This window comes from Pseudarthrobacter sp. NamE5, assembly GCF_005796225.1.
Classification (GTDB): domain Bacteria; phylum Actinomycetota; class Actinomycetes; order Actinomycetales; family Micrococcaceae; genus Arthrobacter.
Genome location: NZ_VAHO01000003.1, coordinates 224,012 through 278,648 on the forward strand (window position 1 = coordinate 224,012; position 54,637 = coordinate 278,648).

A 54,637-nucleotide genomic window follows, 5' to 3' on the forward strand; every position below is an offset into this window, starting at 1 on the left:
GGGGCCCCGGGGACAGCACCTCAAGGCGGTCTCCGGCTGGACCTTGAGTCGGCTGGTGCGCGTGGTCACCCTGACGCGGCTCGCCGGCGTGCTCCGCGCCGGCGGAGTTGACCTCCACCAGCTCGCGCACCGCAACGTACCGGACTTTGGCGCCCGGGCGGACCAATGCGGGCTGCTCCCGTTGCAGGTCCCACATGCGCGCGGCCGTGTGTCCGATGAGTTGCCAGCCGCCGGGTGAGCGGCGGGGATAAACTGCCGAAAAGTTGCCCGCCAGTGCCACCGAACCCGCGGGTACGGCGGTGCGTGGGGTGCCCCGCCGGGGTACGTTGAGTGCGTCGGTCTCACCCACCAGGTAAGCGAACCCGGGGGCGAAACCGCCGAAGGCTGCGGTCCACAGCTGGCCGGTGTGGGCAGCGATGACGCCGTCATTCCCCAGCCCCGTCAGCTTCCCCACCTCGGTGAGGTCCTCGCCGTCGTACACCACCTCGATCTTTACCGGCGCCTCCGAACCTGCGGCAGCGCCGGCAACCTGGGTCTCGAGTCCGGCGATGACCTTGCGGGCCGCGCGGGCGTTGGCACGGGAGTCGAAAACCACCAGCACTGTTTGCGCCGCCGCGAGGACATCCACCTGGCCTGGCGCCGGGTTCTCCCGCAGGCGGGAATGCACGGCGAGTACTGCCTCGAGGGAATCCAGTTCGACGAGCAGAGCACGCGGCCCTGCCCAGCGGACGTCGGCAGGGCTCATACAAAACTCCGGATTTCGACGCCTGCTGCTTCCAGTTCCCGGCGGACGGCTGCCGCCATGGAAACGGCTCCCGCGGTGTCACCGTGGAGGCAGATGCTTTCGGCAGAGGTGCGGATGGCGGATCCCTCGCGGGCAATAATGGTGCCCTCGGTGGCGAACCGCACCATATTGGCTGCCACGGCGTCTTCATCGTGGAGGACGGCACCCGGTTCGCGGCGGGATACCAGGGTTCCGTCCGGGTTGTAGGCGCGGTCCGCGAAGGCTTCGGCCACGCCGCGGAGACCGGCTGCCCTGGCGGTGGAGAGCGCCACCGAGCCCGGCAGCAGCAGGAGCGGCAGGTCTCCGCCGAAGGCCTTTACCGCGTCCACCACCGCCCGTGCCTGGGCCTGGTGGGTCACTATGGTGATGTAGAGGGAGCCATGGGGTTTGACGTAGCGGATCCCCCCGCCGGCCGCGCGGGCGATCGCCTCGAGCGCCCCCAGCTGGTAGAGGACATCGTCTGCCAGTTCCGTGGGGGAACAGTCCATGAACCGCCGGCCGAAGCCCGCCAGGTCCCGGTATCCCACATGGGCGCCAATGCTGATTCCGGCGGCTACGGCGTCCCGGCAGGTCTGGGCGATGGTGGAGGGGTCGCCGGCATGGAACCCGCAGGCGACGTTCGCGCTGGAGACGGAGCGGAACATTGCGGCGTCGTCGCCCATGGTCCAGTTGCCGAAGGACTCGCCGACGTCGCTGTTGAGGTCAATGAAGGCCATAGTGATTCTCGTCTCTTTGAAGTGGTCTCCTTAGCATGCATGAGAATCGAAGATTGTTCAACAATTTTTCCAGATCGTGCCTGCTGGCTCCCGCGGCGGCGGATGCGAGCGGCGTGAGGCGGTCTCTGGGAAGGAAGTGCAGGCGAAAGTAGGGGAGGACGACGGCGGTGCCTCCCGCCGTCGTCCTCCTTTCCTTCCGCAGGTGGCTCAATAGGGCTTGACCCGCTGGTCCATCACTAGGTGGACCAGCGCAAAAGCGCGGTCCTTCTCGATGGTTGCGAGTTAGGAGACGAGGGCGGCTGGAACGTCCCGGTGCATTAGCTCGGGCAGTACGCTGACGAGTGGGCAAGATATAGGCGCTGCCCTGGGCTCGGGCAAAGCAAAGGCCCCGGTTCCCCTTTACCTAAAGGGGAACCAGGGCCTTGCTACCTGGCGGTGACGGTGGGATTTGAAACCTTTCCAGTACCAGCGCCGGCGCGGAGAATCCCGGAATGTCGGGAAAATACCTCACCTGCCATCACTCAAAATCACGGCAGGTGTGGGCAAAGTGTGGGCAGGATGTGGGCAGCGCCGATCAGCTGGGGCGTGGACGAGATATTTGATTGACGGTAGCGTGACCGGCATGCAGAGCGGGACGCGTACACCGACGGAAGTACTTATGGATCAGTTTGCCGCTGACAATGAGTATTGGAGCGAAAGCGTTGAGGAGCACCAGCTCAGCAACCCGCTGAGTCAAGTGCTGGAGGAAATCAGACCCCTTCTTGGCGGCCAAGAAGGGCTGCTTTGCGTGGGCGGCGTATGGCTCGACGTGACGCCTCCGCCGCTGGGGCCCGCCACCCGGTCCGATTACCCAGACGTGTATGACTTGGTTATTGTGACTAGCCAGTTGATCGTAAGTGCATGGGGGCGAATCTGCGGTCCGGAAAAGACGCTGGACCGCGAGGTAACCGAGACAATGGGTCTCAAGAACTTAGCGAGTATCGCGGTGGACCTGCGGCCAGGAGAAATTCGTGGTGACGGCACCGTTGCCAGGCACCACGAAGTGACTCTGACATTCGCCAAGGGGTCGACCTTCCAACTACCAAATAACGAACACCTGAGCGGGGACGGGGCGAAACGAATGGAACGGCTACTCCCGCACCTCTACTCCATGCTGTAGCTCCGACACATCCGGAAGACCGGGATGCCGCAGTAGAGCTCGAACTAAACAGCCTTGATGGGTGGTTGTTGGTCTACGACGAGAACGTTGATTTTCCGCGGTTTCCTTGTTGGAAGTTATCGGCCGTAGTGGTCCGCTTGTGGACCTCCTGCGGACTTTTTGCGGACTAGGTCATCACTCATCGGGCTTCGGGCGTTGCAGGCTTAGGCCGTTCTACCAGCCCGTTCCTGACGTTGTAAGCGTGAGCCCTGCGTCGCGACAACTCCGTCCCAACTCTTGTGCTTCTTGCCTGCTTCGCGGGAGGAGAAACCTCCGCGTTGAGCTCTTGGATCGCCAGCACGTTCTCTCGGGAAAACCTGATCTCGGATCCAAATCGGATGCACGGCCAGCCTTGACGCTTCTTCATTCGGAATGCCGTGCTGCGACTAATCTGGAAGTGTGCAGCAAGTTCGTCCATTGTCATAAGACGCTCTAAGGGTTCGTTAGGTGTGTCAGTCATGGCGTAGATGTTAACAAGTCAGTGGCAGGGGCAGTTGCACTACTGGGCCGGCACGCAGTCGAGGAATGAAAAGCCGGGGTTCCGAAAAACCCAAGAGGTAGCCGACCTATTTGGCTGCATCAGGCATACTTTAAATTGAAGTAGCGGCGGTACTCCAGCACACGCTTGCAGCTAGGCCACGCCGGTTCCGAACTGACTAGCTTGGCAGGTGGTGGTGTAGCCCTGCGGGACAGAACAAGGCATCACGCATTTATGAACTGGTATCCCCAGTACCTTCCGCAGTTCCTGTACGGAGTGCCTCTCGGTGTGCGGTAGAACCAGATTGATCGCCGGAACCTAGTCCCGCACGGATCGTTTGGTCGGTTGGTGCTGCCGTTGTAGATGACGAGGCGACCGACGAAGCCTGGCCTGGAAAGATCCCTGATCCATACGGGCCGGTTGCCGTAGTAGATGTAGGCGAGGGTCTGAAGGTCGTCCTCAAGAACAGGTTGCTCTACGACTTCTTCCGCGGACTCCAGGTCGCTTAACAAGTCCTGGGTAACGTATTCCGGGGACCACCCGTCGATTCCCGACATGACCTCCGTGGTGTCGCGCCTGACTTGTTCGATGTCCACTGTCATTTGTTTCGCTCCGTTCTCTAATCGTCCACTTTCGGGCTTTCACGTTCCTCAGGTGGTTTGAGATTGTGAATGGCTCGTCACATTTGTGCGGCTAACGGGGAGGAGCGCTGAAATAACCTGCAACTATGGGAATGATCATGCCAACCGTGACCATGGCAAGATTCTTTACGAGTTCTGACGTTAGGGGGTCGCGCATACTCCAAGTCACCACAGCGGCTATTCCGACCACCAGATACACAACAACGTAGACTCCACCGATCCAGCCCTTAGCGCTTACGCCTGCAGTCGACAGATTACTAAGCCCTCCCAGCTTTTCTGTCTCTGAGGAAACACCGAAGGCTACTGCAACTATCCCGCCAACGAGACCGGCAAGGGCGGTGAATAAGTACGTAAGTGGTTCGCCCGGAGTAGGCGCGCTTCCGACTGCATTCCAGATCGCGAGTATTGCGATCCCGGAGACTATGGCGTATGCCGCGATTGACAATAACGCGAGTGCTGCCACGACAAATGCAATGAATGGCTGAGGTACTACTCGCGATGCCATGGAGATCGCCTCCCTGTCAGTGGAGTTACCTGAATTGTCGCAGGCGATTGGTGTCGTGTACATAGCCTGTCGAGAGAAGATAACTGGGAGCGATTGTCGGGCAAACTCGGAAACCTAAAAAGGTATATGTGCCAGCAGTTTGAGTTTCAGGGGGTGCTTGATGCCGGCCGGGTACATGGGCAGCGGTTTGAGTCTCCTACTGTGCTGCATTTTTACGTTTTCGTCTGCTGACCTCCCAGTTAGGTACAGCGCGCAGGCCTTCTCGGTATTCGGGGGCAAGGGTGCCCGCGTCCTTGTCCTGCCGACGACGAGCGAGCCAGGCGGCGAGTGCCCGTTCTTTAGGAGCGGCTGCCTTTGAGGAAGGAAACCTGCCTTCCGCTTCGAAAAAAGCGACTATGGCGGCGAGGTTTGCCCGTCCGGCTTTGCCCACTTTCCGGGCGGGTTGTAACGAGGCCTGATGTTCTTCCCCTAGTCCAGGTTCGGCGGTGCGGGCCAAGCGTAGGTGGTACCGAATGGTTGTTGCAGGTGCCCGCACTACCTTAGCGATCTGTGAAGCGGTCAGTCCTCGGCGATACATCTCGACCCATTCCGTGTAGGGGGCGCGGCGGTGGGTCTTCATCTTGGGCCTCCCTGCACATCCGCTGGGTAAGTAGGTTCGAATAGCCCGCGCCACCTATACGGAAGCCGAGGGGCTCAGTCGGACACAGGGCTATGTACGGGCGATCAAATACTTATCGACGAATGTCGGCTTGGATGCGGACTCGTGTACCTACCGGCAGTCCTTGTTTTTGCGAAAGACGAGTTATGAGCCCAGCGACAGATTTATTCCAGCTTCAAGCTCTTCCTTCGTGTATTCGATGGTGCCGCGGTTGGACACCTCCACACTGTAGAAGTCAGAACCGCCCTTGATGTCCGAAACGGTAAATGGGAACTTGCACCAGCCGTCGTCGTATTTTCCCTCACCGAGCTCGCCCTTACCCACAGTTTTTCCTTCAGCACTGATAACTACTTGAGCCCCCGGTGTTATGTCGTCGTACCCACGGTATCCGTCACATTCCCCTCCACCAGGAGCGTGCTGAGTGACGCCTTCCAAGCCAAGAGTCATTGTTCCTTTAGCCTCAAAGGAACCGGATCCCGCGCCGCATCCGGTAAGTGCTAGGACGCCCGCCGCGGTGACAACAAGTGCTTTTTTCAAGGTGAATACTCCCCAATAGGTGTGAAAGACACGATGACTATATAGGATGCTTTGCTGTTCGCCAGAAGAAACATAAGTCATCAATGAGTCGGAAGGTGTAATATCCGTTGAGCGGGCTCGTTTGCCCGTAGCGCTACTGGGGGAAGCGAACTTGTTTGTAACTGCCTTTCGGCATTCTGTCACCGTCTCAGCGGTCCAACCTTGCACGCAGGGTTTCCCTCAATGCGCGTCCATCACCGCACCCACCCCGCACGCTTCGCATCGCACGTCGGTCAGGTGTCCTCCGAAAGGACTCTCATGAGCCAAACCCCAAACCTCGCGCCCTATCCTCCTGCTAACAGCTACGGACAGTTACAACAGAGCAACAAGTCATTCCTCGTGACCTGGCTACTTTCCCTACTCCTCGGCGTGCTCGGCGTAGACCGCTTTTACCTCGGCAAAGTCGGAACTGGCATCCTGAAACTGGTCACACTTGGTGGCTTCGGTATATGGGCTTTGATCGACCTCATCCTGATCCTCACCAACAAGATGCGCGACAAGCAGGGCCTCCCGCTTGAGGGGTATGACAAGCACAAGAAAGTCGCGCTGATCGTCACGGCCGCGCTTATCCTGCTGAGCATCATTATCAACGTGGCACGTGGCGGTTCAACCCCAACAAGTGCGCCGGCCGTGGCTCCCGCGAATGACGCCGCCGCACCCGTTGCTGCTGCTCCCGCAGCCCCTGAGCCTGCGGCCCCCGCAGCGGAAGCCACTTGGACTAAAGTGGCGGAGCTGACAGGATCCAGCGACATGGCGAGCCAGGCATTCGCGCTCTCCGGCAAAAGCACACGGCTCGTCTACTCCTTCACGGGAGCACAGCAGGTGAATGGTCAATCGATGGCTGTCGGTGCTATCTACCTCGAGAAAGAAGGCGTAGACATCACCACAGATGGTGGCATCCCCATCAAGATGCTCCAAAAGGATGAATCCGGTGAAACCGCAGTTCATAAGGGCGCCGGCAACTATTACCTTGACGTGAAGGCAGCCAACTTTGACTCTTGGACCATCACAGTCGAAGAAAAGAAGTAGCGACTACAGCGTTTTAGGAATCTATGAAAAAGGCAGCTTTAGCAGTCGTTCTGGCGGGGCTTTTTCTTGGAGCCTGCTCAAGCAACACACCGGCAGCAACGCCGTCCACATCGACTACGACTCCGCTGCCCGCCACGACATCGACGCGGGCAGCCGTTTCAGCAACACCAACACCCAAAGGAATTCCTACCAGCGGGTCCTACGCGGCGGACGTAGCAAAGCTCGGCATCAAACCTGACAACATACAGAGTTACGCGATGTGGATGAAGGAACGAATCTGCGAGCAAGATAGCGTCGGTCTGGGGATTGCTGTTCGCAGTATAGGTGGCAGCACGGTGGCTTCCGGTGGGGGAATCGAGGTGGTTCGTTTGACGAACGCCTATTTCTGCCCCAACAAAACGCAGGAAGTAGAGGCTGCCCTCGATTATTTTGACCAGTAACGAGGCTCGGCAAGACTCGTTGCTACAGCCCGATCGGTAGAGCCGTCCAGGTCATTGATGGCTCTACCGATCGAGGTTAGCTCATCAGGAGACGGCAGAACGGTGTCCTAGCCGATGGGCCCTGTTGCATCATTCGCGCTTCGGCGGTTTCAACGACAAGGGTTGAAGCTCGGGCCGCACACGCCGGAAGCGCAGAGGATGCCTGAAGGACCGGCCGGACCACGCCACGTCGGCTGCGACTTCCACCACGATGGGTTCCACTAGGGTTAGCGCCACGGGTCCCTTGTCTTTGCTGAACCTGTCTAGGGCGCCGTGACTGATTTGCTCCGGCCAGGGATGGTTCGAGGCCGGCGGGCTTAGGTGTTGTGCAAGGACCCGCGCTGTCTTCGTTGACAGGGCAGTCGATCTACCCACTATCACCAGTTCTTCTCGTAGCGGAAGCCCTGCAACTATCGCGGTTGGCTCGGTGCGGCTGCCGATAACAGCACCGCAGACTACATCGATAACGTCACGGTGCTTGACCTTCAGCCATTGGCGCTGTCCACCCTCATAGAGTTGGGAGGCGCCTTTGACGACCAGGCCCTCGATGCCGGTCGCTGGCATCTCCGCAAACCACTGTTCGGCAAGTTTCTTATCTCGTGTAGTGGGGGAGAGGGCAAGAGGTGCATCCCATTCACTAGAAAGAGCCTCAAGTAGTTCACGTCTCTGTGAGAGTGGTACGCCTCTGGTGTCATAATGGGCCGCCGTCAAGAGGTCGAAAGCGGCGAATGACGCTGGCCGCTCCACTGCTAGGGGCGCGAGGTTTGTTTTCGATGCGGTCATGCGCTGTTGAAGCGCATCAAAGTCCAGCCGACCTTCGGACCAGATCACCGCTTCACCATCAATAAGGAATCCGGGCGGGATCTGCTTGTTCGCGGCCGCCACCAACTCCGGGAAGTAGCGGGATAGGTTTTTACCTTGCCGTGACCACAAAGACACTCCGTCGTCCTCAGTGAGTAGGGCCAACCTGAACCCGTCCCACTTCGGCTCGTACAGACAGCCGCCGGGAAGCGCATTCTCCGGAGGAATTCTGGACACTGCTTTCGCTAACGCCAACGGGACTGGCGGGCGCATCCCTGCTGGCACACCTTTCATGAGGCGAGTTTACTGACCACTTGGAGGGGGTGATCGACGGTTAGTCAGGCGGACCGAATCATTTAGAACTGTACGTACCGCCCGCGCCACTCGCCCTCGTCCGGGCGCCGGACGTCTGGAGCGGGAACCCAGCAGCTCATGTGCTGGGCCCCCTCGTCCGTCCACACAACATCTACCCAGTCCTTGCTGTAGAAGGTCGCATAGCCGTGCACTTCGACCGTACCGCCACCCACTAAGGGGACCAGGGCAATAACCTCCGGCTCGGTCCGTGACTCGAACCTGGTGACGCTGCCAGACTCGTGCTCCGGGTGCGGGTCAGCGTGCTCGTACTCCGCTCCGTCCAGCACGAATTTTGTTGGCTTGTTGAATAGTCCCACATCGCCACTAAACCATGAAAACCGAGGTTTACAGGTCCGGCCCGTTGCGAGCTGGCTCTCCTCCATCACACGCGCTACCCCTTTCGCCCAACCAAACCTCCGGTTATATTTGACCCCACTCGGGCTGGCTCTGCCGCGGGCCAGTACCGGGGCGGGGCGATATACGAGGGGCGACCATGGAATACCCTGTCCGGTATCTAGAGAGCTTTGACTCGATTCGGGCTGGCTGGCAGCCGGGTCCGAACGTTCCGGCAGACGAGGCACGAGCGCAAGCGTGTATAGAAACCATGGTTTCGCTCGCTTTCGGCCGCGACATCGTGATCCAACAGTCTTACGCGCTGGACTCCTTTGCTTTTCAACTGGTTCTCACCGACGTGGTGCAGGCGTACGAGCGTGTTCTGAGCGAGCCTAGTTCAACAAAGTTCTGGGCAAACGAAAATCTTCCAATACGACTGCATCTCTACGGGCACAAAAGCTTCAGAGGCGCCGCAGCGGACGTGTTCAGACGGATCGGCCGAGGGGAGTTTCATAGCCAGATGTATCCAGATCTCACTGGCGAGCCGGAGGCTTTAGTTATTGCTGATGAGATTTTCAATCATGGACGAGACCTTCGTCTGTATGAGTTCTTTGCCGGAGATGGGAGAAGCGAGCTATTCAGGAATTTGTGGGCGTGGTTCGGAGAATCCGTCCAAGGAGAAGGCCGCCGTATAGTCGAGCCTGTACCGGAAAAAGCTCTTAATATTGATCTTTTGTTGGCGCCACTCCTCAGCGACGAGTCAGTACTCCTGGCTGGACCGAAAGGTGAGGAACTCGTTGCCGATCCAGTTCTAGGTGAGGTGGTGACGGCGCTTCGGACCCTAGCCAAATCCTCCGGGAGACAGTCTCCTTTCAAATCCCGTAGCCCTCTGTATTCGAACAGACCATGGGCAGACTCGGGCGGGCCTTCCGCGGGTCAGATGGTCGGCGACACGCTCCCTCTCGTGCAGGAGGTGGTTAGCACTCTTTACAACCGCACAACTGTTGCGTCGATAGGGAGAGCCTCCGCCTACTACTCGACTCCCATGTCTTCGCCCGAATACGCAGATGACTTGTTGAAAGTGCAGGAGTTGGCTCTAGCTTCCGCTGCGGCTGCGAAAGCCGGCACGCAACCTAAGCGACAGCCAGGTGCATACGAGGGGCTACCTGCCAACCCTCCCATGGAAATAAGAATCAACAGCAAAGATGGCGTGCGCGGGTCCTTCAATCGCAAACTGGGGCCAGGATCAGGTAACACGGTTTCTGCCTTCGAGTCGATACTGCAACTTCGGCAGGAACCGAAGTGGCAAAAAGGAATAGAGGCAATTGACGCGTCGTACTACGGCGGAGATCTTGACGGCTATGTGTCGGCCGTTCACTCGCATTTGGATGTTGTGGCGCAAGGGGTCGGCCGACATCTTGTTGTCCGGACAGGATACGGAGGGCAGACAATTTTCTTTCAAGACCCCAGCCAAAAAGGGGCAATGTTGAGCGCCGCCATTGCGAGTGGCACTGGCATGGAGGCTCAGGCGATAGAGCCATTTGTGTCGTTGGGCGTTGACCTCGGGCTGGGGTGGATTGCTGAACGGAGGGCCCAAGGCGCGGCTGTGAAAGATATGCGCCAGGCGTGGACAGAAGTAGTCATTCCGCCCAGGAGGAGAGCTTGACCCGCGAGATAAGGCGACTCCAAGAAGTGATCGCTTATGAGAACAGTTACTTCACTGTTTTCGACGACGCGGTGGAGTTCCCTACAGGCCGACGCGGAACTTACCTTAGGATCGCTGCTGTAGCCCCTGGTACCCCAGTCGTCGTCTTAGCGAAACGTGGCGGCTTGATTGGCCTGGTGCGGAGTTACCGATATCCAATTGGCCAGTCGCAGTGGGCTCTTCCCCGTGGTTTTGCCCACGGCACTGATGTCTTGGAGAGCGCCCTCGCAGAACTCGGAGAGGAACTTGGCGTAACCGGGGCTGAGATCCGATTGTTGGGACATGTAACTCCAGACTCTGGGCTACTTGCGACCCGTGTGGCCGTCGTTCTAGCGAGAGTTCTAGAGATGGCGGCCTCCTTTGAGGACCGGGAAGAAATTGAAGCCAATATGTGGGTCACACAAGAGCAAATGCGAAATATGGTTCGCGGCGGTGAGATTGAGGATGCCTTCACATTGTCGGCCTTGACACTATCTTCAATTCACGGCGCTTAAACTGCCCAGCGGTTACCAACGAGCACCGGGCAGAGATTCTCATCCGACTTATCGCCGGTCGGGTTTTTGGCAAGAAGACTTCGGTGCAAAAGGGAAGGGCTGCTTCCGACATCCACAGCACCCGAGGCTACTTAGGCAGTAATGCATTTGGGGCGCTGCGACGAGGTTGGACTCAGTACCGAGGGTAGTCGGGTTAGTGTGTTCGGGTGAGTGATGATGTAGCGCAGAAGCGTCCGCGGTTCTTAACGATCAGCCAGGTATCGGAAGAGTTGTCTGTTGGAGTTACGACTGTTCGTCAGTTGATAAAGACTGGCGAGCTGCGGGCATTGCAGATAGGTGGCCGCGGCATCTGGCGTGTCGCTACGAGGGATGTTGAGGACTACATCGAGCAGGCATACCGGGTGACTGCTGAGCGGATAGCCGCTGGCGAGATACCTGACGAGGTGTAGCTTCACATGACCACGATTGGGTAACTGTTCGTCGCGTTGCTGTCGTGAATAATGGGCCGACCTGCACAGTTGCTTCATGAACTTACCCAGACGCCCCCGCGGGACTATTGGAGGCCAGGTGACGGGTCGATGGGCTGCGAAAAACGCCAAGGACCTGTTCACATACGAAATGCTTCTCCAGCGTGAGTTGGAGCAGGATGCGATGCTGTGGCAGACGCCTACCATTGCGCTTACAGCTCAGGCTTTCCTCTTGACTATTGCCTTGAATCCAACGTCTCCGGCATTCGCTACCTTTCTTGCTTCCGGACTTGGTTTGGTTGTTGCGCTCCTGTCGATGCAGTTGATGGCTAAGCACCGCTTCCTTAACCTGATGGATCGTTCCCACCTTCATGCTTTGGAAGATCGGCTAGGTATTCAGCATCTGAGTAACCGTCAGTACTTCTATACGAATGGCGCCTATCGGATCCCGGATTGGCTTTCCTTACATAAGGCTCCCCCTTCTGAGCATGGGTTAGCGCGGTTCCGCAGCTATCGGGTTTGGATTGTTGGGATGGTCATCTTCGCTGCGGTGAATCTCGCAATCATTGCGGTTCAGATTTGGGCGCCAGGGGTCCTGGACGCTCCTCCCACGCCTACACCAGCCCCTACGCCTACGCCCGCGCCGTAAGGCTGTTCCTCTCGATTTGAAAACTAAGCATGCTGTCTATTACCGTTGATGGGTCGCTTCATATGTCCCCCCATTCGTGTGAAGAGGCTTGAAAGACCCCGCTCGCCTGACTCGTGATGCGGGGTCTTTCGCTGCCCTCGTAAAGGTGTCGCTTTCCCGGATTTATTGACCGCATATCATAGGGGCAGTCTCAATCCTTAGCTGGGGGAATCTCTTGCCTACTGCTGTGCTCACTAAAACCCAGGTCGCGCCGAAGCCGACCAGGTCCTTTCGTGGCGACATCCAAGGATTGCGGACCGTGGCAATCGTCGCTGTGTTCCTCTATCACCTGGACCTGCCGTTCATTCCAGGCGGATTTGTGGGGGTAGACGTTTTCTTCGTCATCTCCGGTTACCTCATCACAGGGCTTCTACTGAAACAACTGATGGCGGACGGGCGCATTTCCCTTGGCGAGTTTTATGCGCGAAGAGCCAAGCGTCTTCTTCCTGCCGCGACCGTGGTTCTTATCGCCACGGCCGTCCTGACAACCGCATTCGTCCCAGTTACCCGGTGGGCTTCCATTGGGTGGGACATCATCGCTTCCGCTTTCTACGTCCAGAACTGGCGCTTGGCCGCTGACTCGGTTGACTACCTAACAAGCGATGCGGCCCCCAGCCCGTTGCAACACTTCTGGTCCCTTGGCGTGGAGGAGCAGTTCTACCTCCTTTGGCCGCTCCTGCTGATAGGGGCAGGTTGGCTACTCACGCGACGCCAGGTCGGGCACACTAGGCGCATAAACGGAACGCACCTTGTCCGCGTCCTGCTGGTCGCGCTCAGCCTGGTACTCGTTCCCTCGCTTATCTGGTCAGCCCTGTATACGGCATCCGCCCCAGGTCCTGCGTACTTCGCGTCAACCACCCGCTTTTGGCAGCTCGCCGTAGGGGCACTCCTAGCCGTCACCGTCAGCTACCTTGAAAAGATCCCCAACCATATCGCGGTCATCGTAGGCTGGCTCGGCATGGCTGGCATCGTCGGCGCTGCGCTGTCCATCGATAGTTCAGTGCCTTACCCTGGCGTGGCGGCTTTGCTTCCGACTCTGGCTTCTGCGGCAGTAATCGCGGCAGGCGTTCGCCACCAAAGGAGCGGGGCAGAATCTATCTTGGGCAGGAAGCCGATGCTGTTCATTGGCAACATCTCGTACTCGCTGTACCTTTGGCACTGGCCTCTTATTGTGGTCGCCGGCGCCGTTTTTGGTGACTTGAGCACGGGCGTCAAAGTCGCGCTAATTGGCATGTCCGTGGCGTTGGCTTACCTGACCTATCGGTTCATCGAGCAGCCGGTCAACAAGATGCCAGCCCTCGAAGGTCAGCCGGCGAGGGGGCTGCAAGTGGGGCTCGCGCTGACAATCGTTGGGTGCATGATTGGTGGTGGGGTTGTCCAAACTGTGCGGGCAGACGAAGGCAGGGCCGAAGCCGAGGCTTACAACGCCACGCTGCCTAAAGTCTCAATCAGCAGAGCGCCCCAGCAGCCTGTCCTGGTGGGGGCCATGACACTGCCGGAGAGCCCAAGGGACAATGCCCCTCCGATGGATACTGTGGCCGGGGCTAAGACGCCGGCGCCGATCGCTGCTGGTAAGGACTTTCCGGACTGCGTGTCAGCCCGCGTTGATGAGACGGACATCCGAGAGTGCGCGTACGGAAAACGCGACTCATCTAAGCACGTAGCGTTGGTAGGCGATTCGCACGCGAAGCAGTGGATCCCCGCGCTGGAGGCTATCGCCAACACCGAGGGGTGGAGACTCACCGCCTACATTCACGACGCATGCCCCTTCGCCACGGGCAACCTGGTTCGATCAGGAGCGCCATACACGGCCTGCATGGTGTGGAACGAACGGATGCAGGAAGTACTCTCCGAGGACAACGAACTGGTGATGGTGGTTACCAGTAACTACACCAAGAGCGCGGGGATAGCCGGCGCCTCTAACGAGGTGGACGCCATGTCCTCAGCGTTCCAAGCATCCTGGGGTTCGATCACAAATAAGGGCGTCCCTGTTGCTGTCATCCGGGACACTCCAGCGCCGGGGCAGAACATCCCCGATTGTGTAGCAGCCAACACGTCTGACCTGGGTCAATGCGCCGTCCCGCGGCGTGTAGCTTCGGATGACAAGGGGTTGGCGCAGATGGACGCAGCCCGCGCCGTTGATGGAGTGACCGCCATTGACTTGAACGACTTCATTTGCCCCGCCGACCTCTGCGCCCCGGTAATCGGGAACGTTCTGGTTTATCGGGACAGCGACCACCTGACGGCAACTTATGCGCGTTCCCTTACTGACAGGTTGGCGCAGCCTCTCAAGGCTGCGCTTCCCGCAGCCTGACGCTGGCAGGCATTGCGTAGTGCTGCCAGCGTCAGTGTCTTCTATCCGAAGTCGCCGTGCTCTGCGGGACGGAGGTCTACATGGTCCAGCAGAACCACGCCGGAACGGCTATTGGTCGCACCAGGCGTTACGAACAACTCCAGGTACGCGAGCCTCGTCAGTGCCGGCACGGTCAGGTCAAAGGCGAATCGGGACCACACGCCATTAGCCGGCATCGTGGGGTAGACCGTCTGGGCAGACAGCGCGGATTCGTCGGCCCTCCGGTAGCGGACCATCACGCCGACATCGTTGGTAATCAGGTTCCCGCTCACCAACTTGACTCGCCCACTCATGCGCCATCCCCCCGGCGTCATGTTGACGCCCTGGACTACCTTTGCCGTGTCCGGGTAGGCCGCTGTCAACTGCATGCAATGTGTGCCGGACATGCCCGCGTCCGGGGTGGCGGCGACACGCATGGTGGTAGCCGCACCAGTGTTCGCTGGCCCCCACGCGTTGCCGATACTGCCCGCAGGTGACTCAAACGACGGGTCCAGCAGGTAGGACTCCCGCCCGAACACGTCGCGTGGCAGGACAGCGGGCACGTTCAGGTCATACGCGAGCTGGGCAATCGACTGGTACTGCGCGGTGGTCATCGTGCCCGGCTGGTTCGTCCAGTGCGTGTAAAAGCTCACGACGACAGGCGCGTAGGCTGCCATGCGGACCAGCTGCTTGGCGCGGTCCAGGTTCGCGGGGTTGTCCAAATCAAGCCGGTAGAACCGCGGGAACGTATCCCCCAGGGGGTAGGTCAACGGCGCGTTGGTGCCGGCGGAACACGTCAGCGCCCACGACCGGAAACGGGTGTAAAGCTCCTGATCCGTGGTCGCGTTCCATGCGCCCTGGGGGTAGACGAACGTGGACGGCCATCGACCGGTCAGGTTGTAGATGAACTGCGAGCAGGTGTCAGACTCATAGGCCCGAACCGCCGCCGTGGAGCTGACGTAGTTCTTGTGAGTGGTGGAGTGGTTCGCTATCTCATGGCCGGCGTGATGGTAGGCGAGGATCTGCGCTGACGTGAGCCGGTTCGGCTGATCAACCCAAGAAGACGTGATAGCAAGGGTGATCTTCTGCCCCAGAGCGTCATGCACCGCCATAAGCTCGGTGTTCTGCGCATAGTTGTCGTCAAGGCTGAACATCACAGCGCCGCGGGCTGGCATCGTGAGGGCGTTGCGCTCCTTTTTAATGGCCTGCGCAGTTGCGGTCTTAGCCGGTCCGTCGTTTGTGATTGCTTCAACGATGGCCTGCTGAGTGGGGAGTACGTTGGAGCCGTCAGCCCCCTTGTCGCCCTTGTCGCCCTTGGGCCCGATGACGCTGCCTGCATCGACTGTCGCGCCAGTTCCCTTGGTCAGGATCAGCTTGCCGGACCCGTTCACGGTTGCTGAGGTGACGCGGTCGGCGGCCGCGGTTGCAGCATCGTTGGCAGCTGCTTGGGCCGCGGTCTTGGCGCCCTGTGTTTCGTTGTACATCCCCTCGTATGAGGTGAGGTAGTTGGATTTGCCGCCGCCTTCCCAACCGACGCGGGCGAGGGTTGGGTGTTGGAAAGCGGGCCCCATCCCTTGTGCGTCTACGGTGATGGGGTTGGGCAGGGGTGACCCTGTGGTGTCCAGGATGGCGATGGGCGCTTTGGCTGGGTCGGCCGGGTCGAAGATCTTGATGGAGGCGTTGCGGGCGACCACGCCAGGGTTGCTGATGTCCTTGGCGAAGATCTCATCGAATGTGTACGGCATGGGCTACTCCTTGGGGCAAGAGAGAAGGCGCCCCAAGGGGACGCCGGCGGGTAGTGAAAGGGCGGGGGGTCAGGCTTCGTGTTTGCCGTCCGGCTGGGCTTGCTTGTTTGGTACGGCGTAGACAGCTGCGGCGGTGATGATGCAGGCGCACGCCGCGGTGATGCCTTCTCCCTGGGTGATGAACTCACCACCCGGCGAACCCTCCTGAACGGCCGCGGTGATCAGTGTCGCGGCCGGTGCGACGAACGCGACAACAGCCTTGAAGTACGGCGCCAGCACGTTCACTTTGCGTCCACCTTTCCAGGGCTTACTGCGGCCTCGATGCGGTCAAGCTGTTCCTGCTGCTTGCTGAGCCGCCACTTGATGTTTGCGATGTCCTCGGGCAGCCATCCGATGACGGATGCCGGGGTTGTCTCGCCGTGCTGCTTGCCGTCCGGCCCGTAGCGGGGGATGGGTGCGTGCAGCAGGTTTCCGGTCTTGGATCGCAGTGCCCACACTGCGTCCTTGAGCAACTGCCACGGCTTGCGGGAGTCGCCTGCGATTTCTTCGTCTTTGAGGTACGTGAATCCGGCCATCAGATTGCTCCTTCTCCGAACACGTCAGTGATCCACTGATGTTCGGGCGTGTGGTTGGGTTGAGATGTGGCGGACATGCTTTGGAGTGATCCGACACCGAAGTAGGGGACGGGGTCGGCGCACCCGAAGATCAGTCCGGAGCCGGTGCTGTACCGGATGGGGTCAACGAGCATGGCAACGTGCAGGTGTGGGCCCACGTACTCGGTGCGGGTCTTGGTGTTGCCGGATTTGCCGATGACCTGCCCGGCGCGGACACGCGTGCCTACGGGCGCTTCGTCGTTGCTGGATAGGTGCCCGTAAATGCTGAACTTCCGGTCGTGCTGGATGACGGTCACGATGCCAGGGAAGTTTTTGTAGAGCCCCCAGCGGCGGAAGTAGCCTGTCGGGCCCCACGATTCGTCGCCTGGCAGGTCCTCGCCCCAGCCGGCGTACACCACCACGCCGTCGAGCATGGCGTAAACGGGTGTGCCGATGGGGCAGGCGATGTCTGCGCCCGCGTGCCCGTAGTGCTGATAATCCCCGTACAAGGCCACCAGGTACTCGATCTCGCTGCCGTTCAGCCGGCCGATGACTCCGCGGGTAGCGTAGCCGCCGAACGCCTGGTTCACCGGGTACTTCGCATCTATCGGTCTCATGGTGTTCCCCCGATTGGTGGTGTGATGGTGGCGCGGCATTGTCCGGCGTCTGAGGTGGCGCCGTCGGTGTAGGTGATGATCCAGCGTCCGTCGTCGCCGCATTGGGCGGATTTGATGCCGCGGCCGTCTTGACCTGCTGGTCCTTGAGGTCCGGTGGCGCCGTCAGCCCCGGGAGCACCTGGAGCGCCGGCGGGTCCGGGTGGGCCCGGGACTGTGGAGTCCGCGCCGGGTTCGCCTTGAGCTCCTGTGGCGCCGGGAGGTCCTGGCGGTCCGGCTGGTCCCACGGGGCCGAGGGGGCCTATAGGGCCGGGTGTGCCGGCGCTGCCCGTCAAGCCGAGCAGACCCATGATGCCTTGGTCGCCTTTGTCACCTTTCGGGCCGGTCCCGCCCGTGGGCCCGGCAGGTCCAGGGAAACCCTGCTCACCTCGAGGCCCCGGGACGCCCTGGAGGCCTTGGGGTCCAACGAGAGGGCCTGACGGTTCGGAGGCTACCTGCTCAGCCTTGCGGCAGATGTTTGAACCCGCCGCGGTCTGCTGGAAGTCGGCAGATTTGCAGGCTGCATCGAACTCTTCCGCGAGGGACTGCTTTTCCTGCGCCTGCTCGTCCCCGTACGTCGCTGCCGCTCCCGCCAAGCGTGCGTTGTCCATCGCCAAAAAGAGACAGACGATCCCGAACAGCAGAGACACCACAGCCAGTGCCCATATCAGGATGTTTCGGCGACGTGCCGCCCGGTGGGAGCGGGCAAGGTCGGCTTCCTGGCGGCCGACCTTCTGATCGAAGTCGTAGTCGCTACTCATCGTCATCATCCTTCGGCCACTCGACGGGGTCAGGCTTGATGTGGTTCTCGACCAACTGTTCGCGCCACCGGTCGCCGGCACGGGTTCGCCTGTTCAATTTCCGCGTCAAGTTCGCGATCTGGTCCTGCAGTTCCTTGATTCGGTCCTTCAGTGTCTGGATCACTTGAGCCTCCCGACTCTCACGCCTTTTGTCGGCCCGGTTGATCCACCAGCCGACGCCGCCGCCGATGACACCGAGGAAGGTCCCGAGCGGGACGAGCCATTGCAGATCCACATCTTCGCCCTCCCAAGCTCAGCGCTCGTTTACTACCCGACTTTGGAAACCCGGACTCGCGATGCCAGCGTGTAGCCGGGCGTGGTGTCTGAGTAGAAGATGATTCGGATGACTTGTGCGCTTGTGACGTACAGGTTCGGAATGGTCACCGTCGCGCCGGAGGCCGTGCCGGCGGGAATATCAACGGAGGCGTATTCAAAGGTGCCGTCATTGTTCGCGATCACCACATACGTGGTGCCCTGCGCCACGGCTGACATCTTCAGCTTCGCCTGGACTGCGTACAGTCCGCGGCCGGGCAGCTGGATGCGGTCGGCGCTTGGGGATGAAAAGCCCGAGTTCGTCGTGGTCTGCGCTGCATCGACGGTCAGCGGTCCCGTGCCCCATGTTGGTGATCGTGGCGTGTTCGTGAACGGCACCGTCGATGCGGTGAACTCCGCGTGCTTGATACCGCGGACCTCTTCCCATTCCGGGTTGTCGTTCGCCCCGACCCGGCGAACCCAGTCAACCCCGTCAATCCACAGCCGGGTCCCCGCTTTGTTCAGGAAGGTCCTGACGAGGTCGTGGGCGGCGATCAGCCCGCCTCCGTCACCGACCCATGTGCGCAGGTCGATGATCGACGTGGGCTGTGTCTGGCCGGACGTGACCTGGACGAGCGCGATCGGCTGGTCATCAATGTTCCCCGGGCCATACAGGCGCCCACCCGGAAGGACGGCATTCGCGCCGCCATTGACCTTCACGAATTTGGACTCGCCGGCGGTCGGGGTCCAGTCGCGGCGCACCGCGATCAGGTCCCAGCGGGAGCCCGACGATATGGTGTCCAGCTGGATGGTTTCGTTGTCGAAGGTTTTGTCCGTGATGCCATGGCCCACCCCCTGGCCGGGGGCGATAGATACCGTCCGGTCGGCACCGGCGACAGCGGTGACCTTCCAGTGCAGCGGGGACCGTACAGCGTATGTGCCCTGCCCGATGGCCGGGTGAGCGTCAGCCCATGCGCTTTCCGTGTACGGGTTCGCCGTGGTGGTGTCGTACCCGTTGGAAATGAAAGTAACTGCCATCAGCGCTTCTCCTGGTCTCGTTTGGCGCGGGCAAGCGCCGCGATTCGTTGCGCCGTGATGCGCTCCGGTTGGTCGGTCAGATCCCCGACAGAGGGTTCTACTGCCGCGTAGGTCGGTGACACCCATTTGAGGGTGCATTCCCGGATGACCTCGGTGACGGTCAGGGCGTCGGTGATCTTCACTGGCAGACGATCGCCGACGTGGAAACCGCCCGGGCCGTACTGGAATATCCCGGTGCCAGCCAGTGTGAGTTTGATGCCGTTTTTTGGGCCGTGCTCGTTGAGGTCTTCCTGGCCGCGGGCGTCCATGATGTCGGGTGCGTCTTCGTCCTGAGCATCCCTTGCATCGCGGAACACTTCGGCGCGCATCCCGTAGGTTGTTTCGCGTCCGAGGTCGGTGACTTGGCGGAAGTTCCGGAGGATCCCGTCGCCGGGACCACCGACGATGGCGCGGGAAGCTGTCGGCCGGGTGTGGGTGAGGGTTGCTTCCTTCAGGGTCCTGCCCTTCACTGACAGCGCACGCGGGTACGTGGCCGGCTCGTGCACGTCGAGGACGAGCCCGGACCCGACCTGCTTGACCGTGATTCCGATGCCGGCGTCCTCAATGGCCGGCAGGAGTTTGTCGTCCAGTCGGTGCATCCGGAACGGGACGCCGCCGGGAATGACAGCGCCGCGGTTCAGGTTCGGCGCCACAGAAAGCCCAGGGACTCCCAGCCGTGTGACCGCGTTTTCGTTGACGACGGCCTTCACGATGGTTTCCGCGTTGCCCGTATAGGTCCGATACTCGGAAGCGCCCTGAGCCGTGATAGCAGATGTCGGGACCTGCCAGCCGAGGACTTCCCGCAGGATCCTGAAGTCGTCCTCCACGCTGATCGTGCAGGCACCAGTGGCGCCGTCTGTTTTAATCTCGTATCCGGTGATGGGTCCGCTGATGAGGTGTTCGCCCCGGTACGTTACCCGCAGCCGGGCGCCGGGGTTGACGTCTCCATTGGGGATTAGCTCATCCAGTTTCGGGTGCGCCAGCGGGACGGTCATGCTGAGCGTGGATACGAGGTTGTGCCGGACGGTCGCCGTCAACGAGGACGGGTTGCCGATCTGGCACCGGAAGACCCGGTCCTTGTCATAGACCGAGATGCGGAAGACGGGTGCTGTCACCAAGGCCTCCGATACAGGGTAGGTAGGAGGGCCTCAACCTTGCCGGGCCCCATGATCTCCATGGACAGCGGGACCTGGGAGCCGGACGGGATCGGCGCGAAGTCCGCCTCGCCCAGCGCGGGGGACATGTCTACCGGGTTGATGAGGTGGACCCCGACGACGCGCTCGGACGGCTTGCTGGGCGCATCAGGTGTCACCTCGTACAAGGTCGCGCCGATGAGGTCCGGGTCCGACTCGATGACCAGGCATTGGCCGGCGGCGACCGTGAACGGGACCGTCACGATGACGCCGTCCACGCCCACGGACACTGCAGTGGTTTCACCGTCCACGAACCACCGCGGGTACGACTCGACGTCGCCCGGGTTGTCCATCGTCGCGTTCGCGGCACTGTAGGAACTGGCGATCGTCACCACGGGCCCGTCAGTACCGAAGAAAGGATCCGGCGGGACCTGACCGATGAATGACTTCACCACCGGGTCACCAACCCAGAACGGCTGCTCGGCGATGAGGGTGATCCCGTACGAGTCCCAACCAACCTTCATAGGGTCGCGGTCCCGGACCTTATCGCCGTCATTGAGGAAACGCAGCCGCAGGGAACGGTGCGACCCGTCAGGGTGCGTCACCGTCCAGATCCCGGTGTCCGTGGGGTCCATCGTTGCCCAAAAGGCGCGGTCGCGGAGCATCCAGTCCGTTGAGCCGGCGTCACTGTAGATGTGGATCGGCCAGAACACCTCACGGTCCTGGTAGCTGGCGCCCTCGAACCGTGAACCGGCCACAGCCGGGGACTCAGTCGCGTGCCGCGTGTAGGCCGCGCTACCAAGTCCCCGGATGCCCGGCTTCAGGAACAGACCCGTCGAAGGGTCCGTCAACGCCCACTCAGACCCCTTCGCCGTCCACCGCAGCCCCAGCCCCGAAAACGCTGGGGCCGGGGGAGCAGGCGGCAGGTAGGGTGTACCGTAAACGATGTTCACCAATGGGTGCTCCTTCTATGCGTAAACCGCTTGCGCGTCACGCTGCATATTGAGCAGGCTTCGAGCCATCTCGTTCTCATCGCGTACATGGATTGGGCCGTAGTTGGTGAACCCTCCACCCGCGCCACCGCCGCGAGCAGCGAGGGTGCTGATGTCCGACCACTGTTGAGCCGTGAGGATCGCTTCGGGCTTCCGTGTGGCGTTCATGATCGAAGACAGACCCGGGTTCAGGACCCCGCCGTTATCGTGCAGGTACGGCAGCCCTGTGGAGCCGATGCCGTCGTCCTTGCCGCCGTTGCCGGTGACGAAGTCCACGGCGCCGTCCAGGAGCTTCTTGCCTGCACCGATGGCAATGTCCGCGATGAACCCTGCCGCCGGGAACGCTGCCTTGAAGCTGTCCACGAGCCCGTCCACAATTGCCGCGATAGGGTTCCATCCGCCCTTGCCAGCCTCGCCGCCACCGTCAAGGTAGGGCGAGGGGTTTACGAAGTTCGGCCAGCCACCGTTGAACACCATGTAGTGCAGGTGCGGCCCGGTGCTGTTGCCGGTGGAACCGACGTCGCCGATCCGCTGACCGCCCCGGACCACGTCGCCCATACTCACGGCGAACCGCGAGAGGTGGGCGTACCAGGTCTGGAGGCCGTTGGGGTGGTCGATGTGGATCTCGTTACCGCCACCATGAGCGGACCAGCCAGCGGATGACACGCGGCCCGGCCCGGCCGCCACAATCGGCGTGCCAGTTGGCGCGGCGAAGTCGATACCGTTGTGCCCGCCGTGGAACGGCTGCGAAACAGTAGACGCCCGTAGCGGGTGAACAAGCCCACCCTTCGCATAGCCCTCGCCAAACATGGCCCGGACCCTAGCGATGGACTGCCCTGCAATTGCGGCCTTATTCATCGCATACAAGCGGGCGCGTTCTAGCGGGTCGCGCATCACCTCGGAAACGTAAACGCCTTCACCGCGCCTCATTGGCACAAGCTGATCGTCACCGTCCCGCCACGACGACTGCCCAGGCAGAATGCCGCCGCGATAGAACCCGGCAGGCAACTGTACATGCGGGATGTCGGGGAGGTTTAGGAAGTTTCCGATCCCGTTCAGCCCGTCAATTAGGCCCTTGTTGATGACAGTATCGACAACGAACTTAACCGGGGCCTTCGCTAAATCTTGGAGTTTGCCCCAGGCCTCACCGATCCACTTGACGCCCTGCTCGAAAGCTTTAGGTACGTCCTTCGTGATGAAAGTGGATAGGTTATCGAAGACCGGCTTGACATGCTTTTCCCACATCTCGCGAGTCCACTTGCTGATGTTGTCCCAGTTCGCCCAGATAATCGCCGCGAGCCCCAACACGGCACCGATTACCCAACCAATCGGACCCATAGCCAGCAACCAAGCACCAGCCATACGAGCGCCATGAATGAGCGCCTGGGTGGACATTACGAGCCACGCACCCACCACGACAATGCGGCTGGCAATCATCGCAGCCGACATAGTCCCAGCGGCGAGTGCAGCAGCACCAAGTATCCCGATAAGGATGCCAATCGCAACCGGGCTGCCCGCGAAGGCCGTCAACATCGGGCTAAGGAACGTGATTACATTAGCGATCGCATCAGCAACGAACGTGAGCACCTGCACAAGCGAAGGGCCAAGTACAGCGACAATCGGGGAGAGGGCCTCTAATAGATGCCCGAACGAAGCAGCCAAGCCGGGCATGTGCGGCGCCATGGCGAGCACGCCGGCCTGCAAGCCCTCCATGAACGTGACCAGCCCGGCTCCGAACGCGGCGTCTGAAAACGCATTGAATATTCCGCCGATAAACGTACCCGCGATCAACCCGCCAAGACGCAGGAACTCAGCCAGCGGCCCCGCCCCGTGGATAAAAGCATCAGCGATAGGACCTGCCGCAGCACGCAACCCCTCAGCACCCTCTGCGGCACCCTTGAAGATCGTTGCCATAGTGGACTGAAAGACCCAGCCGTTCATGGACGCTTCAACGTCCCGTAGCCCAGCAGCCAGCCCGCCAAGTGTAGAAGCGAACCCGCCAGCCTCAGCCGCACGGTTCAGCGCGGCGAAGATCCCCGAAACCGAGGACGCCACAGACCACAGATCTTTAAGCCCCTGGATGCCGTCTTGGATCCACCTGTCCAGGCTGCCATCAGCAGCAGCGCCCTGGATGAACTCGTTAAAGCGGGTGGCGATGACGGCGACGAACTGGGCGATCATCGGCATGTACCGCATGCCGACCACGCCCAGCGTCGTGAAGGCAGCCACCACGGGGCCGATGCCGGTATTCAGGATCTCAGTGCTGGCGGCGATGCCCAACAGCAGGGACTCAAGGACCCCGTTACCGAGCGAGCTCTCCAGAGCCTGCATGAAAATCTGAGCGCCGGCGCCCACAGCCGAAGCAATAGCACCCACACCCGTAGCCAGCTGCGGCATAACCGAACCAGCAAGGGAAAGTAGCGGCGCAGCGAACCCGGTGAAGAAGTTCTCCTGGGCGATCAGTCGGATCCCGCCAAGCTGCTCTTTCACGGCCAGCAGCGCACGAACGGCTTGCTGCGCGGCTGGGGTGAGTTTCCCCATCGCCTCGACCGACTTCTCTGTGGCGCTTGCAGCGGCGTCAGCCTGCTGCAACTGTACGCGCTCCAGCGCTCGGTGAGCATCCGCCACGGACTCCGCAGCGTCACGCTGGGAACGGGCAGCATCAGCCGTAGCCTCGGCGATGGCTTCCTGTGCCTCCACGACACGCTCGGCGCCTTCACGCTGTACCTTCGCGGCTTCGGCCACGGCGTCCTGGTGAGCCTGTACGGAATCAACCGCAGCTTGGCGGGCATCAGCCAAGGAATCCTCGGCCTGCATAACCTGCTTATTGCCGGCGACGCCTTCCTTGGTGGCCTGCTCATGCTCCTTCCGAAGTTCCTCGGACTCGTCCTTGGCTGTGCGAAGCCCGAGGGCGGCTTGGTCAAGGTCCAGCTGCAGCCGGCGCATTTCCCGCGAGCCCATAGAAGCGCCGGAAGCTACCCCTGCGTTGAACTTGAGTAGGGCTTCCTCGTAACGGAGGGCCGCTTCACGCTCAGACAGCCCCGCCCGCTCAAGCGAACGGTTCAGATCATCCAGCCGCTCGACCGCCTCGGCCCGTGCGTCGTTCAGGTTCTGCTGTGACTCGAGGACCTGACGGTTAGCGCGCTCGACGTCCCTTTCGGCGTCGGCGACACGGCGGACTGCTTGAATCTGCTGCTCGGCGTTCTGCTCCACGACGCGGGCAAGGGTGCGCTTGGCGTCCTCCACCCGGGCCGCGGCATCGACGGCGACCTCTGCGGCGTTCCGCTCAGCCCGTTCGATGGAGCGAACAGCATCGGCCCTTGCCATAGCATCCAGCCGTGCGTTGCCGACAGCCTTCCCGGATTCCTCTGTCGCGGTCTTCAGCGCCTCACCGACGCCGGAGAACGCCGTAACCAGCACGCCGGCGCCGGCAGCTGCAGCCATAAGGCCAGCCGGCACGAGAGCCGCGACACCAGCCAGGGAGCGGAGGGAAGCGGCGAACGTGACCGCGCTGCCCGTAGCGGCGAGCAAGCCCGCTCCTGCAGCACCAGCGGCCGGGGTGATCGCTGACAGGCCCGCCACGATCTTCCCGGCGCTGGAAACGAACCCCGACGCCATGCCGTCGCCCATGGACCGGCCAGCTAACCTCCCGGCCGCGCCGGCGGCTGAATTAGCTTGCTGCGAGATAGACCGCTGCAACCCGGTAAAGACGGGCTTCACCAGGACTTCGGCGATACCGACGACGGGCATGGCGTACCTCGAATCTTTTATTTAGATGTCAGTGCTGTCGAACCCGAACTGGCCCACGAACGACTCGGCCCACTGCCTGTCGGCGTCCTCGATGGCCCGCTCGATCTCCGTGCGAGGTCCCGGGAATGGTTTCACTTCGCCAGGCTCCCCGCCGGCTGTGGCGATCAGGACCTGCTTGATGCCCTTGAGCGCGTGCAGGATCTCCCGCGACAGGTGCGCGTTCAGATCAAACTCAGCAACCCGAGGCGCCCACTCAGTTGCCGGCTTCGGCATCGCTGCGAGATGCGCGGCATACTCTTTGTCGTTGACAATTGCCTCGTTGAGCCTCGAAGCCCCGGGAAGCCCGTCGATCAGATCGAGCAGGCCAACCCAGCGCCCCTGCGCGTACCACTCCGCAAGATCCACGCCATAAACCGATAAAAGGTCGGCGCGGATCTGCGGGCGGAAACGCCCAATCAGCCCGCGGAGGCGTTGCCTTCCCCCGCTTTGCCGTAGATGTCCTCGTAGTACTTCGTCGCAGCCTGCATCACCGTGGCGAGTTCAATGATCGAGAGCTTCTCGGCCTTCAGAGCCGCGGTGTCTTCCTCAGACAGCCACGTGCCGATGACTGCCCAGTTCGTCGCGTTGGTGCTGAGCTTCGAGAAGATCTCTTCGGCCTCAACGGATTCCATCGCGTAGACGTCCGGGAAGGTGATGACCTTCGAGTTGGACAGTGCCATCTTCAGCGGCTCGGCAGTGGTTACTTCCTTGCGGAGCTTCGCGAGGGAAAGCTGAACGTTCGGGGTGTCAGACATGGGGTTACCTCCGGGTGGTGGTTGGTGTTTATGACAGGGGACTGCTGCCCTGCCGCTCTGAGCTTGCGAATCTCCCGACAGCAACCGGTAGCGAACCGTACTGCCATGCGGACAGGTCAAGGCCTGCCCATCGGCTAACAGGGAAGCAGCGTCGTTACTTACTAGGGGTCTGAGTTGCGTCGGCTTCCTTCACAGCTGCCGTCTTGGCCTTCTGTTCGGTGAAGCCGTCACGGCGAAGCTCTGCAGCCTCGGAAGCGATGGAGGTTTCGATGGTCAGGCCGTTTTTAATGAAGCGGGGCATAGGGGACTCCTAAGAACGCGGGCGGTGGAAGAGGAAAGAGCGGGTCGCGCCACCACCACCCGGAAAAGTGGCGCGACCCGCAGTCTGGTTAGGCGCCGGCCTGCGTGAAGCCCAGGACAGCCTTATGAGTCACGGCAGCAGTACCGCCGATGTAGTGCCGGACCGGGGTGCCGATCTCGGTGTCCGTGAAGACGTCGAAGGTCAGGGACTGCGAAACAGCGTCGCTCGTGCCCCACGTCTGCGAGTCGGTGGAAGCGAGCTTCACGCGCCCGTAACCGCGGCCGATGATCCAGTTCTCGGCGGCGGGTCCGTCGGAACCGATGATCAGCAGGCGGTATTCCTTATCGACGGGCAGGTCCGGTTCGTTGATGACGATCTCGCCCGTGGTGGTGGACTGGGTCACGGCGGTCAGGTCTGTGCCGTAGATCAGTTCCAGCATGTGACGACGGCCGGTCTCCAGCGGCGTCATGCTGATGCTGCGGGCCACCTCGGTCACGTCAGAACGGACAGGCCCGGCATAACCGAACGACGTCACATCCTCCTTGGACACGTCGCGGCCAAACTCGTAACCATCCGGGGTGACCATGCCAATAGGCAGCCAGCCGGCAGCCTTCAGGTCCGTGAGAGCGCCTGTGGTGTACAGAGTCTCCGGCAGGTCAACGGTGATCGGGGCGAGGAAAGCCACAGCCTTCTGGATTTTCCGGATAAGAGCGCGCTCGTCAGCACCCTGGCGGATTGTTTCAAAAGTAGGCATAACGGGTAGACCCCTTTCAAGGGCATAGGAATTATTTGGTCCCCGAGCGGGGTCTAGTTGATGGGCCGCGACGTAACCAGGAACGTCGCCGCAGCCCTATTGAGGGTGTCGGACTGGTAAGGGACATCGTCAGGCGCCACCACACACTCGACCCTGTCGAGATACCCGGACGGCGTTTCGATGTCAGCCCCGCAAACGAAAGCCGTGATGGACTCAAGAACCCTCACGGCCTGCTCCCCCGGCGCGTAAACCTCCACCACACGGCGGTCAACCCGGTCCACGAAACCAACCGTGCCGCCCTGCGCGCCATACACGTGCGCGACCGGAAACGGATCCTCCATCTGGCCGTAAGAGTCCGCCTGTAAGTGGTACACAGCCCGCACACTCTCGCCGTCATGGACCGAACCATCGATCAGGTCAAACAACGCGGCACGGGTATCAGGGAACACCCGAACATCAGTCACCGGCGCCCCCTAACACTCATAGCCGCCGCCACACGCAGGAGAACGGTGTCACGCCAATCCCGCCAATGCGGCTGCGACTCACGAACCACAGCACCGGCGCGCCGGTCATTCGCCCACCCAGCCGTCACGGTCTGGCTCGCGGCCTCATAGGTGGAGTCGCCAACAGCGTTCGCGTTGCCGGCCATCTGCTGGGCCACGCTCAGCGTTGCGGCGCGTACCTGCGGGGACTGCGCCAACTCCCGGATCCCTGCCTGGCGGGGTTTGTACTTGCTCACGCTCTCACCAGCCCAACCTCGGAACCGAACGGCCACTCACCCGGGCGGCCCTCCACGCTCCACTCGCCAGCCATCCGCTTCCCATGAGGAACCCGGATACGATCAGTGGAAAGAAACGTGAACCCCGGGGCCCGATACAGAACCGCCTTGCTATCCACAAGGTCCGACCGGTCCACCGGGTCCGACGTCGCCCGAGGACCGATAAGGCACGCGGTTACGTGGAGCTCAGTCACTGGCAGAGGGTTGCCTTTAGCGTCCCGTCCGCCGCCGCGCAGCACCGTCACATCAGTCAGCCACGACTTCGGAAACATCTTCAGTGGGTTACGGCCAGGCTCGTGATAATCACCCGGGAACCCGAAAACGACGACCATCAGCCCGCCTCGTAGATCGGCTCGCCCGCGATGTCAGCACCGCAGGAACAGTACGTAGCCCCGAAGTTCAGATTGCACCAGGGACGATGCTCAGATGTGGCTGGTCCAGCGATCGGCACACCAAACGCCTGCTGCTTACCGGCGCCGAGGGCCTGCTTTTCCTGCTTCGTGAGGTAAAAGTCCCCGTTAGGGTTGGTGGGCTTCCCACCGAACTGGAACGGACCGCCACCAACCTGGAAAGACTCCAGCCCCGCAGTATCCGAAGCCCCGGCCTCCATAGACCGCTTGACCACCTGACACAGGATCCTGCGGCGGGTGGACTCTGTAGCCCCGCCCGCCGCAGGGACCATATCGAGGATGAATTGGCTGGCATCCTCGAGGAGGATCGTTGCGTGCGCGTCAGCCCCCGCGGGGAAGTCCGGCCAACGTTGCTTGAACTCGTCAAGCGTGGCGAACGGGAACGGCAGGACTTCCACCACAGGAACCTCCTACTTGGCGCTGCTTGCGCGGCGGGCCGGCTTTTCGCCGGCCGATGTCTTTTCCTTGGTGGGCTCGTAGTCCGGGCCAAGGTTCTCGGCTTCGGCCTCAGAAACGTTCACCACGGAACCCGAGAGTTTGTTAGTGAACCGGGGCATTAGACGGCGTCCACGATCTTGGAGAAGCGATCCGCGAAGACGTACCAGCCGTAAACAACCTCGAGGCGAAGCGCGATCTGGTTGTTGCGCTTCAGGTCGCCCTGGCCGTCCGGATCGCCGAAGCGGATCAGTTCGACAGGCAGTTCACGCTGGATGCCCCAACGGATGCCGTTCTGGAAGTCACCCACGATGGCGCGGACCTTGGTGTCCGCAGCTTCGGGGGTACCGGAGACGGTGTTGCCCTGCGCCGCGTTGATGCCAAGGATGGACGTGATGTCCGTCCCGAAGCCGAGGTTCGGGTACCGCTGCACACCGGACGGGGAGCCGTCGGCGTTCTTGGTCTGCAGGTTGGACAGGGACCATGCGAACTTGGGGTCGATGGCAACGCCGTTGACCCCCCAGGACGTCGGCTGGTTCAGCAGCAGACCGACTGCGGCTCGAAGGTCAGCGTCAGCGTCAGCCGTTGCGATTTCCACGCTCTTGGTTGTCGCGGTGACGTAGTTGTCCCAGCCGGTGATGACGGATCCGGTCAGCGGGTTGATGCGGTGGTAAGCGCCGAGGTCCAGTGCGCGGGCAAGTGCAACCTGGCCGGCGTCGCCGAGCTGGGACAGAATGCTCAGCTGGTAGTCCTCAGAAGCCCACTGGACTTCCTCGTTGAACCGCATGGTGACCTGAGCCTTGTGAGGCTTGGACTTCACGGAGCCGAAGCCGCCCGTGGTGGACGCCTTCTGAGCGCCTTCCTCTACGAACTCGGCCTTGGGGAAGTCGTTGAAAGTGATGTACTCAGTCTCACCGAAGCGCTGCGGCTCGCGGGCCGAAAGCTTGGCGATAGTGGAAAGGGTACGGGTTTCCTTGATCATGCCGTCCGCGATGTTGCGGGGCAGCATGACCTTCGTTTCGTTGGTACCGAAAACAGCCATTTCAGGGCCTCTCGTTTAGTTGTTGCCGAACAGGGACTTCACGGCCTGCCGTTCAGGGCTGTCCGGGACGACGCCGGGTGTCCGCTCCTGGCCGGGAATGACCGGTGCGGAAGGTTTGAGCAACGAGGCAATATCGTCGGCGTGGGCTTCAAGTTCTTCGCGAGTGTTGCCACGAAGCGCGGACGCTGGGACGCCCTTAGCTTCGGCAACCTGGGACACGATCTGTGCCCGTTCCGCTTTCGATTCAAAGTCCTTCACCTTGCCGTCAAGCTCAGTGTTTGTGGCTTCAAGCTCAGAGATGCGCGACTGGAACCCGTCAACCTGAGCGGCTTTCGCCTTAAGGTCGTCGTAGTCCGCAAACGATGTCTTCACTCTCGCCACCCGGTCCTGAATGATCCGGTCAAGGTCGGCCTGTGTTGCCGGCGGCTTGAACTCGGATACTTGACCGTTGGGTTCTCCCGCTGGTGCGGTATTCGCGCCGGGGTCAACTTCCATGACGGCATCGCCAAAGGTGAGGCGGTGAAAGTCAAGGAGCTTTTGCACGCCACCGGGGGCGGCAATGTCAATCCCATGCAGCAATCTCTTGGGCATTCTGGATGCACCTTTCCGTTTGGCCCCGTCGGGCATGTGAACCGCGCTACGGGCGCGTACCGCTTCACGGGAGAACCGTGGAAGATCCGTGGGTGTGGACCCCGTCGCGGACGAGGTCCGGGAACTCGCGGCGCATAGCTGCCGCCACAGCCTTGATTTGCGTCGATCCAGCAGCATCACGCGCCGCCTCATACTTCGCCAGGTAGTCATCCGGCAGGTAGGACTCCGGATAGTCGGATGGCTTGGCGATCCGAACCACCTGGCAGTCACAATCGCCGTGGTAGTCGTCGCCGTAACCGGTGCCCTTGCCGTCGCCGGCGGACTTCACTGTGGCATAAACAGCGTCCCGCGAGGCCAAGACCAGGCAGAAACTGCACGTCTTGTCGCCTGTGGGCACCCGCGCATAACGGACGTTCTCACGTCGTGCGTTCGCGGCGATCGTGGACCTACCGGGCTGTTTCACATACTTGTCGGTGGCGACCAGTAGCGGGGAGAGCATCGCCGTGGGCTCGGGAGTCCAGAGATGCCCGGCAAGGTACCGGACCTTCGCCTCGATCGCGCCAGTGGGGACGCCGGCAGCGAGTGTCGCTGTGAAGGCGCCAGTGGCGCCCTGAGCGGTCCGCATCTCTTCGTAGAACTCGGCGGCCATGGTCGCCGCAACGTCCCCGTACTGCGCCACCAGGACCGGGACGAACTCAAGCAGCACGTCCCGGGCATGCTCCGGACGGTCGAGGTCCAGGGAGGCGAAGAAATCCGCCAACAGGCCCTTGACTATCCGGGCAAGCTCGCTGTTCGCCAGTCGGTACGTGTCAAGCTGTGCCCGCTCCACCATCAGTTACCTCCCGTGGAGCCTGCGTAGCCGCCAGCATCTGCTGTACGAGCGACGCGCCGGAGGCCCGCTTCCTCTCGTCAGTGAAACGCGCAATCTGGTCGTCGTCGAACACGGTCTCCAGAAGCACGCTCGAGTTCTTTAGGTCCTTATTGGCGCCGGCCATCTTCACGTAGGCATCAGCGTTAGCCGACGTCGAACGGAACTCCGGATCCGCGAACACGGCAGACAGCTTCCACGCCTCCCGGGGCGACTCCGTCAGCCCGTCCCGCACCATAACAGCGAGCTTGGCGATGTCCACGACAGCGGGCCCGTGAATGTACTTGTTGTGATACGTCGCGTCGATCAGCAGGTCATGCTCGGCAGCCCGGATCGCCTCTGCGCTGGCAGGGTTGTCATGAATGACACCCAGCGAGTTCAGCGGAATCCCAGTTTCACCGGAGAACGCCGAAGCCACAGTGCGGAGCATGTCCGAGTGCGGCATCATCGTGGCCTGCTGCAACTGCTTCAACTCCGGGACGTTTCCATCCGCGTCCCGAGACAGCGCCAACAGTCGATCCATTGCCAGCTTGAACTTCTTCGACTCGCTCAGGCCCTCCGAGGCGTCTGCCTCCATGCCCAGAACGGCCAGCTGCGGGGAGCTGTAGAACTCCGCGTTACCTTCCATACGGACGTAAGCGCGGACCGCCATGTCACACAGAGCCATCACAGGGCCCGTGATCCGTGACCGACCAAACGGCCGGTTCAACTGCGGATCATTCGTGACCGGGCGGACCAACGTCCGGCCGATCCTGTTCGGCGTACGCTCAGCCCGCCATCCGCTGCCAACACGGCTACACGAAAGAATGAGATCAGGCAGGTACACGATGAATTCGGAAGGCTTATCGCCGTCCATCGAACCGATCGTTAGGGCTGCGGACACGCGACGCTTGCGACGGTCCCAGATAGCGGCGGACGACTCCGCAGAGTGCCCCTGGATTTGCACCGAGGCTTCCCCGACGTCACCCTTCGCAACGGTCACGAGAGCCATACCGTGCTTATTGGCCGAAACGATGCCCTGCCCCAACTCCAGCGCGAAATTGTTCGCAGCCAGGATCTCGCCAAGCCCGAACGGGTCATCCGAACCAGGAAACCGCAGCCCCTCAAACTGGGACCGCATCGCCGGCTTACGGACGGCCATCGTCGCCCAACCAAGGTAGAACTTTGCCGCTTTCAGCTGCGGCGGGAGCGTCAGCCCGAGATCCTTGAAAGCCTGCTCCGCGTCGAAGTACAGGGACCGCTTCAAGTTCTTCGGCCGCCGCCCATCCCACACCGACAGTAGCTGCCGAATAGTCGACATCTCCGCGTCAGTGACATTCGTGATCCGCAGCGCGCTGATGTCATTGGCGGTCCAAGAATTCACAGGAACACCGCCTTTCTGCCTGGCCTGCGTTTGGTTGTCTTTGCGCCCCAATGGGCGAGCGTCACGGCATCCAACAGGACGACGCTTTCACCTTCGGGCGCGTCCCAGCCGAAACCGCCGGTCGTGCCAATCTTTCGCTTCACCGCGGCCTTCACCTGGCCGTCGAGTACCTCTTGCCCGGACTGCGTAATCTCCTTGGCCGCCAGCCCTGACTCGAACATGGAGTGCGCGGCGACGACCTGATCAGTACTCGGCGTGATGATCACCGACGCCGGGACCTTCTCGTCGCGCAGCGCCTGCACGAGGTACCCAACACCAGCCTTGCCGTCGATCACGATCTGAGCCGCATGGTCAGCCCGTTCAAGGAGCCACTCGACAAGCCACGCCGTACCGTCAGCCATCGAAGCGAGCCGCACACCCTCAACATGGATCGGACCGCTCTCCGGCCGCAGGGCAGCTGCGAGGCCGACCGCGGAACCATCCACGGCGAACCGGACTGCGTACACGCGCCGACCATCCGACGGACGGGCCGCCGGGGCAATCTCCGCCGCCTTCCACTGCTTCAGGTTGATCGCTTTCTTCGCAAGAGCCACCTCATCCCAAATACCGAAAGCCTCGCGCTTATAGCTCTCGTCCGAACCCAGCAGCTTCCGCATACGCTGGATCGCCGCGTCACTCGTCCGGTGTGGATAAGACGGGTTCGCCTTCGCCAACTGCTTCCGGTCCTCGAGGCTCGCGTCCTCATCCGCGGAGACCTCCACGTAAAGCGTGTCAGGGTCGCCTTCCAGGGCAGCCTTACGGACGTTGCCGAACACCTCGCCCGGGTCCTTAGGCCGGGGCGGGGTACCCATCATGAACACCAAGCCATTCGGCGCCGCGTTCGTCGCCGGCACCATGTCCGACATCGCGTCCTCGGTCAGGATCTGCGCTTCGTCAAGCACAAGGATGTCGACCTCATCGAAGCCACGGCCGAAGCCAGATTCACGGGCGCCGAACAGTATCCGCGAGCCGTTCTTGAACGTGATCTCCTGCTCACCGTTCGCAGCCCGCACGTTCTCGATATAGGAAGCGATCTTCGGCTTCCGAGACATGCCCTGCATCTTCTTGAACGTCTCGTTATGCGTCCTGGTACGGTGCGCCGTCCAGATCACGGTCAGATTCGGAAAGATCGTGCACAGAGCGAAGACAATCGCCGCGATCAGGTACGTCTTGCCAACCTGGCGAGGGATACTGAGGACCACGCCACCGATACCGGCCGCGTACAGCCCGTTCTCACGCTTGGCCAACGCCAGGCGCCCAACGCCGTCCTGCCAGCCGTCGAAGCCCATGCCCATGGCCTTCGCCCTGTCACGAACCGCAGGGAACCCCGTAGACACGATGCCGTCAGGCTTGCAAATATGCCGGGCTACCTCAGATAGCTTCCTCTGACCACTCTTCATCGCCGGAGATGTCACCCTGCGCGGCCTCCTCAACCTTCTGGCGCTTCAGAGCGTCAATCTCCTTGCTGATCTCAATCTGACGACGAGACAGCGCGGCAAGGTCGCGAGGGGAAGTGTTCTCGTTATCCAGCGCCCGGGCAATCACCCGACGCATAGCAATCAGCTCCGCGATCCGGTCACCCGTCTCCGCAGCCTCCAAAACCGTCTTCGGCTCCTGCTTTTTAGCCGGCTTCTCATCCGGACCCACAGCACGCAAAGGACTCTTTCTTTTGACCATGGCCGGACACCTCCTCAGAGGGGCTGTGTGGAAAAAATCGCGGGGAGAGATCGCTGTTGCAGGGGTAGCGACGGGGGCGCCATATGTGGGGGCCTACCCCCTGGGATACTTTCGCAACAGCGTTTGGCGTAACTTCTTATCCGGAGTTATCCACAGGTCACCAGTAGCCGTCGTTGTCAAGGTCTACCGTCTCAATGACTGGCCTAGCTTTTCTCCGCGGTTTCTTGTCGCCGATGGATTGGTTGCAGCGGCGACATATGGTGACCGTGTTTTCGAAGGTGTCTGGTCCGCCTTGTTTCCACGGGATGATGTGGTCCGGCTCCGGGCTGTTGGGGCGGCGTGAGTATTCCCAATCTAGGCTGACTCGGCAGCGGGGGCATCGGGTTAGTCCGGCTTCCCTGTCGTGGTCTAGGCGTTGCTGCCTCACACGCTTCCACGTGGCTGTGCCTGTGCGTGAAGTCGTCACGCCTACTCACCGCTTCCACAAGTCGCCTGAGCGTAATCGCAGCTGGTTATGGATACGCGGTAGAGCTTGGTTTTGCCGGCTGCTACTTACTCGTTGCCGCCTTGGAAAGTGCCGGTCCAATGCGCACGCCACTTTTCAAGGAAGAGCGCATGGTGAGACGAACTTAGGGTTGAGATTCTGGTTCGCGAGCTGCTGTCCACTAGCCTGAAGCAATCTTCGTCGGGGTCTCCCGTCGACAGTTCCTCAGAAAAGTCCTCGATCTGCACGGCAAATTCCGAAATCGGGAGGGTGAAACACTCCATCAGGTTTACGTAGCCCTCGCCCACTTGAGGAACGTCGCCGAGGTACAAAGCAGTGTACGGCGTAAGCGATGTGGGCCTACTTCTAAGGTTCCTAGCAAGGTCTGGAGGCTGGAGGGCGGTGACGTCACGGACCGGAAGGAAGTTAAGATGCGTGACTTTCGACTTGCCGCTGCCAGTTCTTTTGTCGAGGGCACAGTTGTAGGTTACGAGAAGAGCTGGTCCTGATCGACTGGATGTATGGATGTCTGGAACTGGGACCTCAAGGAAGATGTCACCCTGACTAAGCCATTTCGCTGGTTCTGCAAGTAGCATGCAACTTGGAAGTTCTACCAGCCGCTGTCATCAGGGGGTGCCGGGATATACCTGGCCTGCCTCGCTGGCTTGTCCTCCAGCGAGAATGTGGTCTGAACGTTAAAGGTAGACACTTTGGGTTCCGGTGCGGAAGCAACTTCCGGAAGGAGGACCCGAGTCATCTGTAGGCTCCAGAAGGCGGATGTCCTGCGCAGGCTTTCAGCAATGTCAAACGCTTCCGCCAACGGGTTGCCACTAACGCGGTATGGCGCGGGCAATGCAATGGTCATTTGGAAATCAACCCCCTTGTCGCGTCGGTGATGCATGCTTCGAAAACGAAGTTCTTAGCATCTCGTGCCTCCTGGAGTGCTCCTAGAAGGCTTTCATGGAATCCTACATCAGCTAAATCCAGGGAAAGGGACTTTTGAATATCTATGTCAAGGATTAATTCGGGCGGACCCTGAGTTCCATCTGATCTGGGTTGAAGGACGGAAGTGATGGTTGCGATCGCCCCGAACATCGAGAGGGGGACTCGCACTTGGCTGAACATGGAGGCCAGCGCCTGCGGCAGATAGGCGGGGACGTCGACGGAGATACGAACGTAGTCCTTCAGTTCTGTGGCCCGGTCGGGAAGTGGAATTTTATTGATCGTGCGAACCCCAATAGATTGAACCGACGATGGCTGTGCGGTCCTTTGGTACCTCGTCCAGTGGTCGAGGGCTTCTTCGGAAAATTGTTTCCAGTGCTCATAGGGGGGAAGCCAGGAAAAGATGAAGCTGTCTCGATGGGCCTGAACTACCCGCTTCAAGTCATGCCGACGGAAGATGTAACCAACTTTTGATGCCTCAACTTTGTTGATGACCTCTGTATCGACTAAAGAAACTTCACCGTCGAAGGCGATGGCCTGCTCGGCGGGCCCATAGCCATCCTCGGCCGTTAGAAGTGTCTGGAGGTCATCGACAGCGAGGGTGTCTGCAGGTGTGACGTGAATCTGCAGGATTGCTTCGACGATTGGGGCCTTTGGATAATCAAGGGGCAGCTGCACTAGGTTGCCCAGCTCTCCCCACTTAGACAGATCCGCGTCTTGCGTCAAATTTTTATCCTGGCCTTTCGCCCGCTCGTCAAGTAGGTCCACCCTACTGAACAGACTATCGCCTTAGGAACTGAAAACTTGAGATTGAGACCGGGAGGTAAGGGTTGTCTCATCTGGATAGACATGAGCAAAGCCCCGGAGGGGGACTCCGGGGCTTTGTCTCATCTGGATAGACATGAGCAAAGCCCCGGAGGGGGACTCCGGGGCTTCAGTAGTATTTGGGTAGACCTTTGGCCTGTACTCCCAGTTTAACAGGTTGATGCGGAGAACTACAACCGTGTTCTTTGTTCGGTGGCCGTTGCTCTTGCGGCGCGTTCTCGTTTCCGCCGCTTGACCCATCCGGGGTTCTTGTAGGTCCCTTTGAGCCACCATGAGTCGCCTGTCAGGGAGGCGCCGAATGGGTTGCTGAGCCAGACTGCTGGGACTGCTGGGTTTGTGAGTTCGTCAACGCATTCTTGGCAGGCGTCCGTTTCGGCTGGCTTGAAGCTAAGTGGGACGACGACTTTGACTAGCGCGCCGCATAGGCCGGCACGGTAGTGCTGGGTGTCTTCAATGAAGTAGGGCTCGGTGATAGTGGGTTCGGTGGCCGTGGGACGTACCGCGTGGATTATGCCAGGTTCATCCGCAATAACGGGGTGCCACTTGCGGCTGACCGTGTCGCGGGCAAGCGCGTAGGCAGTGAGGCCGACGAGGTGTTCGTGGTGAGTCATGCGGCCTGCCCGAGGGTTTCGGCGAGGTCGTGGATGTCTGCTCCTGCCCATGTTGTTCCGCAAGCGCCGCAGCGTGCTTCGTGGCGGGTTGCGGTGATTGCGGTGTTGCGGACGTATTCGTCCTGGTCCCATGTCCATGCGTGGGTTGCTGCGCAGGCTGGGCAGGCTCCGCGGACTTCGATTCTTGGTGTTGGGCTTATGAGACTTTCGATGGAAGTAGCCCAGGTGGTGGCAGTACGGAGGCAGGTCTCGATGCTTCGGCCTGTGGTGTCTGCCAGGGTGGAGACTGCCCATTTCTGGAGCTTTGTTTCGGGCAGCATGTTGGTGTCGTCTTTGCCGGTGAACGCGATGAACCTGGTCGAGAGTGTCTCGCGGATTTCAGACCAGAGTGTGACGGCGTTGATGGCGATGGGGGAGCGGGAGCCTGTGGACTTGCTGCCGCCGGATCGGCGGTTTCCTGATGCCTGTTCCTGACGGAGTTGGGTGAAGAGGGACAGGACCGTGAGGTAGGAAGTCTTGCCGGTGTGGGGGTCAGTGTGGGTGACTCGGTGGTTGCGTGTGAGGCGGTGGACGGCGTCGTTGAGCTGCTGCTCGGTCATGGGCTTGTCTCCTGCTGTGGTTGTGAGTGCGGCGGACGTATGCAAAAGGCGATGCCGTAGCGGTAGTCGTTGGGTCCGAGGGTCATGCCGGTTTGGCCGTGTCTAAGTTCGATTTCGTTTTCCATCACTGGCCTCCCGGCAGGGGCGAGCCTTTATCCAGGGCCATCGAGTAATGCCCCCAAAAGGACAGTTCCGCGATGTTCGTTGAGCCGTTGCGGTTCTTTGCCACCAACAAAGCAAGGTCCCCCTTGTTCTCTCCCATGATTTCCCTGTGCAGGAGCATCACCACGTCCGCATCCTGCTCGATGGCCCCTGATTCCCGCATGTCGCTGATCTGCGGCATCTTGTCTTCCCGTTGCGTGCTGCCACGGTTCAGCTGGGACAGTGCGATGACCGGCACCTTCATTTCCATGGCAAGGATCTTTAACTGCCGGGACATGTCAGCCACGAACTCCTGCCGCGGGCGTTTATCGCCCGGGGCCTGGGCCATGAGCTGCAGGTAGTCCACGACAATCCCAGCCAGGGGTTTGCGGCGGTGCACGGACCGGGCGAATCGTTTGATGTCCGTGATCGTCACCCCTGACCTGTCGTCCACGAACAGTGGGACATCCTGCCACGCTGCACGCCTGTTTCGGATCTTCGCCCAGTCGTTGTCTGTAAGCCGGCGCTCAATGAGTCGACCCAGGTTGATTTGCAGGTCCATGGCCACGGCTCGGATCTGCACGTCAGACTCGCTCATTTCCAGTGACGAAAACGCGACTGATCCGTTGTCCGTCAGTGACCGCGCCAGTTGCAAAGCAATGACAGATTTGCCCACAGAGGGCCGGGCGGCGACCACATACAAGCCGCCGGGACGCAGGCCGCCAATGATGTCGTTCAGCGCATTCCATGGGGTAGGGACCTGGTTGGGCTTCTCACTGAGTTCGTCAATGGTTCGGTCAATAGTGTCCCCAAAGGAGAGCACAGGGGTCGTGGTGGCTTTCGATGTTCCATCAACGGCTTTCCTTGCGGCCTCCACAAGCTCAACCTCATCACCGCCACTGCGGGCGAGTTGAGAGATGTGCTTGCCGGCCTGGTCGAGTCTGCGGAGCATCGCTGCCCGAGACACGATGTCTGCGTAGTAGCTCGCGCTGGAAGCGGAGGGCACTGCCTGGGACAGCTGATGCAGGTAGGCGGGACCACCCACTCGGGTGATTTCACTTTCCCGCGTCAAAGTAGCCATGACCGTGATCGGGTCCACCGGCTCACCCTTGCTGTGCATGGTCAAGATAGTCCTGTAGATCGTGTCGTGTGCTGGTCGGTAGAAGTCCATGCCTGTGAGTAGCTCGGATACCTCGCTGATGGCTTCGCGGGACAGGAGCATCGCTCCCAGCACTGACTGCTCAGCTTCAACGTTCTGCGCCGGGCCCTCAAGCTCATCCATTGCTTGCCGCCTGGTGGAACTCACGTGACCATGGGCTGGATGCTGCTGGTTTAGGCGCGGCGCCAGGCGTTGCTTTGATGAGCCAGTTGTTGAATGCAGCGTCCCAGTTGCTGGCTCTCCTGTCATTGGCTAATGCGTGGTTCCGGAAGGTCTCCGCTTGTAGCTCCAGGTCGAGGTGCTTCTCGCGCGCTTTCCTTTGATGTGCCTCTGTTGGCTTCCAGTCAGTCGGCAGAGGCCGAGCCGGGGAACGGCGAGAGAGCTTTTTTGTAGTTGTAGTTGTAGTTGTAGTTGTAGTTGTAGGCAGGGGGTCGGCTTGGGCAGCATTTACCCTAAACAGTGGGGTAACGGCAGGGGCAAGCCCGAGGGTAAATTCAGCCATATCCGTACCCTTGCCCTTGACCAAGGCCAGGACTTTCTCCTGCCCGAAAGCAGCCCATCCCGGGAACTCCTCATAGAGGCGCTGCAGCTCAAAAGTAACTACCTCACGAATGCGGGCAGAAGCGATCGCCCCATAAGCGTTTACCATCGAGATAGACAGCTTCGGCTGCTTCAGAAGGCCGTCGTGGCGCAGGAAAGATCGCACGAGGATTTCTTCTGTCTCCTCGTCGAAGAAGATGAACCTTTTGGCCTGCAGACCCTCTGCAGCCTCCCTGACGGCTTCGGGTGTGGCATCGGCCGTCATGGCCGCGAGACGTGCTGGCCTCCAGTCGGCGACCCCGGCGTAGGACAGCGTCGGGTGCGTCATCAAGAGATGGTATAGATGCTGCTGGGCCGTAGGCAGGTTGCGCCAGTCCTGGTCCGTCCATATGCCGGTGTTTATGTTTGCTCGGTCCCGCGCCATCAGCTGCCACCGTCAGCAATTGCGGCTGTTACCAGCGCCGAACTTGTACCCAGACCTGCCGCGATCTCGTCAACTGTCAGGCCATGGCGCCGTGCAACGCTGATGTATTCGTCCACTGTCCGGCGGCTGGATCCAGGGTCGTTTCGGGCATGGACGAGGAAGTCCATGGCAAGCATCTTTCGTCGCATCGCAGGTTCGATAACGAGGTCGGGGTGTGCTATCGGCGCCCCTGTGGTGTTAGCCTCCATATGGAGCCTCCTCTGAGAAGTTGTGAGGTGTTCCTACCTGATAGCCCCGGAATGTCTTGGCGGATGGGCCGGGGCTATCGTGTGCGACAAGCGCCTGTGTTGGCGGTGGCAGAGGCCTTATGTGCCGCATCACGCTGTGCTCCCACTCCGAAACTGCCCCGCTCCGCGGCGTTGAAAGTTGATGTCGAACTCCGTAAGGGCAGCTTCTGGATGGTTAAACACGGCATTGAGGACCGTGGTGTGTACTTTGCATGAGCTGAGGTTGTCCTCGAAGCTCATTCGCTTGATACGTGCCCGGACGGGGTAGTGGGACCAGTCAGGCCGGAGGGAAACGACGTAGGCGGCCAAAGCCTCTGCCTGACGTTCGTTCATCGGGACTGACTGCGTTGCGACTTCTGGTGCTGTGGTGATGGACACGGTTAAGACCTCTTCTTTGGATTACTTGGTGGGTTGCACCCCAGGTCACCTCTCCCGAATGACCAAGGGCGGGTCGGGTTTTCAAGAGCTAATTGCCGGATTCGACCGTTCTGGTATCAACTTAGTTTTCGTTGAGTTCGCTTTTGGTGTGGAGCAATGCGGCTTTTGCGTCGGTCTTAGTGCGGAACCCCCCGAAGGTCACCGCACCGCACGTTTCGCAGCTAGCTGCGTACCCCATCTGACGACCGTCGTGCCCGTATGAGCCACGTTCTACAGTGAGCACTACGTGACGGTCACGTTTGTCCATCAGGCGGCCCCAGTCTGCTGCCGGGTCTGCTCCTGAAGCCACGTTTCGACATCGCTCACCCTGTATCGAACGGCTTTTCCGACTTTTACGAACTTCGGGCCAAGCCCCAAGTAGCGCCAGTTAGCGAGGGCCGCTGAGCTCTTACCCAAGCGTCTTCCCAATTCGATTGAATCCATTAACTCGGAAGTCACGGCGGTTCTCCTTTCGAATAACAGGAGATCATCTCGATCTCCCATTACTCACGTTACGTCACGAACTTTCAAAGCGCAAGACGTACTTCCAGAGATCATTTCGATATGAGAGACTAAAGGGCATGAGCGACAAAAAGAACCCTTTGGGGCCGACCGGCGAGACAGTGCGCCGGAATTTCGTGCGGCTTAGGGGAGGTATGCAGTACAAGGAGTTGGCCGAGCGCTTGGCAAAGATTGGAAGGCCGATTCCGGCTCTTGGTCTTCGCCGCATTGAGGCGGGGGAGAGGCGAGTAGACGCGGATGATCTTGTCGCTTTGGCGGTCGCATTTGATGTTTCGCCTCTAACGCTCTTGCTTCCTGCTGACGGTGCTTTTGATTTGGCCTCACCGATGACGGGCGTTCCCGACAGGGAAGTCGCCCACAACACACAGTGGTCTTGGGCGCTCGGCCGGGAGCCCCTTGAGCTTGTGTCGGGAGGGATGTCACGAGAGGCAGATGAACAGCAAAAACTCTTCCAATTGCGTTCAGTTCCAGCAATCGACAATCGTCAAATTCCTGGGCTACCGCTCGGTAGGGACTACGACTTAGCAGAAGAGAACGACAGGATGAGGCGCCTTGCTCGCACGCAAGGATTTCTTTTCGAGGACGAGCCTGGCGAAGAGCCTTTCTGGAACGTTCCTGCTGACGAAGGGTCCGGTGAGTAATCATGGCGACCATCGAGGCCTATCAGACGAGTCAGGGGAAGCGTTACCGTGTGCGTTACCGGAAGCCCGACCGCACGCAGACGGACAAGCGCGGGTTTCGGACAAAGCGGGACGCTGAGCTTTTCTTGGCTTCAGTCGAAGTCTCCAAGGCGCGCGGCGAGTTCATAGACGCAACAGCTGCCAAGGCACTGATTGGGCCGCTTGGGGACGCATGGTTGGCGCGGCAAACTCATCTCAAGCCTTCGTCATACCGCCCAGTTGAATCAGCCTGGCGGAACCACGTCCTGCCCGCGTGGGGAAATGTCGCCGTTGCTGACGTCCGACGGACAGCGGTTCAACAGTGGGTTTCCGAGATGTCGTTGGGGGACCCGGAGGCGCTACCGCCCAAAAAGCCCAAGGGGGCAACCCTTGTGATTCGGGCGTATGGGGTGCTGGCGGCGGTCCTTGATGACGCTGTGAGCGACCGCCGGACTCTTAGTAACCCTGCACGAAGCGTAACGCTGCCGCGGAAGGTGAAGAAAGCCCACGTCTACCTCAATCATGATCAGGTGCACGAGCTTGCAGCCGCTAGCAAGTACCCCACGCTGGTCTTGGTGCTGGCGTACTGCGGGCTGCGCTGGGGCGAAGCGACGGGGTTGCGCGTAAAGCACTTGGACATGCTCCGGCGGCGGTTCCTAATCGAAGAGAACGCGGTGCAAGTTGGTTCCGTGATCGAAGTGGGCACTCCGAAGAATCACAAGAAGCGCACGGTGCCCTTTCCTCGGTTCCTGGGGGAGCATCTGGCGCGGCAATGTGAAGGTAAAGGGCGGGATGATCTAGTGTTCCCCGGTGAGAACGGACACCACCTACGTCTTGCCCGCGTCCATGAAGACAATATGAGCTGGTTCGCGGGGGCCGTGAAGCGTGCTGGCATTCCGAGGATCACCCCACACGACCTTCGCCATTCTGCGGCGAGCTTCGCGGTGTCGGCGGGAGCACATGTAAAGGCGGTCCAGAAAATGCTTGGACATAGCTCGGCCGCCATGACTCTGGACGTTTATGCGGACCTGTTCGACGGGGATCTGGACAGCGTTTCCGACGCCTTAGATAACGCTGTCTCTCAGGCGAGTGTGGGCAAAATGTGGGCAGCAACTTGATTCCGGGCAAAGCAAAGGCCCCGGTTCCCTTTACCTAAAGGGGAACCGGGGCCTTGCTACCTGGCGGTGACGGTGGGATTTGAACCCACGTTGGCTTTTACACCAAACAACATTTCGAGTGTTGCACCTTCGGCCGCTCGGACACGTCACCAACCTCAATAGGGTACCGGAGCGAGGCGCACATCCCCAAAACGGAGCGGCCGCGGCTGTCCGCGAACCTCAGCACCCGAGCATTGCCGGCCGGGCACTTCATCCATAATGTCGTACCCCTCACAGATGATGTTGTTATGGACATTTTGGCGGCGGGTGCAGCGGCGGTGATGGAGGCTGTCCACACCTCCCTTACCGGCCTCGACGCGCTGTTCCTGGAAGATGCCCGGCTCGACGCCGGCGGCCCTGCTGCTGACGCCACCGGAGGAAAAGTCTCCGGCCCTGCCACTTCCGGTGCCGCCGGTTACGCCGCCGTTGACGTGATACAGCGGAAGTTGGACAACCGGCTGGAGCGGCTGGCTTTGACGTCGCGGCTTGAAGCGCAGCTCGCGGCAGTCAAAGCCCGGGACGTCGCGGAGATCATGGAACTGCAGCAGGCGATGACCCCTCCTGGTGCATCTTTGGCAGACCGCTCGTTTGACGAGGTGTCTGTCGTTGAGGAGATAGCCGGTGTGCTCACAGTAAGTTCGGCCTCAGCCGGGGCATTGGTCATGCAGTCCCGAAAGATCTGCTCCCTTCCGCCAGCCATGAACGCACTGGCCTGCGGTGCCATCTCCTGGATGCACGCCAGGATCATTGCTGACGAGACCGAAGGCCTTGACCGCTCTGGAGCGGAGGCTCTTGTGGCGCACTTTTTCAACCCTGACTCGCCGAAGCCCGCCCGCGCAGCTGCGCCGGGTGAGTTGATACCGGCCAGGTTCCGGCGCAAAGTCCGGGTTTGGCGGGAACGCCACCACCCCGAGACCCTGGAGAAGCGACACGCGAAAGGCCGTGCCGACCGGCGGATGGAGTACGCCCCGGACCGTGACGGCATGGCGTGGGTCTCGCTGTACCTGCCCGGGGACACGGCCTGCGCAATCTGGAACAAAGCCACGGATTTTGCCCGCGGACTCCAGGGCCCCACCGAGCCACGCACCCTCGCGCAGCTGCGTTCTGACATCGCATCGGGCCTGCTCCTCGGCGGGGGAACCGGCCAGGCTGCGAACGGTGACAGTAGGGGGCATATCGATGGGGAAGTACCAACGCCCCGCACGGAAGTACTGGTCACCGTACCGGTGTTCGCACTGCTCGGCCTCACCGATGAACCTGCCCTGCTCGATGGGTACGGCCCCATCCCCGCTTCCATGGCCAGGAAACTTACTTCGGACGGTGCGGGTTCCTTCTACCGGGTTCTGGTCGACCCTCGCGATGGTGCCCCTTTGGAAATAGGACGAACCAGCTACCGGCTGACCAAAGCGATGCGGAAGGTGCTGCAGCTCCGCGACGGCAAATGCACCTTCCCCGGCTGCAGCAACCACTCCCTTGACACCGAAACCGACCACCTCACCGCCTGGCACCACGGCGGAACCACCGGCATCAGCAATCTCGGGCAGCTCTGCCGTAAACACCACCACCTTAAACACGCCAGCGGCTGGACCCCGGGCCGGGCACAACAGAACGAACCACCTGGCTGGACGTCCCCCACCGGACGGTATTACCCGGCGGAACGCCATGATTGGGAATCACCTCAGTGGCCACCAATTCCGGAAGCCACAAGGGAATACGATGCACCAGCACACACTCAAAAGGCTGGTTTACATCCATCCGTAAGATTGTCTCCGGAAACGTCCCCGTCAAGACTCCTGGATCCCGATGTCTTTGCGCCGGACGATCCGGTGTGGGAAGACTTCTACGCGATGCCCATCAGGCTGCCTCAAGACCCACTCGCGAAATGGGAACCGGATCCGGTGCCCATCTAGCGATATGCCAGGCCGTTGCTGCGCTGGACCATGCACATGTCCGTCCCGACCTTGCCTGTTCCCGCTGGAACGTGCGCCTGCAATGGGACCCGACATCCGTCGTCGAACTTTCCCAGGCCCGCCGTGACGGCTAGATTCATCAGCAAGATGACTATTGAACAGAGTTCCACCCACGCAACCGCCTATTGGACCACAGGCAAGGAACACGGCGAGCTCCGCACGGAAGAGCTGCCAGCTCCCGGTCCAGGTGAGGCGCTGGTCCGTACCCTTTACTCCGGCATCAGCAAGGGGACCGAAATGACAGTGCACGCCGGCGCTGTCCCACCCAGGGTGGCCGATGCGATGCGTGCCCCTCACCAGGAGGGGCGGTTCCCCGGGCCGGTGAAGTTCGGATACCTCTCTGTGGGAGTTGTCGAAGAAGGGCCGGAGGGCTGGCCCGGGCAGCGGGTCTTCTGCCTCAGCCCCCATCAGGACCGCTATGTGGTGCCCGTCAGTGACCTCACCAGGATCCCCGACGACGTCCCGTCCTGCCGTGCGGTCCTCACCGGGACCGTTGAAACCGCCGTCAACGCCCTGTGGGAGGCGGGCCCCCGGTTGGGAGACCGGGTTGCGGTAGTGGGTGCCGGGCTGGTGGGCGGGATGGTGGCCACCCTGCTGCGCACGTTCCCCCTGGAACGCTTGCAGCTCATTGACCTGGACACAGGCAGGAAACCGCTTGCGGACACCTTGCGCGTGGAGTTCACGCACCCGGATGACGCCCTCGCCGACTGCGACATCGTTTTTCACTGCTCCGCCTCACAGGAAGGCCTGGAGCGAAGCCTGCAGCTTGTGGGCGACGAGGGGGACGTGATCGAAATGTCCTGGTACGCCAACCGGGAAGTCACCCTGCCGTTGGGGGAGGACTTCCATGCCCGGCGCCTGTCCATCCGTGCCAGCCAGGTAGGAGTGGTGGCACGGGCCCGTCGCCACCGCAGGACCAACTCCGACCGTCTGAATCTCGCCGTCTCGCTGCTGAGGGACCCCGTGTTCGACGCTTTCATCACCGGCACTTCGCCGTTTGCCGAGCTGCCCGGAGTGGTGCAGGACCTCGCCCACGGCCGGCTTGACGCGCTCTGCCACGTCATCGAGTACCCCAGCGGTGCAGACGCCGGGTCATAGGCGCCGTAGAAGACTTTACGTACCCCACCTAAGAGACCAGAGGTAGCCCATGTTCAGCCTGACCGTCCGCCGTCATTTCATGATTGCCCACAGCCTTCCCCGTGAGGCATTTGGGCCCGCGCAAGGACTGCACGGGGCTACGCTTGTTGCGGAAGTGACTTTCCGCCGTCGGAGGCTCAACGACAATGCCATTGTGTTGGACATTGGCGCCGCCGGCACCATCATTGAAGAGGTCCTGGCCCGCCTGGACTACCGGAACCTGGACGAGCACCCCGACTTCGCGGGCAAGTTGACCACCACCGAGGCTTTGGCTGAATACGTTGCCCGGGCGGTCGCGGACAGGCTGAAGGATGACGACGACGGCGGCCGGCTTGCTGGTATCGACGTCACCCTGCGCGAAAACCCGGATGCCTGGGCCACTTTTGCCCTGGACCTCACCGCCTGACGCAATGCTGCGCATCCGCCTGCTGGTCCCCGGCGAAGTTCACCACCACTCCGGCGGCAACGCCTACAACGCCCGGCTGGTGCAGAGCTTGAAAGCGCTGGGTACCGACGTCGAGGTGCTGGCCGTCGAGGGCGCGTAACCAAGAACCCGCCGGGCCTTGAACTACGAAAACCACCGGGCCGCAAAGCCAGGTGGACTAGAGCCGGGTACGGTGGCCGGCAAAGAACTCCCGGAGCAGAGCAGCGCACTCGTCTTCCCGGACGCCCGGGTACACCTCAACCCAATGGTTCAGGCGGCGCTCGCGGAGCACGTCGAACACCGATCCGGCCGCCCCTGCCTTCTCGTCCCAGGCCCCTAAAACCACCCGTGGAATCCGCGCCAGGACAATGGCCCCGGCACACATCGCGCAGGGTTCGAGGGTAACAACCAGCGTGCAGTCGGCCAGCCGCCAGCCGTCTCCGCTGCCACCGTTGAGCAGTGCAAGCTGCCTTAGCCGCTCGGCCGCCTCCCGGATCGCTACCACCTCGGCATGGGCGGTGGGGTCTCCCAGTTCCTCCCGCTGGTTCCGTCCGGAACCCAGCACAACGCCGTCGGGCCCTATCACCACGGCGCCGATTGGCACGTCCTCGCTAGTGAGGGCGCGGCGGGCTTCGGCAAGGGCGAGGCCCATCCACGCGTGGTGTTTCTTCTGAACGGAGGCCATGGCTCAATGATAGTTTCGAAGGATACCCAGAGCCCGTGACGCAGATCCGCCGGGAGGCACAGTGAGTACAGTCCGAGACCGCGTGGACAAGTGGATCAAGCCGTATGCCGCACTCTGGCTGACCATGATCATCGGCGGCGCACTGGTGATTGCCATGGCCTTGCTGGGCGCCGAGGTCTACTCAGACGTTGTAGATGAGGAAGGGCTGACCAGCCTTGATATTCCTGCACTGGAATACGCCCAGTCACTCCGGAATCCTGAAACGGACGCCTTCGCCACCGGCTTCACCAACGTAGGGGGCGGGATAGGCATGCCCATCCTCGCCAGCATCCTCACTGCCTGGCTGACCTTCCTGAGCAGGACATGGCGTCCCATCGTGCTGGTTGGCGGCGCGGCGCTGGTTTCCACCACAGCCACCACGATGAGCAAGCGCCTGGTGGGCCGGACCCGCCCGGACCATTCGGAGGCCGTGCCGCCGTTCGAGCACACGCCTTCCTTTCCGAGCGGCCACACGCTGAACACCACCGTGGTGATAGGCGTCCTGCTCTACCTCATGTGCCTTCAGTTCCAGATGCTCTGGGCCAGGATTACCGCCATAACCGCCGGGGTCGTCTTCATAATTGCCATGGGCCTGAGCAGGGTGTTCCTCGGCCACCACTGGTTCACCGATGTGATGGCCGGCTGGTTCCTGGGGCTCGCCTGGGTAGGCATCGTTATCCTCGCCCACAGGCTGTTCCACCTGCTGCGCCGAAGGGAGCACGCCGGGCCCGCTCCGACGTTCGAACACCCCGTGGTGCGCGACGTCGTTGCCGACGCAGTGCACCATGACGGACGGCACACCGCCCACGGCGAGGACAAGGCCGGGTGATAGTTTTGACCCATGCGCACTCTCGTTGTGGACCACCCGCTGGTCGCCCATAAACTCACCGTCCTCAGGGACAAGAACACCCCGTCACCGGTCTTCCGGCAGCTGACGGAAGAGCTGGTGACTCTCCTTGCCTACGAGGCCACGCGCGAGGTCCGCACCGAACCGGTCACGATCGAAACGCCTGTCAGCAGCACCGTGGGTACGGCGTTCACCAAACCCACTCCGCTGGTGGTGCCCATACTGCGGGCCGGACTGGGAATGCTGGAGGGCATGACCAAACTCGTGCCCACCGCCGAAGTGGGTTTCCTGGGCATGGCCCGCGACGAGGAAACCCTGGACATCATCACCTACGCCGAGCGCCTCCCCGAAAACCTCACGGGCCGGCAGATCTTCGTCCTGGACCCGATGCTTGCCACTGGCGGAACCCTCCGTGAAGCCATCAAGTTCCTGTTCAAGCGCGGCGCCTCGGATGTCACCTGCATCTGCCTTCTCGCCGCTCCGGAAGGGCTCTCCAAGCTTGAAGAGGAACTTTCCGATGCCAACGTGACCATCGTCCTGGCGTCCATCGACGAAAAGCTCAACGAAAAGTCCTACATCGTCCCCGGCCTCGGCGACGCGGGGGACCGCCTCTACGGTATCGCGGGCTAGGACTCAAGCCTTTCCTGCTCTCCATCCGCAAAGCTACCCTGTGCGGATGGACTGGAAACTGGAACTTGCATACGTCCCCGTATCCGATGTAGACCGTGCCAAGGACTTCTACGTCAACAAGGTGGGGTTCAACGCCGACTTCGATGAGCGCCCCACCGATGCCATCAGGTTCGTCCAGCTGACGCCTCCCGGCTCGGCCTGTTCCATTTGCATCGGGGAGGGGCTCACTGACGCGCCTCCCGGAACCGGCTCAAACCTCCAACTGGTGGTCAGCGACATCCAGGCAGCACATGACCACCTGAAGGGAAACGGGGTGGACGTGAGCGACGTGGACATCCAGGACTGGGGCCATTTCGTGTACTTCGCCGACCCCGACGGGAACCGCTGGGCGGTGCAATATATCCCTGGCCGGGACGCCCAGTAAAGCACTAAGTCCCCCTGCTTTGACCTCCAGCCAAGGCAGGCCGACGGCTGTGTGCCGGGACTTGCGCGTGCGGAGCGGAAAAGCGGGAGACTCAGCGGCAGTTGGGTCTAGTACCAGTTATTGGCGTAGTGGAAGTTCAGGGCTCCACACGGTGACTGGTAGCGCTCCTGGATGTAGTCCAGGCCCCAGTTGATCTGGGTGCGGTAGTTGGTGAGGTAGTCGGCCCCGGCACTGGCCATCTTCTCGGCCGGCAGGGACTGGACAATGCCATAGGCGCCGCTGCTGGGGTTCGTGGCCGTGGTGGTCCAGTCGGATTCCTTGTCCCACAGCGTTACCAGGCACTGCATCTGGTCCTGGGCCCAGCCGTAGGAAGCCAGTTGGCCGGCAGCGTAGGCCTGGGCACCGGCGGGGTCATTGACTGCGACGACGGGTGCGGGTTCCGGAGCAGGAGCGGGCGCAGGTGCCGGAGCAGGCTCGGGTGCCGGCGCGGATGCCGGTGCCGGTTCCGGCGCAGCTGCAGGGGCGGGCTCGGCGGCCGGGGCGGGAGCAGGCTCGGCGGCCTGCGGCACCACGTTGATCGGTTCTGCCGAAGGTGCAGGGTTGGCCTGGATCTCGCTCTGTTCGATGCTGAGCTTGGACTGGGCCTCGGCAGCCTGCGTCTCCGTGGCTGCCACGCGGTTGCCGGCGTCAGTAGCCTGGCCTGCGGCTCCTACCCCAACAAGGAGTGCGCAGGAAGCTGCAACGATTGCGGCGCGCTGGCCGAAGGACGGGATTTTGCCTGCTGCACGCGGGGAATGGGTTTCAGGCCCGGATTTTGGGCGTGCTTTTGCAAGGAATTTTGACATGATGGTTCGCCTCTCACACCTGCGGAGTTAGCTGTCGGGTTCGGATGAGGGCATCCGGCCACACGGAAAATCACGTGCTGGCTTAACCCCAAGGGCAACTGAATGCCCGGGACGGTGGGTCCCCCGCCTCTGCCTTTTGCTCAAGCGGAATCCGGGAAGTGGCAGAGCTTGGCGTCATCCGGATATGCGGCACAAAGGGGAACCGCACCCAATCGACGGTACAGGAGAGGAGTACTTAAGTCACATTTTGGTAACATAGATCACGGATTTCGGCGTGCCGTGTTGCGCTCTTGCCAAGCCCTTCGCCCCTTACTGCATAAGGTAAAGCTGAACAAGAACCGGGTACGGCGGGTCCGTGACGATACCGTTACCGTCCGCCAATGGGGCCTCGACAACAATGGACTCGGCGACGACAGTCCGAGGCGCATCAGGACCTGCCGCAGATGCGACGGACTCCCTGGACCACCGCGGGCTCGTCGGGAGTTCCGGGCGCCAGGTCGTGATCCAGTGCCATGACTTTCTCGTCACTGACTCCTTCCAGTACAAGCTGGGTCAGGTCAACCTCGCTGAGCTCCAGCGGCTTGCCCTCATCGAGCCGTGCCAGCACCAGCAGGTCCTCCGCCAGGGTGTCGTACGTGCAGACTGGCTTCAGGCCCTGGCCAGCGACTTGTCGCCGTCCGGCGGGGAGGTTGTTTGTCAGGGCCTGCGGTGGCCATGGAACAACTCGCCCTCATTGGTTCAGGCGCTGTTGTGGCGCACTAGCGTGTCAGCTGCGGATGCGGTTTTAACGAGCGCAATACTGCGATTACCCCTGTTTCCTGCGCTGGATCTGGCTCCTCTGTCGATCAAGCGGAAAATTTTTCCTGTCCAGGAAAACGCTGACTGGACAGGCCGGAAGTGCGGGGAGGGGAATTCTTCCATTGCGCCACTTCCTGAAGAAAAGTGCCCATGAGGGGGGTTGCCCCGAACATTGTTCTCCAAACCCCGGCGGTAGGCCGTGGTCGTCGGATAACAGCTGTTATTTTTCGCGGTCCGCCGAAATCGTGATTTGCGCCACGTTAGCCGTTTTAGGTCTCACAATGCGGACTATCACGTCCATTGTTACTTGCAAGTTGTCATTGTTACGCTGCACACTTCCAATGTGAACAAGAACTCAACAGCACCTGCAGCCGCAGAATATTGGCCCAGCACATCCGCTGCTGCCGACATGCGCTGTTGTCGAATGTGCGCCTGACCTTCCCACCCTCCGAAGTTTTTAGGCATTCGCCCCCAGCCCAGCGTCGGGCCCCCCTTCCCAGTTCGCAGTGCGGGGAAACCCAGCATTCGGGCCGTGCACGACGGCCATTCACATTGAGGTAAGCAAACATGTCAGTTGCATCCGGATACGTCCACATTTCTGTCCGTAACGCCGCCAAGGCCGGCCAGCCCTCGGGCCTCCGTCCCGGGTTTGGGCCGCGTCCCGCCCTTTCCCCTTCTACTTCCGGGAGCAGCTTCCCCTCGCAGGGCTATGCGCCGCAGGGCTTCAACCCCAATTCCTACGGACAGCTCCGTGCCGTCCAGCCTGCCGAAACAGCGCCCATGACCGCGCCCACCCCGGTTGTCGCTGGGCCCAACGCCGTCCGTCCTGTTTCCAACGACAATGTGGCCCGCGGCTTCGTCCTGTACATGGGCATCGATGAGGAGACCGCGGCGGCGGCCGGAACCTCCATCGCCAAGCTGGCCCAGGAGATCCGGGCCTACGCCCAGTCCCTGGTGGCGGGAGCCGAGAGCTACGCCGCCGTTGCGGTAGCCCCTGCCGGCACGCCCGGTTCCGCGCTCGACGTCGTCCGCTCCACCTTCGGCGACCCCACAGTCAACACCCGCCAGCGCAGCGAAGCACCCCGCCCCCCGCAGGCCCAGGAGCCGCGCCCGTCCGGCGTCCTGATTGACCTGGCCCGCCGTGAAGTACACCTGGACGGCGAGTCGCTCAACCTGACCTTCAAGGAATTCGAACTCCTGAACTATCTCGTGGAGAACGGCACACGCACCGTCGGCCGCGATGAGCTCCTCGAAGGCCTGTGGCGCAACGCCGAAGAGGTGCCCAACGAGCGCACCATCGACGTCCACATCCGCCGCCTGCGCTCCAAGCTCGGCCGCCTGGCCAATACCGTCCGCACGGTCCGCGGCCAGGGCTACCGGTTCTACGAGCACCCCGAGGTGGTCGTCTGGGCCGCTCCGGAGTACTCGATCTAGCTCGTACTTCAGCACCGACAGAAGGCGGCAGGAACCCTCTGCGCCTGCGATCGTACCTCCCCACCGCCACCCTCGCCTCGCAAGCTCGGCCAGGGAACGCTGGCGGCGTGGGCCCAGCGCAACAACGGCGCTTCCGGCGTGTGTCGCCTTCTGTCGTTCAGCTCGCGCTCACCGGGCATGTGCCACCGCGGCTTTATTTTGTGGCGACTAGGCTAAGGCCATGAGTGAGCACCATCTTCGGCGACTTGTGATCATGCGGCATGCCAAGGCTGACTGGCCTGGCGGGGTGGCTGACCATGAACGTCCGCTGGAGGAGCGGGGGCACCGGGAAGCGCCGCTGGCAGGGCGCTGGCTGCTCAAGCACAACATCGTCCCCGACTTCATCCTCTGCTCCAGCGCACTGCGCACCCGGCAAACGTGCACCTGGGTCTGCTCTGAACTCGGTGACAAAGCGCCCACACCCAAGCTTGAAGATGGCCTGTACGCAGCCTCAGCGCTGCGGATGCTGACGGTGATCAACCACGTTCCGGATACGGTCACCACGCTGATGCTGATTTCGCATCTGCCCGGCGTGCAGGACCTCGCCATGCATCTTGCCTCCAGGGACTCCGACCACGACGCCTACATGGACGCAGCCACCCGTTTTCCCACCAATGCGCTTACCGTCCTGGAAACGGAGAAACCATGGGCGGAGCTGGACGGCCAGGACGCGCGCATCACAAAATTTAAGGTTCCCCGCGCGCACTAGCTGCTACACAGCAGCGGCAGCGCCGGTCAGCGGCGCGAGGATGCGCCACTGCCGGGCCGGGTTGCGGGCTTGGTCGAAGGAGAAGCGGACGACGACGGCCGCTTGGCTGCTGCAGGAACGCGCGCAGGAGGGCGGAAACCGCCGGTTCCCCCGCCGCTAGCGCGTGCGGCCGTTCCGCGCTGCCCTGCTGCCCCTGCTGCCCCCTGCTGGGTGGGTCTCCGCTGGCGGGTACCTGCGGCCCCCGGCCGGCGGCCCGCCATCGCAGCTCGTCGCTTTACCGTTGTGGCCTTCCCGCCCGGGCTTAGCAACCGCCGCCCCCGCGGCCAGCACGCGCCGAGGAACAGGACCAGCAACGTGCCCAGGGCCGCCGCGGCAGCCCCAAAAAAGTAGTTGTCCGGGTCGCCGGTGGGAAGCGGCGTGCCGATAAAGGACGATTCCCCGCTAAATGCCAGTTCCCAGGTGCTGAGGAAGGCCAGCGAAAAAGCAATCGTCAGGCTGGTTCCAGCACCGGCAGCGAGCAGGGCAAGGCGGCGGCCCCGGCCAAGGATCTCCACGATGCAGGCGAGGCACGCCAGAGCCAGGACACCGGCGAACGCCACAAACACCGGCTCGGCGAGCGTCATCCCGGTCAGCACCAGCAGGCCGGCTGCAACGATGCCGGTGGTGACTGCAAATTTTCCGCTGTACCCCATGCACTCCATCATCCCCGAGGCGCAGGTTCCTCAGCACCAGGCCGCGCAGTCTGGTCGGGACTGCCGCAACACTTCAGTGTCACGCTGCTGCCGTTCCGTCTCCACAGCTCAAAGTCCGTACTTCTCCAGCAGCCGCAGCCACACCTCACTGATCGTCGGATACGAGGGCACGGCATGCCATAGCCTGTTCAGCGGCACTTCGCCCACCACAGCGATGGTGGCAGCGTGCAGGAGTTCGGAGACGTCCGGGCCGGCGAAAGTGGCTCCCAGCAGGACCTGCCGGTCCTCGTCAACCACCAGTTGCGCCCAGCCCTGGTAGTTCTCCGCATGCAGCGAGGAACCTGCCACCTGGATGGGAAGCTCCACTGAGGAAGCGTTGTACCCGTCGTCGCGGGCAACTTCCAAGGTGCGGCCAACAGTCGCAAGCTCAGGATCCGTGAACACCACGTTCGGTACCGCGTGCTGGTTTGCTGTTTGGGCGTAGCGGCTCCAGGCCTCCGGCGTTCCGGTGAGCTCTCCTTTCGCCCGGGCTGCGATCGCGTCTCCGGTTGCCCGGGCCTCGTACTTTCCCTGGTGCGTCAGGAGGTTCTTTCCGGCGGCGTCGCCCACCGCGTACAGCCACGGTTCGTCCCCCGGAGTTGCCTGCACCAGCCCCGAGCTGTCCGTGCTGAGATCCAGTTGTCCATGCTGGTCCGGCTCGAACCCGATACCCTCCAGCCCCAGGCCATCAAGGGCGGGATGCCGGCCGGTGGCGACCAGTACCTTGTCTGCAGTGATGAACGTCCCGTCGCCCAGTTGCAGGGTGAAAGTGCCGTCGTCGTTGCCGCTGATGCTCTTCGTTTCGGTGTTCAGGTGGATCTCCACTCCATCCGCGCGCAGGCCGGCAGCCACCAGCGCGGCGGCTTCCTCGGG

65 protein-coding genes, 1 tRNA gene and 1 riboswitch (2 of these 67 cut by a window edge) are annotated in these 54,637 nt (G+C 61.5%); of the genes, 19 read left to right on the forward strand and 47 right to left on the reverse strand.

Annotation, left to right across the window (positions count from 1 at the left end):
• Window positions 1-745, reverse strand: partial view of a 5-oxoprolinase subunit B/C family protein gene (locus FDW84_RS06290; RefSeq protein WP_138607617.1) — the 5' portion only. The gene continues 926 nt to the left of window position 1, outside the view; the window shows 745 of its 1,671 coding nt (coding positions 1-745); the start codon lies at window positions 743-745; its stop codon lies off the left edge, out of view.
• The gene (locus tag FDW84_RS06295; protein ID WP_138607619.1) at window positions 742-1,500 is read right to left on the reverse strand and encodes a LamB/YcsF family protein; all 759 of its coding nucleotides are present in this window, start codon (window positions 1,498-1,500) and stop codon (window positions 742-744) included. The genes FDW84_RS06290 and FDW84_RS06295 overlap by 4 nt, the downstream gene beginning before the upstream one ends.
• A gap of 658 nt (window positions 1,501-2,158) precedes the next feature.
• Between FDW84_RS06295 and FDW84_RS06300 the strand changes: the two genes are divergently transcribed.
• Window positions 2,159-2,659, forward strand: coding sequence for a hypothetical protein (locus FDW84_RS06300; protein ID WP_138607621.1), 501 nt, complete (start codon window positions 2,159-2,161; stop codon window positions 2,657-2,659).
• A 741-nt stretch (window positions 2,660-3,400) separates the two neighbouring features.
• On the opposite strand, the gene FDW84_RS06305 is transcribed toward FDW84_RS06300, so the two are convergent.
• The 4 genes from FDW84_RS06305 to FDW84_RS06315 all read right to left on the reverse strand — a co-directional run bounded on the left by FDW84_RS06305 (window position 3,401) and on the right by FDW84_RS06315 (window position 5,517).
• On the reverse strand, window positions 3,401-3,778 hold the full coding sequence (locus tag FDW84_RS06305) for a hypothetical protein (RefSeq protein ID WP_138607623.1): 378 nt from the start codon (window positions 3,776-3,778) through the stop codon (window positions 3,401-3,403).
• A gap of 91 nt (window positions 3,779-3,869) precedes the next feature.
• On the reverse strand, window positions 3,870-4,322 hold the full coding sequence (locus tag FDW84_RS06310; RefSeq protein WP_138607625.1) for a hypothetical protein: 453 nt from the start codon (window positions 4,320-4,322) through the stop codon (window positions 3,870-3,872).
• A gap of 196 nt (window positions 4,323-4,518) precedes the next feature.
• The gene (locus FDW84_RS19240; RefSeq protein ID WP_171046676.1) at window positions 4,519-4,941 is read right to left on the reverse strand and encodes a hypothetical protein; all 423 of its coding nucleotides are present in this window, start codon (window positions 4,939-4,941) and stop codon (window positions 4,519-4,521) included.
• A 183-nt stretch (window positions 4,942-5,124) separates the two neighbouring features.
• The gene (locus FDW84_RS06315) at window positions 5,125-5,517 is read right to left on the reverse strand and encodes a hypothetical protein (RefSeq protein ID WP_138607627.1); all 393 of its coding nucleotides are present in this window, start codon (window positions 5,515-5,517) and stop codon (window positions 5,125-5,127) included.
• A gap of 297 nt (window positions 5,518-5,814) precedes the next feature.
• Here FDW84_RS06315 and FDW84_RS19670 point away from each other — a divergent pair, with 297 nt between their 5' ends.
• Together FDW84_RS19670 and FDW84_RS06325 are read left to right on the forward strand one after the other, a co-directional pair.
• Window positions 5,815-6,585 carry a TM2 domain-containing protein gene (locus FDW84_RS19670; RefSeq protein WP_240721406.1) on the forward strand — a complete coding sequence of 257 codons (771 nt, stop codon included), beginning with the start codon at window positions 5,815-5,817 and terminating at the stop codon, window positions 6,583-6,585.
• Between the two features lie 23 nt (window positions 6,586-6,608).
• On the forward strand, window positions 6,609-7,025 hold the full coding sequence (locus tag FDW84_RS06325) for a hypothetical protein (protein ID WP_138607629.1): 417 nt from the start codon (window positions 6,609-6,611) through the stop codon (window positions 7,023-7,025).
• A 129-nt stretch (window positions 7,026-7,154) separates the two neighbouring features.
• Here FDW84_RS06325 and FDW84_RS06330 read toward each other — a convergent pair whose 3' ends face one another.
• Together FDW84_RS06330 and FDW84_RS06335 are read right to left on the reverse strand one after the other, a co-directional pair.
• The gene (locus FDW84_RS06330) at window positions 7,155-8,159 is read right to left on the reverse strand and encodes an ATP-dependent DNA ligase (protein WP_138607631.1); all 1,005 of its coding nucleotides are present in this window, start codon (window positions 8,157-8,159) and stop codon (window positions 7,155-7,157) included.
• A 62-nt stretch (window positions 8,160-8,221) separates the two neighbouring features.
• Window positions 8,222-8,536 (reverse strand): hypothetical protein, encoded by a 315-nt coding sequence (locus FDW84_RS06335; protein WP_138607633.1) that lies wholly within the window; start codon window positions 8,534-8,536, stop codon window positions 8,222-8,224.
• Between the two features lie 176 nt (window positions 8,537-8,712).
• On the opposite strand from FDW84_RS06335, the gene FDW84_RS06340 reads away from it, so the two are divergent.
• The 5 genes from FDW84_RS06340 (at window position 8,713) to FDW84_RS06360 (ending at window position 14,220) form a co-directional block, all read left to right on the forward strand.
• A complete protein-coding gene (locus FDW84_RS06340; protein ID WP_138607635.1) occupies window positions 8,713-10,218 on the forward strand; it encodes a hypothetical protein in 1,506 nt (501 codons plus the stop codon).
• Complete coding sequence (locus tag FDW84_RS06345) at window positions 10,215-10,751, forward strand: NUDIX hydrolase (protein ID WP_138607637.1); 537 nt, start codon at window positions 10,215-10,217, stop codon at window positions 10,749-10,751. The genes FDW84_RS06340 and FDW84_RS06345 overlap by 4 nt, the downstream gene beginning before the upstream one ends.
• A 206-nt stretch (window positions 10,752-10,957) precedes the next feature.
• Window positions 10,958-11,200 carry a helix-turn-helix domain-containing protein gene (locus tag FDW84_RS06350; protein WP_138607639.1) on the forward strand — a complete coding sequence of 81 codons (243 nt, stop codon included), beginning with the start codon at window positions 10,958-10,960 and terminating at the stop codon, window positions 11,198-11,200.
• 118 nt (window positions 11,201-11,318) lie between these two features.
• On the forward strand, window positions 11,319-11,867 hold the full coding sequence (locus tag FDW84_RS06355; RefSeq protein ID WP_138607641.1) for a hypothetical protein: 549 nt from the start codon (window positions 11,319-11,321) through the stop codon (window positions 11,865-11,867).
• Between the two features lie 226 nt (window positions 11,868-12,093).
• Window positions 12,094-14,220 (forward strand): acyltransferase family protein, encoded by a 2,127-nt coding sequence (locus tag FDW84_RS06360; protein WP_256371714.1) that lies wholly within the window; start codon window positions 12,094-12,096, stop codon window positions 14,218-14,220.
• Window positions 14,221-14,261: 41 nt separating this feature from the next.
• Here FDW84_RS06360 and FDW84_RS06365 read toward each other — a convergent pair whose 3' ends face one another.
• The 33 genes from FDW84_RS06365 to FDW84_RS19260 form a co-directional block, all read right to left on the reverse strand.
• Entirely contained in the window at window positions 14,262-15,983 is a 1,722-nt protein-coding gene (locus FDW84_RS06365; RefSeq protein ID WP_138607645.1) for a polysaccharide deacetylase family protein, read from the reverse strand.
• Between the two features lie 69 nt (window positions 15,984-16,052).
• On the reverse strand, window positions 16,053-16,268 hold the full coding sequence (locus FDW84_RS06370; protein WP_138607647.1) for a hypothetical protein: 216 nt from the start codon (window positions 16,266-16,268) through the stop codon (window positions 16,053-16,055).
• Window positions 16,265-16,558: a hypothetical protein gene (locus FDW84_RS06375; protein ID WP_138607650.1), complete on the reverse strand. Its 294-nt coding sequence runs from the start codon at window positions 16,556-16,558 to the stop codon at window positions 16,265-16,267. Before FDW84_RS06375 ends, FDW84_RS06370 begins: the two co-directional genes overlap by 4 nt.
• Window positions 16,558-17,193, reverse strand: a complete 636-nt coding sequence (locus tag FDW84_RS06380; RefSeq protein WP_171046678.1) for a M23 family metallopeptidase — start codon at window positions 17,191-17,193, stop codon at window positions 16,558-16,560. Before FDW84_RS06380 ends, FDW84_RS06375 begins: the two co-directional genes overlap by 1 nt.
• Window positions 17,190-17,990 (reverse strand): collagen-like domain-containing protein, encoded by an 801-nt coding sequence (locus tag FDW84_RS06385; protein ID WP_205754728.1) that lies wholly within the window; start codon window positions 17,988-17,990, stop codon window positions 17,190-17,192. Before FDW84_RS06385 ends, FDW84_RS06380 begins: the two co-directional genes overlap by 4 nt.
• Window positions 17,983-18,264 (reverse strand): hypothetical protein, encoded by a 282-nt coding sequence (locus FDW84_RS06390; RefSeq protein ID WP_138607654.1) that lies wholly within the window; start codon window positions 18,262-18,264, stop codon window positions 17,983-17,985. The genes FDW84_RS06385 and FDW84_RS06390 overlap by 8 nt, the downstream gene beginning before the upstream one ends.
• 32 nt (window positions 18,265-18,296) lie before the next feature.
• Window positions 18,297-19,319 carry a hypothetical protein gene (locus tag FDW84_RS06395; protein ID WP_138607656.1) on the reverse strand — a complete coding sequence of 341 codons (1,023 nt, stop codon included), beginning with the start codon at window positions 19,317-19,319 and terminating at the stop codon, window positions 18,297-18,299.
• Window positions 19,319-20,473, reverse strand: coding sequence for a Gp37-like protein (locus tag FDW84_RS06400; protein ID WP_171046679.1), 1,155 nt, complete (start codon window positions 20,471-20,473; stop codon window positions 19,319-19,321). Before FDW84_RS06400 ends, FDW84_RS06395 begins: the two co-directional genes overlap by 1 nt.
• On the reverse strand, window positions 20,470-21,444 hold the full coding sequence (locus FDW84_RS06405; protein WP_138607660.1) for a phage tail family protein: 975 nt from the start codon (window positions 21,442-21,444) through the stop codon (window positions 20,470-20,472). Before FDW84_RS06405 ends, FDW84_RS06400 begins: the two co-directional genes overlap by 4 nt.
• A gap of 15 nt (window positions 21,445-21,459) precedes the next feature.
• Complete coding sequence (locus tag FDW84_RS19475; RefSeq protein WP_205754729.1) at window positions 21,460-25,233, reverse strand: peptidoglycan DD-metalloendopeptidase family protein; 3,774 nt, start codon at window positions 25,231-25,233, stop codon at window positions 21,460-21,462.
• A 21-nt stretch (window positions 25,234-25,254) separates the two neighbouring features.
• Window positions 25,255-25,638, reverse strand: coding sequence for a hypothetical protein (locus FDW84_RS06415; protein WP_138607662.1), 384 nt, complete (start codon window positions 25,636-25,638; stop codon window positions 25,255-25,257).
• A 50-nt stretch (window positions 25,639-25,688) separates the two neighbouring features.
• Window positions 25,689-26,027, reverse strand: coding sequence for a hypothetical protein (locus tag FDW84_RS06420; protein WP_138607665.1), 339 nt, complete (start codon window positions 26,025-26,027; stop codon window positions 25,689-25,691).
• A 154-nt stretch (window positions 26,028-26,181) separates the two neighbouring features.
• Window positions 26,182-26,328: a hypothetical protein gene (locus FDW84_RS19245; protein ID WP_171046680.1), complete on the reverse strand. Its 147-nt coding sequence runs from the start codon at window positions 26,326-26,328 to the stop codon at window positions 26,182-26,184.
• Window positions 26,329-26,416: 88 nt separating this feature from the next.
• Window positions 26,417-27,082 (reverse strand): hypothetical protein, encoded by a 666-nt coding sequence (locus FDW84_RS06425; protein WP_138607667.1) that lies wholly within the window; start codon window positions 27,080-27,082, stop codon window positions 26,417-26,419.
• Between the two features lie 53 nt (window positions 27,083-27,135).
• Window positions 27,136-27,546, reverse strand: a complete 411-nt coding sequence (locus FDW84_RS06430; protein WP_138607669.1) for a hypothetical protein — start codon at window positions 27,544-27,546, stop codon at window positions 27,136-27,138.
• Entirely contained in the window at window positions 27,543-27,821 is a 279-nt protein-coding gene (locus FDW84_RS06435) for a hypothetical protein (protein ID WP_138607671.1), read from the reverse strand. Before FDW84_RS06435 ends, FDW84_RS06430 begins: the two co-directional genes overlap by 4 nt.
• 370 nt (window positions 27,822-28,191) lie before the next feature.
• Complete coding sequence (locus FDW84_RS06440) at window positions 28,192-28,671, reverse strand: hypothetical protein (protein ID WP_138607673.1); 480 nt, start codon at window positions 28,669-28,671, stop codon at window positions 28,192-28,194.
• Between the two features lie 9 nt (window positions 28,672-28,680).
• Entirely contained in the window at window positions 28,681-28,827 is a 147-nt protein-coding gene (locus FDW84_RS19250) for a DUF7302 family protein (protein ID WP_171046681.1), read from the reverse strand.
• A complete protein-coding gene (locus FDW84_RS06445) occupies window positions 28,827-29,747 on the reverse strand; it encodes a phage major capsid protein (RefSeq protein WP_138607675.1) in 921 nt (306 codons plus the stop codon). The genes FDW84_RS19250 and FDW84_RS06445 overlap by 1 nt, the downstream gene beginning before the upstream one ends.
• 15 nt (window positions 29,748-29,762) lie before the next feature.
• On the reverse strand, window positions 29,763-30,338 hold the full coding sequence (locus tag FDW84_RS06450; protein WP_138607677.1) for a hypothetical protein: 576 nt from the start codon (window positions 30,336-30,338) through the stop codon (window positions 29,763-29,765).
• Window positions 30,339-30,402: 64 nt separating this feature from the next.
• Entirely contained in the window at window positions 30,403-31,170 is a 768-nt protein-coding gene (locus FDW84_RS06455; protein WP_138607679.1) for a VG15 protein, read from the reverse strand.
• Window positions 31,148-32,569, reverse strand: a complete 1,422-nt coding sequence (locus FDW84_RS06460; protein ID WP_138607681.1) for a phage portal protein — start codon at window positions 32,567-32,569, stop codon at window positions 31,148-31,150. The genes FDW84_RS06455 and FDW84_RS06460 overlap by 23 nt, the downstream gene beginning before the upstream one ends.
• Complete coding sequence (locus FDW84_RS06465) at window positions 32,566-33,903, reverse strand: terminase large subunit domain-containing protein (RefSeq protein WP_205754730.1); 1,338 nt, start codon at window positions 33,901-33,903, stop codon at window positions 32,566-32,568. The genes FDW84_RS06460 and FDW84_RS06465 overlap by 4 nt, the downstream gene beginning before the upstream one ends.
• A 76-nt stretch (window positions 33,904-33,979) precedes the next feature.
• Complete coding sequence (locus FDW84_RS19480; protein ID WP_205754731.1) at window positions 33,980-34,285, reverse strand: hypothetical protein; 306 nt, start codon at window positions 34,283-34,285, stop codon at window positions 33,980-33,982.
• A 157-nt stretch (window positions 34,286-34,442) separates the two neighbouring features.
• Window positions 34,443-34,751 carry an HNH endonuclease gene (locus tag FDW84_RS19995; protein WP_138607683.1) on the reverse strand — a complete coding sequence of 103 codons (309 nt, stop codon included), beginning with the start codon at window positions 34,749-34,751 and terminating at the stop codon, window positions 34,443-34,445.
• An 86-nt stretch (window positions 34,752-34,837) separates the two neighbouring features.
• Window positions 34,838-35,365 (reverse strand): hypothetical protein, encoded by a 528-nt coding sequence (locus FDW84_RS06480; protein WP_138607685.1) that lies wholly within the window; start codon window positions 35,363-35,365, stop codon window positions 34,838-34,840.
• A gap of 265 nt (window positions 35,366-35,630) precedes the next feature.
• Window positions 35,631-36,479, reverse strand: coding sequence for a TIGR04255 family protein (locus tag FDW84_RS06485; protein ID WP_171046683.1), 849 nt, complete (start codon window positions 36,477-36,479; stop codon window positions 35,631-35,633).
• A gap of 227 nt (window positions 36,480-36,706) precedes the next feature.
• Complete coding sequence (locus tag FDW84_RS06490; protein WP_138607690.1) at window positions 36,707-37,147, reverse strand: hypothetical protein; 441 nt, start codon at window positions 37,145-37,147, stop codon at window positions 36,707-36,709.
• Complete coding sequence (locus tag FDW84_RS06495) at window positions 37,144-37,746, reverse strand: DUF7341 domain-containing protein (protein WP_138607692.1); 603 nt, start codon at window positions 37,744-37,746, stop codon at window positions 37,144-37,146. The genes FDW84_RS06490 and FDW84_RS06495 overlap by 4 nt, the downstream gene beginning before the upstream one ends.
• A 124-nt stretch (window positions 37,747-37,870) precedes the next feature.
• Complete coding sequence (locus FDW84_RS06500; RefSeq protein WP_171046684.1) at window positions 37,871-39,169, reverse strand: replicative DNA helicase; 1,299 nt, start codon at window positions 39,167-39,169, stop codon at window positions 37,871-37,873.
• Window positions 39,162-39,914, reverse strand: a complete 753-nt coding sequence (locus FDW84_RS19255; protein WP_171046685.1) for a hypothetical protein — start codon at window positions 39,912-39,914, stop codon at window positions 39,162-39,164. Before FDW84_RS19255 ends, FDW84_RS06500 begins: the two co-directional genes overlap by 8 nt.
• Before the next feature lie 95 nt (window positions 39,915-40,009).
• The gene (locus tag FDW84_RS06505) at window positions 40,010-40,258 is read right to left on the reverse strand and encodes a hypothetical protein (RefSeq protein ID WP_138607696.1); all 249 of its coding nucleotides are present in this window, start codon (window positions 40,256-40,258) and stop codon (window positions 40,010-40,012) included.
• Between the two features lie 129 nt (window positions 40,259-40,387).
• Window positions 40,388-40,630, reverse strand: a complete 243-nt coding sequence (locus FDW84_RS19260; RefSeq protein WP_171046686.1) for a hypothetical protein — start codon at window positions 40,628-40,630, stop codon at window positions 40,388-40,390.
• 665 nt (window positions 40,631-41,295) lie between these two features.
• On the opposite strand from FDW84_RS19260, the gene FDW84_RS19485 reads away from it, so the two are divergent.
• Together FDW84_RS19485 and FDW84_RS06520 are read left to right on the forward strand one after the other, a co-directional pair.
• Window positions 41,296-41,877 carry a helix-turn-helix domain-containing protein gene (locus FDW84_RS19485; protein ID WP_205754732.1) on the forward strand — a complete coding sequence of 194 codons (582 nt, stop codon included), beginning with the start codon at window positions 41,296-41,298 and terminating at the stop codon, window positions 41,875-41,877.
• Between the two features lie 2 nt (window positions 41,878-41,879).
• Window positions 41,880-43,013, forward strand: coding sequence for a tyrosine-type recombinase/integrase (locus tag FDW84_RS06520; RefSeq protein ID WP_138607700.1), 1,134 nt, complete (start codon window positions 41,880-41,882; stop codon window positions 43,011-43,013).
• Window positions 43,014-43,074: 61 nt separating this feature from the next.
• Here FDW84_RS06520 and FDW84_RS06525 read toward each other — a convergent pair.
• Window positions 43,075-43,164: transfer RNA gene (locus FDW84_RS06525), tRNA-Ser, on the reverse strand.
• Between the two features lie 136 nt (window positions 43,165-43,300).
• On the opposite strand from FDW84_RS06525, the gene FDW84_RS06530 reads away from it, so the two are divergent.
• From FDW84_RS06530 to FDW84_RS19880, 4 genes are all read left to right on the forward strand, one after another.
• The gene (locus tag FDW84_RS06530) at window positions 43,301-44,962 is read left to right on the forward strand and encodes an HNH endonuclease signature motif containing protein (RefSeq protein WP_240721407.1); all 1,662 of its coding nucleotides are present in this window, start codon (window positions 43,301-43,303) and stop codon (window positions 44,960-44,962) included.
• Between the two features lie 147 nt (window positions 44,963-45,109).
• Complete coding sequence (locus FDW84_RS06535) at window positions 45,110-46,120, forward strand: zinc-dependent alcohol dehydrogenase (protein ID WP_138607702.1); 1,011 nt, start codon at window positions 45,110-45,112, stop codon at window positions 46,118-46,120.
• Window positions 46,121-46,169: 49 nt separating this feature from the next.
• Window positions 46,170-46,565, forward strand: coding sequence for a 6-pyruvoyl trahydropterin synthase family protein (locus FDW84_RS06540; protein WP_138607704.1), 396 nt, complete (start codon window positions 46,170-46,172; stop codon window positions 46,563-46,565).
• Between the two features lie 4 nt (window positions 46,566-46,569).
• A complete protein-coding gene (locus FDW84_RS19880) occupies window positions 46,570-46,704 on the forward strand; it encodes a hypothetical protein (protein WP_256371715.1) in 135 nt (44 codons plus the stop codon).
• Between the two features lie 57 nt (window positions 46,705-46,761).
• Here the strand turns inward: FDW84_RS19880 and FDW84_RS06545 are convergent, their stop codons facing one another.
• Entirely contained in the window at window positions 46,762-47,268 is a 507-nt protein-coding gene (locus FDW84_RS06545) for a nucleoside deaminase (protein WP_138607706.1), read from the reverse strand.
• Between the two features lie 124 nt (window positions 47,269-47,392).
• Here FDW84_RS06545 and FDW84_RS06550 point away from each other — a divergent pair, with 124 nt between their 5' ends.
• The 3 genes from FDW84_RS06550 to FDW84_RS06560 are packed head-to-tail and all read left to right on the forward strand — an operon-like array spanning window position 47,393 to window position 49,208.
• Window positions 47,393-48,136: a phosphatase PAP2 family protein gene (locus FDW84_RS06550; protein ID WP_371419139.1), complete on the forward strand. Its 744-nt coding sequence runs from the start codon at window positions 47,393-47,395 to the stop codon at window positions 48,134-48,136.
• Window positions 48,137-48,148: 12 nt separating this feature from the next.
• Complete coding sequence (gene upp / locus FDW84_RS06555; RefSeq protein ID WP_138607708.1) at window positions 48,149-48,784, forward strand: uracil phosphoribosyltransferase; 636 nt, start codon at window positions 48,149-48,151, stop codon at window positions 48,782-48,784.
• Between the two features lie 46 nt (window positions 48,785-48,830).
• Window positions 48,831-49,208, forward strand: coding sequence for a glyoxalase superfamily protein (locus FDW84_RS06560; RefSeq protein ID WP_138607710.1), 378 nt, complete (start codon window positions 48,831-48,833; stop codon window positions 49,206-49,208).
• Window positions 49,209-49,315: 107 nt separating this feature from the next.
• Here FDW84_RS06560 and FDW84_RS19265 read toward each other — a convergent pair whose 3' ends face one another.
• On the reverse strand, window positions 49,316-50,053 hold the full coding sequence (locus FDW84_RS19265) for an aggregation-promoting factor C-terminal-like domain-containing protein (RefSeq protein ID WP_171046687.1): 738 nt from the start codon (window positions 50,051-50,053) through the stop codon (window positions 49,316-49,318).
• Window positions 50,054-50,058: 5 nt separating this feature from the next.
• Window positions 50,059-50,220, reverse strand: a riboswitch (cyclic di-AMP (ydaO/yuaA leader).
• Between the two features lie 260 nt (window positions 50,221-50,480).
• Window positions 50,481-50,660 (reverse strand): hypothetical protein, encoded by a 180-nt coding sequence (locus FDW84_RS06575; RefSeq protein WP_371419138.1) that lies wholly within the window; start codon window positions 50,658-50,660, stop codon window positions 50,481-50,483.
• A gap of 758 nt (window positions 50,661-51,418) precedes the next feature.
• Between FDW84_RS06575 and FDW84_RS06580 the strand changes: the two genes are divergently transcribed.
• Window positions 51,419-52,285: a winged helix-turn-helix domain-containing protein gene (locus tag FDW84_RS06580; RefSeq protein ID WP_138607714.1), complete on the forward strand. Its 867-nt coding sequence runs from the start codon at window positions 51,419-51,421 to the stop codon at window positions 52,283-52,285.
• A gap of 220 nt (window positions 52,286-52,505) precedes the next feature.
• Window positions 52,506-53,033, forward strand: a complete 528-nt coding sequence (locus tag FDW84_RS06585; RefSeq protein ID WP_138607716.1) for a SixA phosphatase family protein — start codon at window positions 52,506-52,508, stop codon at window positions 53,031-53,033.
• Window positions 53,034-53,059: 26 nt separating this feature from the next.
• Here FDW84_RS06585 and FDW84_RS06590 read toward each other — a convergent pair whose 3' ends face one another.
• The gene (locus FDW84_RS06590) at window positions 53,060-53,725 is read right to left on the reverse strand and encodes a hypothetical protein (RefSeq protein ID WP_240721409.1); all 666 of its coding nucleotides are present in this window, start codon (window positions 53,723-53,725) and stop codon (window positions 53,060-53,062) included.
• Window positions 53,726-53,833: 108 nt separating this feature from the next.
• Window positions 53,834-54,637: the 3' portion of a dihydrolipoyl dehydrogenase family protein gene (locus FDW84_RS06595; RefSeq protein ID WP_371419140.1), read on the reverse strand. 648 nt of this gene lie beyond the right edge of the window; only the last 804 of its 1,452 coding nucleotides appear in the window; the start codon falls outside the window, past its right edge; it ends in the stop codon at window positions 53,834-53,836.

Excerpts from the sequence above, each read along its gene's own strand:
- FDW84_RS19250 (WP_171046681.1), bottom strand. The coding sequence starts at position 28,827 with ATGCCCCGGTTCACTAACAAACTCTCGGGTTCCGTGGTGAACGTTTCT.
- FDW84_RS06380 (WP_171046678.1), bottom strand. The coding sequence starts at position 17,193 with ATGAGACCGATAGATGCGAAGTACCCGGTGAACCAGGCGTTCGGCGGC.
- upp (WP_138607708.1), top strand. The coding sequence starts at position 48,149 with ATGCGCACTCTCGTTGTGGACCACCCGCTGGTCGCCCATAAACTCACC.
- FDW84_RS06305 (WP_138607623.1), bottom strand. The coding sequence starts at position 3,778 with ATGACAGTGGACATCGAACAAGTCAGGCGCGACACCACGGAGGTCATG.
- FDW84_RS06500 (WP_171046684.1), bottom strand. The coding sequence starts at position 39,169 with ATGGATGAGCTTGAGGGCCCGGCGCAGAACGTTGAAGCTGAGCAGTCA.
- FDW84_RS06580 (WP_138607714.1), top strand. The coding sequence starts at position 51,419 with ATGTCAGTTGCATCCGGATACGTCCACATTTCTGTCCGTAACGCCGCC.
- FDW84_RS19480 (WP_205754731.1), bottom strand. The coding sequence starts at position 34,285 with ATGGTCAAAAGAAAGAGTCCTTTGCGTGCTGTGGGTCCGGATGAGAAG.
- FDW84_RS06560 (WP_138607710.1), top strand. The coding sequence starts at position 48,831 with ATGGACTGGAAACTGGAACTTGCATACGTCCCCGTATCCGATGTAGAC.
- FDW84_RS19240 (WP_171046676.1), bottom strand. The coding sequence starts at position 4,941 with ATGAAGACCCACCGCCGCGCCCCCTACACGGAATGGGTCGAGATGTAT.
- FDW84_RS19255 (WP_171046685.1), bottom strand. The coding sequence starts at position 39,914 with ATGACGCACCCGACGCTGTCCTACGCCGGGGTCGCCGACTGGAGGCCA.
- FDW84_RS06455 (WP_138607679.1), bottom strand. The coding sequence starts at position 31,170 with ATGGTGGAGCGGGCACAGCTTGACACGTACCGACTGGCGAACAGCGAG.
- FDW84_RS06545 (WP_138607706.1), bottom strand. The coding sequence starts at position 47,268 with ATGGCCTCCGTTCAGAAGAAACACCACGCGTGGATGGGCCTCGCCCTT.
- FDW84_RS06385 (WP_205754728.1), bottom strand. The coding sequence starts at position 17,990 with ATGAGTAGCGACTACGACTTCGATCAGAAGGTCGGCCGCCAGGAAGCC.
- FDW84_RS06505 (WP_138607696.1), bottom strand. The coding sequence starts at position 40,258 with ATGGAGGCTAACACCACAGGGGCGCCGATAGCACACCCCGACCTCGTT.
- FDW84_RS19475 (WP_205754729.1), bottom strand. The coding sequence starts at position 25,233 with ATGCCCGTCGTCGGTATCGCCGAAGTCCTGGTGAAGCCCGTCTTTACC.
- FDW84_RS06310 (WP_138607625.1), bottom strand. The coding sequence starts at position 4,322 with ATGGCATCGCGAGTAGTACCTCAGCCATTCATTGCATTTGTCGTGGCA.
- FDW84_RS06295 (WP_138607619.1), bottom strand. The coding sequence starts at position 1,500 with ATGGCCTTCATTGACCTCAACAGCGACGTCGGCGAGTCCTTCGGCAAC.
- FDW84_RS06495 (WP_138607692.1), bottom strand. The coding sequence starts at position 37,746 with ATGACCGAGCAGCAGCTCAACGACGCCGTCCACCGCCTCACACGCAAC.
- FDW84_RS06340 (WP_138607635.1), top strand. The coding sequence starts at position 8,713 with ATGGAATACCCTGTCCGGTATCTAGAGAGCTTTGACTCGATTCGGGCT.
- FDW84_RS06550 (WP_371419139.1), top strand. The coding sequence starts at position 47,393 with ATGATCATCGGCGGCGCACTGGTGATTGCCATGGCCTTGCTGGGCGCC.
- FDW84_RS06520 (WP_138607700.1), top strand. The coding sequence starts at position 41,880 with ATGGCGACCATCGAGGCCTATCAGACGAGTCAGGGGAAGCGTTACCGT.
- FDW84_RS19485 (WP_205754732.1), top strand. The coding sequence starts at position 41,296 with ATGAGCGACAAAAAGAACCCTTTGGGGCCGACCGGCGAGACAGTGCGC.
- FDW84_RS19245 (WP_171046680.1), bottom strand. The coding sequence starts at position 26,328 with ATGCCCCGCTTCATTAAAAACGGCCTGACCATCGAAACCTCCATCGCT.
- FDW84_RS06420 (WP_138607665.1), bottom strand. The coding sequence starts at position 26,027 with ATGTCTGACACCCCGAACGTTCAGCTTTCCCTCGCGAAGCTCCGCAAG.
- FDW84_RS06300 (WP_138607621.1), top strand. The coding sequence starts at position 2,159 with ATGGATCAGTTTGCCGCTGACAATGAGTATTGGAGCGAAAGCGTTGAG.
- FDW84_RS06365 (WP_138607645.1), bottom strand. The coding sequence starts at position 15,983 with ATGCCGTACACATTCGATGAGATCTTCGCCAAGGACATCAGCAACCCT.
- FDW84_RS06590 (WP_240721409.1), bottom strand. The coding sequence starts at position 53,725 with ATGGGGTACAGCGGAAAATTTGCAGTCACCACCGGCATCGTTGCAGCC.
- FDW84_RS06375 (WP_138607650.1), bottom strand. The coding sequence starts at position 16,558 with ATGGCCGGATTCACGTACCTCAAAGACGAAGAAATCGCAGGCGACTCC.
- FDW84_RS06585 (WP_138607716.1), top strand. The coding sequence starts at position 52,506 with ATGAGTGAGCACCATCTTCGGCGACTTGTGATCATGCGGCATGCCAAG.
- FDW84_RS06540 (WP_138607704.1), top strand. The coding sequence starts at position 46,170 with ATGTTCAGCCTGACCGTCCGCCGTCATTTCATGATTGCCCACAGCCTT.
- FDW84_RS06490 (WP_138607690.1), bottom strand. The coding sequence starts at position 37,147 with ATGACTCACCACGAACACCTCGTCGGCCTCACTGCCTACGCGCTTGCC.
- FDW84_RS19670 (WP_240721406.1), top strand. The coding sequence starts at position 5,815 with ATGAGCCAAACCCCAAACCTCGCGCCCTATCCTCCTGCTAACAGCTAC.
- FDW84_RS06465 (WP_205754730.1), bottom strand. The coding sequence starts at position 33,903 with ATGGGCATGGGCTTCGACGGCTGGCAGGACGGCGTTGGGCGCCTGGCG.
- FDW84_RS06450 (WP_138607677.1), bottom strand. The coding sequence starts at position 30,338 with ATGCCCAAGAGATTGCTGCATGGGATTGACATTGCCGCCCCCGGTGGC.
- FDW84_RS06445 (WP_138607675.1), bottom strand. The coding sequence starts at position 29,747 with ATGGCTGTTTTCGGTACCAACGAAACGAAGGTCATGCTGCCCCGCAAC.
- FDW84_RS06325 (WP_138607629.1), top strand. The coding sequence starts at position 6,609 with ATGAAAAAGGCAGCTTTAGCAGTCGTTCTGGCGGGGCTTTTTCTTGGA.
- FDW84_RS06480 (WP_138607685.1), bottom strand. The coding sequence starts at position 35,365 with ATGCTACTTGCAGAACCAGCGAAATGGCTTAGTCAGGGTGACATCTTC.
- FDW84_RS06330 (WP_138607631.1), bottom strand. The coding sequence starts at position 8,159 with ATGAAAGGTGTGCCAGCAGGGATGCGCCCGCCAGTCCCGTTGGCGTTA.
- FDW84_RS06425 (WP_138607667.1), bottom strand. The coding sequence starts at position 27,082 with ATGCCTACTTTTGAAACAATCCGCCAGGGTGCTGACGAGCGCGCTCTT.
- FDW84_RS19265 (WP_171046687.1), bottom strand. The coding sequence starts at position 50,053 with ATGTCAAAATTCCTTGCAAAAGCACGCCCAAAATCCGGGCCTGAAACC.
- FDW84_RS19880 (WP_256371715.1), top strand. The coding sequence starts at position 46,570 with ATGCTGCGCATCCGCCTGCTGGTCCCCGGCGAAGTTCACCACCACTCC.
- FDW84_RS19260 (WP_171046686.1), bottom strand. The coding sequence starts at position 40,630 with ATGAACGAACGTCAGGCAGAGGCTTTGGCCGCCTACGTCGTTTCCCTC.
- FDW84_RS06395 (WP_138607656.1), bottom strand. The coding sequence starts at position 19,319 with ATGGCAGTTACTTTCATTTCCAACGGGTACGACACCACCACGGCGAAC.
- FDW84_RS06535 (WP_138607702.1), top strand. The coding sequence starts at position 45,110 with ATGACTATTGAACAGAGTTCCACCCACGCAACCGCCTATTGGACCACA.
- FDW84_RS06530 (WP_240721407.1), top strand. The coding sequence starts at position 43,301 with ATGGACATTTTGGCGGCGGGTGCAGCGGCGGTGATGGAGGCTGTCCAC.